The organism is Clostridium sp. LXY-7 (genome assembly GCF_056172015.1).
In genome coordinates this window covers 980,416-1,038,086 of sequence record NZ_JBLLJL010000002.1, presented here as the reverse complement: position 1 = coordinate 1,038,086, position 57,671 = coordinate 980,416, and the positions used below count along the sequence as shown (strand labels likewise).

Genomic DNA, 57,671 nt, shown 5'->3' with positions numbered 1-57,671 from the left:
AGATTATGATAATTTTTATGCGGAAAAGCACTATGGCTTTGATAAGCCGATAAAACACATTCATATAAGTGTAGATGGAGCAGTAAGTTATAACTCAATTTTATACATTCCGGAGAAAACACCTTATGATTTCTATACTAAAGAGTATGAAAAAGGTTTAGAGTTATACTCAAGCGGTGTTTTAATAATGAATAAATGTCCAGATTTATTACCAGATTATTTTGGTTTTGTAAAAGGAATAGTAGATTCAGAGGATCTATCTCTTAATATATCTAGAGAGATATTACAGCATGATAGACAATTAAAATTAATTGCTAAAAATATAAAAAATAAGATAAAAAATGAATTAGAAAATATATTAAAGAATGAAAGAGAAAAGTATGAAGAATTTTACAAATCCTTCGGAAGACAGTTAAAATATGGTATATACAGTGAGTTTGGAAGTAATAAGGATGTATTACAAGATTTATTAATGTTCTATTCTTCAAAAGAGAAGAAGATGGTAACTTTAGCTGAATATATTTCTAGAATGCCAGAAGGACAAAAATACATTTATTATGCTGCAGGTGAATCCAATGAAAGAATTGAGAAGATGCCACAAACAGACCTTGTATTAGATAAAGGATATGAAATACTTTACTTTACAGATGAGGTAGACGAGTTTGCTATAAGAATGATGATGAACTATAAGGATGTGGAATTTAAATCTGTATCCAGTGGCGACTTAGGTATAGATGCAGAAGAAAATGTGGCATCTGAGGAAGAAAGTAAGGAAAATAGTGGATTATTTGAGGGCATGAAAGAGATATTATCAGATAAGGTTAAAGCTGTTAAAGCTTCAAAGAGATTAAAGAATCATCCAGTATGCTTATCAAATGAAGGAGAACTTTCAATTGAAATGGAGAAGGTTCTAAACGCTATGCCTAATAATGAGAACATAAAAGCAGATAAGATTCTAGAAATAAATATAAATCATCATGTATTTAAAGTTTTAAAAGAAGCTTATGAAGGTGATAAAGATAAATTTAAATTATATACAGATTTATTATATAATCAAGCATTGCTTATAGAAGGATTAACTATAGCTGATCCTGTAGAATTTACAAATAATATTTGCAAGATAATGATGTAGTTAGAATAAAAAAAGTCACTTGGTAACTAGTAATTATTTACCAAGTGACTTTTTTTTATTGATATTGATATATATTATCAAATGAAAAAGAATTTCAAAAAGGTATATTTACAATGTAATGGAGTAGATAAGATTTTCGCCATGAAGTATTCTGTATTTACAAAAGTTATATAGACGGAGGGGAAACTTTATGAATGAAAAAAAACAAAATCCTTTATTGATCTTATTTAAATGGGCTGGAAAAGAAAAATATAAGCTGTATTTTTCTATATTATGTGGCCTTATAAGTGGATTAATGGTGGTAGCTCCATATATTGCAATATATAAAATTATAGAAGTTGTTTACTTTAAGCAAGTAACAAGGGAAATACTAGTTCAATATGGTATTTTCTTGACAGTTTCAATTATATTGAGATACTTTTTTATGGCAGTGGGTATAGTGGCTTCTCATAAAGGAGCTTATAATGCGCTTTACAATGTGAGATGTATGATTATAAATCACATGGCAAAGGTACCTCTAGGATATCTTAGTGAAAAGAGTTCTGGGGAGATAAAAAAAGTAATTAGTGAAGATATTGAAAAATTGGAACTGTTTTTAGCTCATCATCTTTCTGAGATATTTATGTATTTAAGTGGACCAATAGCTATATTTGTTTATTTATATACTATAAATCCTACTTTAGCACTTATTAGTTTAATTCCAATACCTATTGGAATATTACTACAAATCATCATGTTTAAAGGTGAAAATCATAGAATGGCTGAATTCAATAAAGTTATTGGAAATTTAAATTCAGTAATGATTGAATATATAAATGGGATGAAGCTTATAAAAGCTTATGATATGGGAGCTGATTCTTATAAAAAGTATAAAGGAGCCATTGATGAACAGTATAGTCTATGGAAGAAGGTTGCACATAAAATGGGACCTCTATATGCAATTTTTGTAATAATCCTCCAGTGCGGAGTAGCACTTATAATTCCTATAGGTGGTTTAATGTATAATCATGGTAATGTTCAAGCTGGTGGATTAATACTATTTGCGTTTGTAGGAAGTCTTTATCTTTCAGAACTTAGACCTCTAATGGAGCTTGGCTCAAACTTCTCGAAGGTTCTTAATGGAGTTAACAATGCAAGGAAAATTCTAGAAATACCTGCTTATGAAAAAGGGGACAAGACATTTCCAAGTAGTGCAGAAATTAAATTTCAGGATGTAAGTTTTTCTTATGATGGAAAAACAAATATATTAAACAATGTGAACCTTACTATTAAAGATGGTGAAAAGATAGCTCTTGTTGGAAGGTCTGGGGCTGGTAAAAGTACTATAATACAACTTATTGCACGATTTTTTGATATAGATAAAGGGAAAATTTTAATAAGTGGAAAAGATATAAAGAATATAGATTATGAAACTCTTTTAGAGAATATATCTATAGTATTTCAAAATACTTTTCTTACAAAGGAAACTATATTTGAGAATATAAAAATGGGGACAAATGCCACCTTTGAAGAAGTAAAAGAAGCAGCTAAAAAAGCTCAAATTCATCATGTCATTGAAAGGCTTCCAGAAAGTTATAGTACAAAAGTAGGGAGCCATGGTTCACGGTTCAGTGGAGGAGAAAAGCAAAGAATAGCCATTGCAAGAGCTATACTTAAAAATGCGCCAATACTTATCCTAGATGAAGCAACTTCGGCAGCTGACCCTGAAAATCAACAAGAGATAGATAAGGCTATAGACAATTTGTGTAAAGATAAAACAGTGATCATTGTTGCTCATAGACTTAATATAGTGAAGAAATGTGATAGGGTAGCGGTAGTAGAAAATAATACGGTTACAGATATAGGAGTTCATGAAGAATTACTAGAAATTAATGATTATTATAGAAAGATATGTAATGCTTATGACAAATCAAGAAATATTGAGTACTATGTAAAGGCAGGTGTATAACATGGAAAATTCTATGTGGATAAAAAAAGATAAAAAGTTGATTGTTTCAATTGTTCTCAATATAATTGAAGGATTACTTACGGGCTCAGTACTAGGTGTTATATTTTTAACCATAGATTCAGTGTTTCAAAATAACTTTGAATTAAGTAAATTAATAAATTTATGTAAATTACTAGTATGTATATTTATGGTACGTTTACTCTTATATTCTATAGGTTACACTTTAGGACATGTAGGAGGGTCTTCCACTGCAAGAAGTATAAGGCTTTTTCTTGGAAATAAGATAAAGAACCTTCCGCTTATAAATTTTTCAAAGTATAAAACAGGAGAATTTATTAACGTAATAACCCATGACGTAAATAATTATGAAGATATTTTAGGACATAAAGTTGGAGAAATAGCTAAAAATATCACGTTAAGTGCTGTAACATTGTTATTCTTATTTACTATAAATAATACTATTGGCATAGTAATTTTAATTTCTGCATTACTAATTATTCCTTTTATGATTATATCATCTAAGTTGGTTAAAAAGTATGGAGGAAGAAAGAAGGATATACTTAATGATAATGTTAGTGATTTAGTTGAATATATAAATGGTATACAAACCTTTAGAAGTTATGGTCTTGGAGGGGTAAAGAATGAAAAAATAAATAACTCTTTAAAGAGTATAAGTGATATCAGTTATAAATTTGAATCTAAAGTAGTTCCAATAGGGAGTATTTATAGAATGATAGTAGATATAAGTACACCGTTAACTATTATACTTGGAGGAAGTGAATTGATTTTTAATAGAATAACCTCTTCTGAATATGTTATTTGTGTTATCCTATCCTTTTTCATATCCCAGCTTATGGGTACCTTATTTATAGATTTGACTTCTTATAAAAATCTTATGATTTCAAAAAATGCTATGGATAATATAGCTTTACAGAAGGAAGATAATTATTCAGAAATTGTATTTAATCCAAATAGCTATGATATTGAATTTAAAGATGTTTCTTTTAGTTATATAGAAGATAATCCTGTATTAAAAAATGTAAGTTTTAAAGCTAAACATGGTGAACTTACTGCTATTGTGGGGGATTCTGGTTCAGGAAAATCCACAGTACTTAATCTTATTTCAAAATTTTATGAACCAGAAGCTGGAGATATAAAAATAGGAGGAATAAGCGTTAAAAATATCAATGGGGAAAAGGTATTGAAAAATATTTCTATGGTATATCAAGATGTTTTCTTATTTAATGATAGTATAAAAAATAATATAAAGTTTGCAAAACAAGAAGCTCTAGATAAGGAAATAGTAAGTGCATGTAAAGCTTCAAATTGTGATGAGTTTATTACTAAATTAGAAAGTGGATATGATTCTTTTGCAGGTGAAAATGGAAATAGATTATCAGGAGGAGAAAAACAGCGTATTTCAATTGCAAGAGCTATACTTAAAGATAGTCCAATACTTCTTCTTGATGAAGCCACAGCATCTTTAGATATAGAAAATGAGCTATATGTTAAAGAAGCTATATCAAAACTTGTAAGAGAAAATAAAACCATAATAATGATTGCTCACAATCTTTCTGTAGTAAAAAATGCAGATAATATTTTAGTACTAAGTGATGGAAAAATAATTGAACAGGGTAATCATGAGAAACTTATGAATAAGCGGGGAAAATACTATTCAATGTGGAACAGTGAAACATCAATATGTTGATAAATTTAATTTTCCTGCAAATGGTTTGCTTCGCAATAATATATAGTTCTAAAATCAACAACCATTTAAAACAAAGCCTTAAATTAAGATTTTTTCATTAAAGAATATGTTTTTTAAACTACATTGAAGAAATAAGTATTGTAAAATTTAAGAGGCAGCTTTACACAAAATCAGTGTAAAACTGCCATATATTAAATAATCTAGCTTACAAATATAGGTGCTTGAATTAAAGTTGTAAAAATGAATTCATGAACATGGTCATCAACACAAGTGGTGGTACCAGATACAAAGTGAACGTGCCTTCCTTCACCTACAGGGATTGCAGGACCAGTAATGACTTCAATTTCGTGGAAGTGATCAAAAAAGTCAGTACTTGTGTTTACTAAGTGGATATGAGTTCCACCAAAAGGAATTGCTTGGCTAGTAATTCCTGCAAAACGGTGATTATGAGCATCATCTGATCCAAGCTCAGCTACCCTAGTGCTACCTAAAAATTCATGAACGTGTAATTGCATTACTTCAGGACAAGCCATAAACTCGCCTCCTTTATCTCTTATAATATATAATATTTAAGTGAAGATATAATGGTACGGTTAAGTTATATGAAATGTTTCATATAGTTACAGATAGAGTATATAATCAGACGTATAAGGATAGATACTATATGAGTTATTTTTAGAATAATAATAAATGTAAAGCATATGATATAGTATACTGATTCAAGGCATAATCCTCCTTATAAAAGGCGCTTATAGAAATATAAGTGCCTTTTTACATGATATGAAGTTATCAAGTGATTCTTAGCTTTAGATGGAATTTGCTTATTGGGAATACTTTCTACAACTGAAGCTTAGTTATAGAATTATTTCTTATATAAATTAAATGAATAAAAAAAGTGTTTAGGGAAAAATTAATGAGGTAATAAGATATAAAAATATAAAGGAGTGATTTTATGTTAAATCCATTTGAAGAAAAGCCAGTTAGCATAGATTCCACCATTCAAGACTGGGCACAGTTATATCCTAAAAAATATAATAAGAATGAAGTGGATCCATATACTAAAACTCGTATAATTTTAATGAATGGTACGGAATTTGAAGCAACTTGGTTTTCACATCAATTTTCTCGTCATTGTAATAATAATGATATAAGGCGCGAACTTGCACTTATGAGAAGAATTGAACAGCAGCAACAAAAGAAAATTAGTAATTTAAGGCCACTTGATGAGACTATACTTGAAACAACAATAAGTTATGAACAACTAGCTGTTGATTTAACATGTGCACTTGCAAAGAATGAATCCAATATATATGTAAAGCAAGCTCTAGATTTTGCATTACTTGAAGATTTTGATCACTTATATAGATATGCTGATTTACTTGAAATGGAACAGGGAGTTAAAGCAGAGAATCTTGTAGGACACTATACAGAGATTATGCCAGGTAGGCCTACAATATCAGAACACCGTTACCCTTATGATGATATGAGAAGATTTGTAGATTTTAAAACTGCTGATCCACTGACAAAACTTAATATAGGAATTATAACAGCAGCAGAACAGCAAACAATGAATTATTATATGAATGTTAGCTCTTTATATAAAACTGATATTGGAAGAAAGCTTTATTTAGAAATTGGAATGATTGAGGAGCAGCACGTTACTCAATATGGAAGCTTGAAGGATACCAATTGTACATGGCTTGAAGAGTTACTTATGCATGAATACACAGAATGTTATTTATATTATTCATGCTATGAAGATGAAACAGATGAAAATATTAAAAAGATATGGGAACAAAATTACATTCAAGAAGTAGCGCATTTACATAAAGCGGCTGAACTATTAAAGAAATATGAAGGTAAGGAATGGCAGCAAGTCATACCAACTGGAGCTTTTCCAAAGTTACTTAAATTGGGTCCAAACAAAGAATATGTACGAGAAGTACAGAAAACAGCTAGACTAACTGCCCAAAGAGAAGATTATACTGAAGTATCAAATCTTCCAAATGACTTTGATTTCTTTAAATATCAAAATATCGTAAATAAAAATGTTAATGAGGTTGCAAGTCATATAGTTATAGATAATTATATTAAACAAAAAGGAATGGATTATAGATTTGAGGAAGCACCGAATCCAATAGAAGACCTTAGAGATAGAACATGTGATAATACTACTGTAGGTAGAGTAAAATAATAGTATAAGTTAAGGATTAACATACTTATTAAAGGGACTGTATCAAAATAAAGAGTAGTATAATAAATTAAATAAACTTAAAATTAGCTATGTTTTAAACTTGAGTTGAAACTGGACTTAACATTGTATTAAAACATAATTATACAATCATATAATATACACTTCGTGAATATTATATTATAGTATTAATTTTCAGGTGGTTAATTTGGCATATTGTAATAACCTCTTTTATGACCCAACTTATTTAAATCTCTTTGTAGATTATTCAGGGAATTTTTTAGAAGAGATGGAATCTATGGATTATGTGTGTGCATATGCTTTAAATGATTATCTTGCAGCATTAGCTGTAAAAGGTGATATGATAGATGAGTTTTTACAAAAAACTTCTACAATTAATTATATTGATAAGATTGATCCATTCACCCTGATAGAAACCTCTAATAATGATTTTTCTACATTACAAGATATTACAGCAATTACACCTATAGAAGCAGCCCAGATTAGAAAGGTTCAAAATAATCCAGCTATAAATGTTACTGGAAAAGATGTTATTATTGGAATTATAGATACAGGGATTGATTATTTAAATAATGCCTTTTTATCTCCAGATGGAACTACAAGAATACAAAGTATATGGGATCAATCAATTCAAAGTGACCCTCCTTCTGCGGGGGTACCTTTTGGTGTTGTTTATACGAAAGAGCAAATAAATGAGGCTATTAATGTTAAAAATAATGATGGAGATCCCTATGCAATAGTACCTAGTAGAGATGAAATTGGTCATGGAACTCAAATGTCTGGAATCATGGCTGCTAGCGGAAATAGAGAAGTTTTTAAGGGGATTGCTCCTGAATGTGAATTAGCTATTATAAAACTTAAGAGATATACGTATTATGAAGCTTTCTTTAAAGAGTCAGCCAATACTAATGCACCATTATATGCATCTTGTGATATAGCCCTTGGACTAAGACACTTATATGAAATTTTTTCAACTAATAACAAGCCAATGATTATATTTATTGGAGTAGGGACAAATTTTGGATCTCATACTGGCTTATCTTTATTAGGCACGTATATAGACACATTATCTATAAGCGACAATTTTATTGTAGTCTGCGGTACTGGAAATGAAGGAAATAGTAGGACTCACACAACGGGATTCATAGGCGGTGTTGGTGCTGTAAATCGTAGTATTATTGAATTAAAGGTGGTAAATATTAAAAATCTCATATTTCAAATTTGGCTTAAATCACCTAATAAAGCACTATTAGGTATAGATTCACCCTCTGGTGAATCCTTAGAGGTTATAAATCCTACAGAGTCTAATATAGTTACTTTTAATTTTAGCTATGAAAATACAAGAGCAGTAATAAGATACTATTATCCCTATGATTTAGGTGGTGGAGAGTTAATTCAAGTAGAATTGTATAACCTTCAAGAAGGAATTTGGTCTTTTTATCTTACTGGTGAATATATTAGCGATGGTCGTTATGATGCTTGGTTACCTCAGAGAGATATTATAGGTGAAGGAACGGCATTTGGAAGTATAAGCCAATTTACAACTTTGACCATTCCAAGTACTTCTCAATCTGTAATTTCAGTAGCCTATTATAATCAAACTAATGATACTTCAGTTGCTGACTCGGGAAGAGGATTTGATGTTGAAAGATATATTAGCCCGTTAATTGCCGCAGGAGGAATAAATCAACTTACTGTTAAGGCTGGTGGAGGAATGACTCTTGTTAGTGGAAGTTGTGTTGCTACAGCTGTAGTTGCTGGCGGGTGTGCATTATTTTTAGAATGGGCGCGGCAAGCTAATAAACCTAGTTTGAATGTACAAGGTTTAAAGGGTATACTTGCCCGTACTGCAGTTAGGCAAAAGGGAACTATTTATCCTATTCCTACCTATGGGTATGGAAGATTTGATTTAGAAAATACGTTTAAATCAGTGAGGTAATTATGGTGTCATGGCATTTTACTGTAGATCATAGAGCATTTTTAAAATATTAAATGTAGTAGTGGAATAGATATTTTCTCTATTAGAAAAGGACTATCTCAAAATCTTATTTTGAGATAGTCCTTTTATTTATCTGAAACTAAGAATCACTTGATAATTTTTCAGCTCTTACTAAAATATAGCTATTTATATATTTATCAAGAATATATTGGCCTCCTGAGTTATCCTCCAGAAATCCTGTAATTGAGAAACCTGCATCTATTTGACCTTGAATCTGCTCTTCTAAAGTATGAGAAAATTCAAAAGGACTCTCTTTTTTTAGAAAACTTTCTAATTCCTCATCACAAATAGAATTAATGGTGGAATAGGGGATGGAATATTTAACAGCTAGAGGATTGCAGTCATCTTCAAAATCAAATAAATATAATAGAGAGTTAATTATACCAGATATTAAAACTCCATTAGCTTTTAGGACTCTGTAGCATTCTTTCCAAACTATTAATACATCATCTATAAAGATATTAGATATAGGATGAATTATTAAATGGAAGCTATTATTATCTAAAAAACTTAGATTTCTCATATCACCCTGTATTGTGGTTATATTTAAATTATAGGTTTTCGCTATAAATTCATCATTTTTAAGTTGTTCATTGGATATGTCTACAACTGTCACATCAGCTCCAAGAAGTGCTAATATAGCACTCTGTTGACCGCCGCCACCTCCGAGACAAAGTACCTTTTTATTGGCTATACCTTCTAGCCATTCTGGGGGAACTGCTCTTGAAGGAGTTAAAAAAAGTTTACAATAACCCCGTTTAGCTTTTTCTATTTCTTTATTGTTAAGGGGTTTTGTCCACTTACTACCTCGCATAGCCTCTTTGTCCCAAGCTATACTATTATGCTTCGCTATATCAATTTTCATATTATTCACCTTAACATAATTTAATAGGGGTAATATATCATATTCCAAATTTATAGCATTAGTGATTTAAAATTAAGGCTTAGTTCTAAAATCAACAACCATTTAAAGCAAAACTTAAACTGAATTATAAGAGAATAAAAGTTATCATATGAAAAATATTATATGTAATAAACACTAAAAGTATTATTGGAAATAGAATAATAGTTTATAATATAAAGAATATGAATATAGGGGAAGGGAGTGAAAAAATGAAATTTTTAGGTTCTAGAACTATAAAAACGGGAGTAGGAGCTGCCATAGCTATAATAATTGCACAAGGGTTAGGTCTAAGCTACAGTGCATCCGCAGGAGTAATAACCATTCTAAGCATTCAAAATACCAAGAGGTTATCCCTAGCATTGGTATTTGAAAGGATTTTAGCCACAATCATTGGATTATTACTATCAACACTGTTATTTACATTCTTGGGACATAACCCCATAGTGTTTGGATTATTTTTAATAATATTTATTCCCATAGCGGTAAAATTTAATTTATCCCAGGGCATTGTGGTAACTTCGGTATTAGCTACTCATATACTGGCAGAAAAAGTAGTAACTATATCACTTATAATCAATGAAATTCTATTAGTGATAATAGGAGTCACTGTGGCACTTTTATTAAATTTATATATTCCAAAGGTAGAGGATAAAATAAAGGATCTTCGAGATGAAGTGGAGAGCCTTATGAGAGATATACTTATGAAAATGAGTATAGGCCTTGAGAATCAAACAGTATCCATAGAAGAGGAGAAGTTGTTTACTACTTTGAAGGAAAATTTGAGAAAAGGTAAGAAGTTTGCTTATATAGATTTTAATAATTATTTTATATCACCTAATACTTATTATATAGAATATATGAATATGAGAAATGAACAGTTTAAGGTACTAAATAGGATGAGACAACATTTTAGAAGATTCTTTATGACCTATGAACAAACTATAATTATATCAAAATTTACAGAAAAGATAGCAGTTTCTTTAGATGAAAATAATTCAGTTGAAGACCTAGTGGAAGAATTAAGTGATATGAGGAATATATTTAGAGAAATGGACCTTCCAAAGACTAGAGAAGAGTTTGAGAATAGAGCAATGCTTTATCAATTTATAAATGATTTGGAAGAGTTTTTAGATATTAAATATGAGTTTTATAGAAAGACTTTGTTTTAATATAGTGTTGATAATTAACTATATTAAAACAAACATTTAAAACAAGGCCTTGTATAATAGAGTAGATTTTATATGTTGCATAAAAATTTGGAGGTGACCCATGAAAAACTCATATTTTAAAATTATAGCATTAACATTGGGAACTCTACTATGTATATTTTTATTATGGAATTTCAAAAGTTTACTTTTGCCTTCCAAGGAAAGTGAAAACAACAATCTCTTAGATAAAGTAAATATATATTTCTTCAATGTTGGAAAAGCTGACAGTATTTTAATTAAGAGCTATAGTGGAAATATTTTAATTGATAGCGGAACTAATAAAGATGGAGGTTTATTGGTAAGAAGATTAGGGGATTTAGGTATAAATAAATTGGATTATTTAATTTTAACTCATCCTCATAAAGATCATATAGGTGGAGCACCAAAGATACTTGAAAATATAACAGTAGATAGAATAATAAAAAGCGATTTAATTGTAGATTCAAAACCATATAATAAACTTGAAGAGGCTATATTAGAAAAAGGTATACCTAATGTAGTAGGAAAAGCATCAGATAAATTTAATCTTGGAGAACTAGAATTTGAGATTTTATTTCCTTCTAAGAAATATTATAAAGAAGAGAATGATCACTCCTTAGTTTTAGAAATGAAACATGGAAGTAATAAATTCTTATTCACTGGAGATATAGAAGAAGAAGGACTAGAAGAACTTCTTTTAAATAAAAATATAGCTAATTATACCTTATTGAAAGTGCCTCATCATGGAGGATTCGAGGATTTAACATCTATATTTATAAACACTATAAAGCCTAAGTTTGCTATTATTACCAATGACATAGAGGAAAGTAAAAATCCAATAAGTGAGGAAGTATTGCAACTTCTGAAGATGAATAATACGAAGACTTTTATAACTGGAAAGGGAGAAATCAAATGTATCAGTGATGGAGGAGATCTTCATATTTCTCAATAATATATTTAAATAATAGTATTAAATAATATGAGGTGTTGGTATTGCATCACCTCATATTATAGTATATAGAATACTTTTAAAGATTATGAAATAAGAAAAATATTTATTTAAAAGGCCCAATCTCCATTTTTAAATATAGGAGTCTCAGTTCCATCAAAACCGATTCCTGTTATATTTAAATCAGAAGTGCCAAGCATAAAATCTACATGTGTTAAAGAATCATTTCCACCAGCAGCTTCCAATTCTTCCTTAGTCATTTCAACTCCATTTTTTATACATAGAGTATATGCTTTGCCAAGTGCAAAATGACAAGAAGCATTTTCATCATATAGAGTATTAAAGAATACTATATTTGAATTTGAAATAGGAGAATTAAAAGGAACTAGGGCTACTTCACCAAGATAGTGAGAGCCTTCATCAGTTTCAATTAAATTTTTCAAACTCTCATAGCCTTTTTCAGCAGAGAAATCCACAACTCTACCATCTTTAAAAGTTAAAGAAAAGTTTTCTATTAAATTCCCACCGTAGTTTAAAGGTTTTGAACTTACTACGGTTCCATTAACTCCATGTTTTTTAGGCATAGAGAAAATCTCTTCCGTTGGTATATTAGCAATAAATTCTATGCCATCAGAAGTATATTCAGAGCCTCCAACCCATAGATGATTTTCTACAAGCTCTAACATTAAATCAGTACCTAGGGAATTTTTATAATGAAGTGCCTTAAGATTTTTGCTATTTAAACAGGTCATCTTATCTGCAAGATTCTTTTTATGCTCTTCCCAAGCTAGAACAGGATCATCTTTATCGATTCTTACTATTTTGAATATTTCTTCCCATAACTTGTCAACGGAATCTTTTTCTGAAAGTTCTGGGAACACTTTAGTTGCCCATCCAACAGTAGGAAGTGCAATTATAGACCAAGAGTTTTGATTACTCATAAGTCTTTCACTGAAATCCTTTCTAGATATGCTAGCAGATTTTTGGAATGCAGCTATTTTTTTAGGATCTACATCTTTTAATAGTTCAGGATTAGATGCACTTATACTTAAAAAACAAGCTCCATTTTTAGCATAGGTGAGCACTGAATCTCTTTGCCACTCAGGATAGCTTTCGAAAACTTCCATAGGAGAGTTTAAGTATTTAAGTTTTGCACACTCCTCATCACTCCAATGTACAACCACTTCTTTAGCACCACTTTCATAGGCTTCAGCTACTATCATTCTAGTGAAATTAGCACATTCTATAGGTGACATTATCACAAGTGTCTGATCTTTTTGTACATTAACACCTACGTTAACACTTAATTTCGCATATTTCTTTAACATTTCATCTTTATTATCCACGTTAACACACCTTTCTTCATATTAAGATTATTACAATTATACCTTTAACAGTAATTAAAATCCACACTTTATTAGAATAGATGCTAGCCATCGGATAAATGTGGAAAGAGCAACTCAATGATTTTTAGAGTATGTTTAAATAGAAGTATCAACTAAAATAGGAGACTTCTATTTTATTTAACAAATATAAGTTACAATATAGCAAATTTCAAGTATAATTAGGTTAGCGATAAAGGTACAAAAGGGGAGAAACGTATGTTTAAAGAGGATGTGCAAAAGGAGCAGGACCATATAGTTCATGATTTAGTTAATTTGATTAAGTATAGATCTGTAGAAGATGAGGTTAAGCCTAATATGCCTTTTGGAGAAGGTGTTCATGAAGCCCTCACCTATATATTGAATAGAGGTAGAGAATTTGATTTTGAATCTCAAAATTTTGCAGGATATGCAGGGCATGTGGATGCGGGCAAAGGAGAATATACGGTAGGAGTACTTTGTCATGTTGATGTGGTACCAGAAGGTGAAGGCTGGAATTTTAACCCTTTTGGAGGGGAGATTTCAGATGGGAAAATATATGGAAGAGGTGCTACAGACGATAAGGGACCTATAATTGCATCAATGTATGCCATGAAAATATTAAAGGAAAAGGGTTTGATTCCTGAGGATAAGAAAGTTAGGCTTATAATAGGAACTAACGAGGAAACTGATTGGAAATGTATTAAGTATTATAAAGAGTATGAAAAGGCACCTAACATAGGATTTACTCCTGATGGTAGTTTTCCTGTTATATATGGAGAAAAGGGTATAGTTGATATTGAGTTAACTTCTGAGTTAAAAATTGACAAGGACATGCCTATAAGTTTGGTGAGTATTACTGGGGGAGAAGCTATAAACAGTGTACCCTCTAAGGCTTGCTTGATTTTAGGTTGTGACAGCTATTTTAAAGAGAAAATAGAAACCGAATTAATGTTATTTTGTAAAGAAGAAAAAATTAGAGGAATTATCAATTGCGATAAAAAGCTAATAAAGATAGAGTTTCATGGAGTTGCTGCTCATGGAGCAACTCCTGAAAAGGGAGTAAATGCAATTTCCTATGGTATAAAATTTTTAGGAAGATTTAATGAACTAATTGATAAAAGAAAATTTATAGATGAGTATAATAGGTTAATTTCAACCTTTTATAATGGAGAAAATATAAATTGCAACTTCGAAGATGAAGATTCAGGTAAGTTTACCTTTAATGTAGGACTTATAGAATTAAATTCTGATGAAGTGAGCATGAAAATAAATATTAGATATCCTATTAACAATGAGTACTATGATATTATTGATGGGATTAGAAATGGATTTAAATATTCATGCTTTAAAATTAAAGTTATTACCCATCTAAGGCCGATATGTTTTTCTAAAGAGAGTCCATTAATAAATAAATTACTGAAGGTATATAGACGTTGTACAGGAGATTATGAAACAGAACCAATGACAACAGGTGGAGGTACTTATGCTAGAGCTATGGATAATATAGTTGCATTTGGTCCAGGTTTTCCTAGTGAACAAGGAACTGCTCATAAGCCTAATGAATTTATAAAAATAGATAGATTGATGCAATTGACAGAAATATATGCTGAGGCCATTTATGAGCTATTGCAATAAGGCATATTCAAAAAATCACTAATCAATGTTTTATTTCATATACCTAAATTTTATAAAGAATAATGTAATCTTAACGATATATATAAAGAATAAGATTTTATTATGAGATAATGTCAGTGTTTATAAAGGAGTGAAAATTATGAGTAATGATATATTATTAGAAAGTGGTACTGGAGAGTTAGAGGTATTAGAATTTATTATAGGTGGGAAAAATTATGTTATTAATATAATTAAAGTAAAAGAAGTTGATGAGTGCAATGGAATAACTCCTATTCCACAAGCTCCACCAGAAATTGGTGGATTAATATTGTGTAGAGATGAAATAATAACCTTGGTAGATTTAAAATATATACTTGAAGGAAAAAAGGATTTACAAGATAATTGCACAATTATTATATGTGAGTTTAATAATTTAAAAGTGGCTTTTAACATAGATCAAATAGTGGGAGTTCATAGGATTAAATGGGAAGAAATTAGAAAGCCTAGTGTTATTACACCAACTTCATTAGTTATAGGAAATATAGTGTTAGGAGAAAAAATCCTTCTTTTATTGGACTTTGAAAAGATAGTTACAGATATAAATCCAAAGGTTGGAATAAGTAAGGAAAGAATTAGTGATATAGCCTATAAGGATAGATCCAATGTTAAAATTCTTATGGCTGATGATTCTGTACTTATTAGAAGCTTATTAAAAGAAACTTTAAACAAAGCTGGATTTACAAAATTAAAGACCTTTGATGATGGAAAAGAAGTGCTAAACTATCTAGAAAATTTAGTGGCACAAAAGGGAGAAGATTTTAAAGAGGATGTGGATTTAATAGTAACAGACATAGAGATGCCACAAATGGATGGACACACATTAACTAGAAAAATCAAGGAACATCCAATACTAAAATCACTGCCAATAATAATTTTCTCTTCTCTAATTACAAAAGAGTTAGAACATAAAGGGAAATCTGTTGGAGCTAATGCTCAACTAAGTAAACCCGAAGTAAGTAATTTAGTAGATTGTATTGATGAACTTGTAGATAAATAATATTTTACAAAGACTATTTCAAAGCCAAAATTTTAACCGCTTTGAGATAGTCTCTTTTATTTATCAAGTATGATTAACTAAAATAATACAATTATAACCTAAATACTATGATATAATCTTAATAATTGGCTTTGTTTTAAATGATATGTAGTTCATTATCAACACCATATTAAAACAAAGATTAATAATTAAGTTAATTTATATATAGAAATTAGGTGGTAAAATAGTTATTTTTGATAAAGTACTTATAATCTTATCTATTATGTCATTGTTGTACTACATTATATTGAAAATTGTAACTTTTCATATGGCATTTGCAGAGTTTTGGCTAGTTCTATCTATAGGGTTGTTTATACTAAAGATAGTTGTTAATAAACAAATAATAAATGGAGCAGTTAAGAATTTTATTATAATTCTTTTTATAATAGGAATCATAGGATTTTTAACCGTAGAGTCTATCATAGTTTATCATGGAAGCAAGCAGGAAGATGATAAAACGGATTATGTATTGGTTTTAGGAGCAGGACTTAATGGAGATAAAATATCTCAGTCATTGAGACTGAGGTTAGATAAAGCTTTAGAATTTAATAGTCTCAATCCTGATACTAAAGTTATAGTTAGTGGTGGAAAAGGAAAAAATGAAGATATAAGTGAAGCTGAGGCTATGAAAACCTATTTAATGAATAATGGACTGGAAGAAAAATTGATAATAATGGAGGACAAATCCACCAATACCTATGAGAATTTTAAATTCTCTAGCTATATTATAGGAGAAGGTAAGTCTACCACAGTTATAACTAATAGTTTTCATATGTATAGAGCAAAGACAATAGGAGAGAAATTGGGACTTAATATTAAGTGTTATGCTGCAAAAACTGGTAAGATTTCTGCATTGAATTTTTATGTAAGGGAATTCTTTGGAGTGATAAAATATTGGTTTATAAGCTAACTTGTGATTTAAGTTGACTTATCATATAAATATTTATTTACAATTCTAAAGTATGGAGTGTAGGTAGGTTAAAAATAGTGTAAAGTAAAAAAATTATGGCTGTTTTAAATACTTTTAAAACAGCCACTTTAAATATTAATAGGGGCGGATGTGGAATGGATTATAAGAACATATTAGAAAGTTTCATTGAAAACTCTGATGAGGGCATTATAGTTACAGATAATGAAGCTAATATTATCTTTTATAAAGAATGTAATAAAAAGAATATAACTGGTATAAAAGATAAGAATCCTATAGGGAAAAATATTTTGCAAGTATTTCCACAATTAAAGAAAGAAAATAGCACTTTCTATAGCGTAATTAAGAATAGAAAACCAATAATAAATAGAATACAAAATTATAAAAATCATATAGGATTACCAGTAACTGTAGTTACATCTACAATTCCTATTTTTAAAGAGGATAATATTGTTGGAGTATTTGAGATTTTTAAGGATTTCACCTTGGTTTGGGAGCTTTCAGAAAAAATACTTTCCTTGGAGAAGGAGATATGTAATAGTAAAGAATTAAGAAACCTAAATTACAAAACTAAGTACAGCTTAGATAATATTTTAGGAGAAGATTATAGAATAAAAGAATTAAAAGATATAGTTAAAAAAATAAGCAAAGTAAACTCACCAGTGCTGATTTATGGAGAAACTGGTACAGGAAAAGAGTTATTTGTACAGGCCATACATAATGAAAATGAAAATAAGAAAAATGCTCCCTTTATAGCACAAAACTGTGCAGCTCTTCCACAAAATCTTCTAGAAGGCATACTTTTTGGTACCGAAGAAGGAAGTTATACTGGAGCAAAGGAAAGAAAAGGATTGTTTGAGATAGCCAATGGAGGTACTTTATATTTAGATGAGATTAACTCACTGGATTTAGAATTGCAAGGGAAATTATTAAGAGTAATACAAGAGGAAGAAATAAGAACTGTAGGAGGAGTTAAGAATAAGAAAATAGATGTTAAAGTTATTGCTTCTACAAATGAAAATCCTATGGACTTAATAAGAGAAGGAAAGCTTAGAAAAGACTTATACTATAGATTAAAAGTAATATATATGGAAATACCTCCGCTTCGAGAAAGAAAAGGAGATATACCACTACTAGTAAAGCACTTTTTAGAAGAATATAATGAGAGATTTAATAAAAGTGTAAAGAGTATAGATTCAAAGGCTATGGATAAATTTTTAGCTCATAGCTGGCCAGGAAATGTTAGGGAGCTTAAACATGCTGTGGAAAGTGCTATGATACTATGTGAAGGAGAATTTTTAAATAAGATAAATATATATACTCAACAGTCAAATAATCAAGTGAAAAATATTGTTAAAGAGAAAGTATATGATGAGGGATTAAATGAATGTCTATATCATATGGAAAGAGAAATTCTTATTAGTGCCATTGAAAAATCAGAGGGAAATTATTCTAAGGCAGCAAGACTATTAAAAATTCCAAAACAAACTCTTCAAAATAAGATAAAAAAATTCAACATAAAAAAAGAGATAATATTAAAATAAATACAACGTCCTAAAAATAGTACAATAAGTACTGTTTTTGGGACGTATTTTTGCTTAAAGTATTAAAGTTTATGTAAAAGCCTTGAGTTTATTAGCTTGGCACAGTTATTGCTCGGATAAATATATAAAGAATAGGGGGAATAATATGGGGATGGTATTTAACATTCAAAAATATTCTATACACGATGGGCCAGGTATAAGAACTACGGTATTTTTAAAGGGATGCCCTTTAATATGCCGATGGTGCCATAATCCGGAAAGTCAAAAATCCTATAGTGAGCTTTTATTTTATAAGGATAAATGTATTAGTTGCAAATCTTGTATAGAGAAATGTGAAGAAAAGGCAATTTTTTTTCATGAGGATTGTATAAAGTTTAACAATAACCTATGTAAAAGATGTGGTAAATGCAGTGATATATGTCCTACTACAGCTTTAAGAGTTGCTGGGGAAGAAAAGAATGCAGATGAATTAATAAGAGAAATAGAAAAAGATAGGATATTTTATGATGAATCTGATGGTGGTGTTACATTTTCAGGAGGAGAACCATTAAATCAAGGAGAATTCCTTCTAGATTTGTTAAAAAGATGTAAGGAAAAGAGAATTCATGCGGCAGTAGATACTAGTGGGTTTGCTCATAAGGAGACTTTAGAAAAAATTATACTTTATACAGACTTATTTCTTTATGATTTAAAAGTTATAGATGATGAAAAGCATAGGAGCTATGTTGGAGTAAGTAATGACATAATTCTTAAGAATTTAAAGCTATTACTTAACCGTGGAGCTAGAGTTTTTTTAAGAATACCAATGATTCCTACAGTGAATGATGGTGAGAAGGATATAGAAGAATTTATAGAATTTATAAAAGAATTAAAAGGTATAGAGCAGATAAATTTATTGCCTTATCACAATATATCTGAAGAAAAGTATACTAGACTGAATAAAAACTATGAGATGAACGCTATCGAAGAACCAACCTTAGAACATATGGAACATATTAAAGAGAAATTTTATAATGAGACGGGCATTAAGGTTAAAATAGGAGGGTAATTAGATGAGAAAAAGAGTAGAAATATTAAGAAAAAGAAGTTTAGATGCTATTCCTACTATATCAATAGATAGAGCTAGAATTATTACAGAAGCTTATAAAAAGTATGAGGGGAAGGTATCCACTCCTGTGTTGAGAGCCTTAGCATTAAAAGAAATTTGTGAGAAGAAAACTATTGTTATAGATTCTGATGAGCTTATAATTGGAGAAAGAGGAGAAAGCCCAAAAGCTACCCCTACTTATCCAGAGATATGTTGTCATAGTTTAGATGATTTAAGGATTATGGATAGCAGAGAGAAAACCTTTTTTAAGGTGGACCCAGTTATATATGAGATTCAGGAAAGAGAGATAATACCCTTTTGGAGAGAAAAATCTATTAGAGATAAGATATTAGAACAAATGGATAACCAATGGCATAAATGTTATAATGCAGGTATTTTTACTGAATTTATGGAACAAAGAGGGCCAGGTCATACTGTAGGAGATAAAAAATTATTTAATAGAGGGTTTCTAGAAGTTATCGATGAAATAGAAGCAGAAATTAGTAAGTTAGACTTTATTAATGATATAAATGCATTTGATAGACAAGAAGAGCTAAAAGCTATGAAAATTGCCTGTGAAGCGGTTATAATTTTTGCTAAAAGGCATAGTGAACTTGCAAGAGATATGGCAGAAAAAGAGAAGAACCAAAATAAGAAACAGGAACTTTTAAGAATTTCAGATATATGCAATAAGGTACCTGCCAATAAACCAGATACAGTTTGGGAAGCTATTCAAGGATATTGGTTCATTCATCTTACAGTAATTACTGAGATGAATATTTGGGATGCTTTTAGTCCAGGTAGATTTGATCAAAATCTATATCCAATTTATAAAAAGGAAATGGAAGCCGGAAGTACTACAAAAGAGGATGTAGAAGAATTATTACAATGTCTGTGGATTAAATTCAATAATCAATTAGCTACTCCTAAGGTTGGAGTTACCTTGAAGGAAAGTGGAACCTATACAGATTTTGCTACTATTAATATTGGAGGGTTAAACTGTGAGGGGGGAGATGGAGTAAGTGAATTATCCTATATTCTTTTAGATGTAGTAGATAGTATGACTTTACTTCAACCAAATAGTAATATTCAACTTTCAAAGAAAAATCCAGAAGCTTTTATTAAAAAAGGAGGAGAAATTATAAGAAAAGGTTGGGGACAACCAGCAGTATTTAATGCAGACTCAGTGTTTCAAGAGCTTATAAGGCAGGGAAAATCTGTACAAGATGCAAGGGAAGGAGGAACTTCTGGTTGCGTTGAGACAGGAGCTTTTGGTAAAGAAGCATATATCTTAACAGGATACTTTAACCTAGTTAAGGTGCTAGAGATAACTCTAAATAATGGAGTTGATCCAATGACTGGTGAAAAGATAGGAATAGGAACAGGAAATACAACGGATTTAAAGAGTTTTGAAGAACTATTTGATGCTTTTAAAGCTCAACTTCATTATTTTATGGATATTAAAATAAAGGGAAATAACATTATTGAAAAGTTATATATGACAGAAATGCCAGGTCCATTCCTATCAACATTAATAGATGATTGTATTAAAAATGGAAAGGATTATAATGCTGGTGGTGCTAGATATAATTCAAATTATGTACAGGGAGTAGGTATAGGAACTTTAACTGATTCACTTTCTACAATTAAATATCATGTTTTTGAGAATAAGACCATATCATTGGAGAAATTAATGAAAGTGTTAAATAATAATTTTCAAGATGAAGAGCCATTAAGACAGCTATTACTAAATAAGACACCTAAGTACGGAAATGATGATGATTATGCGGATGACATCATGAAAACGTGCTTTGATGCTTATTATGATGAAGTCAATGGGAGAAAATCTATAAGAGGTGGTACCTATAGAGTTAACATGCTTCCAACTACATGTCATATTTACTTTGGAGAAGTTACAGGGGCAACTGCAGATGGCAGACTTAAGGGAATGCCGCAGTCAGAAGGTATATCACCAGTCGGCGGAGCTGATAAATATGGTCCTACAGGAGTTATGAAATCAGCAGCTAAAATGGATCATTTGAGAACTGGAGGTACACTTCTTAATCAGAAATTTACTCCAAATATTTTAAGAGGGGAAGAGGGTATCAGAAATCTATGTCATTTAATAAGAGCATATTTTAAAATGGATGGTCATCATGTACAATTTAATGTTATTTCAGCTAAAACATTAAGAGAAGCTCAATTAAATCCAGAGAATTATAAGGGACTAATTGTTAGAGTGGCAGGCTATAGTGACTATTTCTGTGATTTAGGAAAAACTTTACAGGACGAAATAATAAATAGAACAGAGCATGAGAATTTTTAAGTAAATCTAATCTTTCTGCAAATGGTTTGCTTCGCAATAATATGTAGTTCTAAAATCAACAAAGATTTAAAATAAAATCACTTGAAGAAATAATAATCTAATATTCACAGCATTATTCAATGAGGTGAAATGTTAATAAGATGTGAATAGTACAGCACAAATACGAACAATGAATAAAAAAATAACTAAAAAGTAAGTCTTTTATCAATAATTTTTTAAATTTTTGATAAAAGACTTTATTTTTGTTCGGAATTGTATTAAAATAAAAATATAAAATACGAACAATAAAAAAATATATAAAGTTAATATTCGTAAATGGGGGTATGAAATGAAGCAGATTTTTACTCTTTATGTGGAGAAAAAAGAAAATTTTAACAATGAGGCTAAGGAGCTTCTTAGAGAATTTAGAACATTATTAGCCATAGAGAAGTTAGAAAAAGTTAGACTTATAAATAAGTATCATATCAGTGGAATTAATCCAGAGGAATTTGAAAATATCAAATACACTGTGTTAAGCGAAAAAAATACAGATGATATTTATGAAGAGAATATAGATCTATGTGGAAGTAAATATTTTGTTGTGGAATATCATGAAGGTCAATATGATCAAAGGGCAGATTCAGCAGCACAATGTATACAGGTAATAACTCAGAAGGAGCTTCCTATAGTAAAAAGTGGAAAAATTATAGGACTCTATGGAGATATAACAGAAGAAAATTTAGAAACGATTAAAAGTTATTATATAAATGAAGTGGACTCTAAAGAAAGTACTTTAGCAAGTAAGGAGTCCTTAGAAGAGCAGTGTGTAGAACCTGAAAATATAGAAATAATTAATGGATTTCTAGATATGAGGGATGGGGAATTAGAAGAATTTATTGGACACAGAGGACTTTCCTTAAATTTAGAAGATATTAAATTAATAAGAGAATATTTTAAAAGTGAAAAAAGAAACCCAACCATTACAGAGATAAGAGTATTAGATACATATTGGTCAGATCACTGTAGACATACTACTTTCCAAAGAATTTTAACAGAGGTAGACTTTGAAGAAGGAATTTATACCAAGCCAATTAGAGAAGCTTTTCAGGTTTATAAGGAATATAGACATGAATTATACAGGGAAAAAGAGAAGCCGATGACTCTAATGGATATTGCAGTAATTGGTATGAAAAAATTAAGAGCAGAAGGAAGATTACCTGGCCTTGATATTTCAGATGAAATAAATGCTTGTAGCATTGTTATAGATGTGGATGTAGATGATAAAAAAGAAAAATATTTATTAATGTTTAAAAATGAAACTCATAATCATCCTACAGAAATAGAGCCCTTTGGAGGAGCTTCTACATGTTTAGGAGGAGCTATAAGAGATCCATTATCAGGAAGAAGTTATGTGTTTGGAGCAATGAGAATAACAGGAGCCGGGGATCCTAGAACATCTATTGAAAATACTTTAAAAGGAAAACTTCCTCAAAGAAAGATAACTAAAGAAGCTGCAAGAGGATATAGTAGCTATGGTAATCAAATAGGACTTGCAACAGGTTATGTAAAAGAAATTTATGATCAAGGGTATGTGGCTAAGAGAATGGAAGTTGGGGCTGTATTAGGAGCTACACCCTATGAGAATGTAGTTAGAGAAAAACCAGATCCAGGTGACGTAGTAATCCTTTTAGGAGGAAGAACAGGAAGAGATGGAATAGGTGGAGCTTCTGGTTCATCGAAGGAGCATACAGAGAAATCATTAAATACCTGTAGCGCTGAAGTACAAAAAGGTAATGCTCCTACAGAAAGAAAAATTCAAAGATTATTCAGAAATAAGAAAGCAACTACATTAATAAAAAAATGTAATGACTTCGGTGCTGGTGGAGTGTCCGTAGCTATAGGAGAATTAGCAGACGGAATAGAAATTGATTTAGATAGAGTTAAGAAAAAATATGAGGGTTTAGATGGTACTGAACTTGCTATTTCAGAATCTCAAGAGAGAATGGCAGTAGTAGTTAAAAAAGAGGATAGTGAACTATTTATAAGCCTTTGTGAAGAAGAAAATTTAGAAGCTACTGAAGTTGCAACTGTAACTGAAGAAAAGTCCATGATATTGAAGTGGAAAGGTAAAGAAATAGTAAATTTAAAAAGAGATTTCTTGGATACTAACGGAGCAAGTACTTATGGACAAATTAAAGTAAACTCACCTGAAGACACTAAAGTTGATTTTAATATAAAAGCTAAAGGGAATTTATATGATAGATTTAAAAGAGTTTTTAGTGATATAAATATAGCTAGTCAAAAGGGATTGGTTAATATGTTTGATAGTACTATTGGTGGAAATACAGTAATTACACCATTTGGAGGAGAAACTCAAAACTCAGAGAGTGAGGGTATGGTATTTAAGATTCCAGTATTAAAGAGAGACACAACCACAGTTGCTATGATGACCCATGGTTTTGAAGTAGAAATATCAAAATGGAGTCCCTTCCATGGAGCTATATATGCAGTGGTGGAAAGTGTTACAAAATTAGTAGCTATGGGCGGAGACTTGAAAAATATCTACCTGTCATTCCAAGAGTATTTTGAGAGACTAGGAGAGGATAGAGAAAAATGGGGAAAACCATTCTCAGCACTATTAGGAGGTTTATATGCACAGCATAAGTTAGGAGTAGCTGCTATCGGTGGAAAAGATAGTATGTCTGGGACCTTTAAAGATATGAATGTACCTCCAACTTTGATAAGTTTTGGAGTTACCACAGCACATATAGACAAGGTTGTATGTAGCCATTTTATGAGCACCAAGAGTAAGGCTATTATAATAAATACTCCTATAGATGAATATGGCATTCCAGAATTTTCTAAATTAAAAAAGAATTATGAGATAATAAACAAATTAATTGAAGAAGGATATGTATTAAGCAGTAGGACTATAACCTACGGAGGTGTTATAGAAGCTATTGGGAAAATGTGTATTGGTAACAATCTAGGTTTCAAAATAAATCCAAAATTATCTTTGGATGATTTGGATGCTTTCAGCTATGGTTCAGTGATTTTAGAGATAGATAATCAATGTGATTTAAAGGGTATAAAGTATATTGATTTAGGTGAAGTAACTGGAGAAACATTTATATCAAGAGAAAATGAGAAAATTAATTTAGATGAACTAGTGAAAACTTATAAAGAGCCTTTAGAAGGTGTATTTAATGAAAGATATACTGAAAATTTAGAAGAAATCATAGAGAGCTTAAATATAAAAGAATCAGGTCATATCTCATCTCCTATGATTAAAATACCAAAGCCAAAGGTATTAATTCCTGTTTTCCCAGGAACTAACTGTGAATATGACTGTGAAAGAGAATTCTTAAAGGCTGGTGGAGAGGTAAAAACTTTAATATTTAACAATTTGACAACTACACATATAGAGGAATCTATAGAAGCTTTAGAAAGAGAAATAAAAGACTCCCAGATAATTATGTTACCAGGTGGATTTTCTGCTGGAGATGAGCCAGATGGTTCTGGAAAGTTTATAAATGCTATATTTAGAAATGAAAAGCTTAGAGATGCAATTATGGAGCTAATTAAAAGCAGAGACGGTTTAATGTTAGGAATATGTAATGGCTTCCAAGCCCTTATAAAATTAGGACTAGTACCTTATGGGGAAATAGCAGATATTAAGGAAAACAGTCCAACCCTAACCTATAATGCCATAGGAAGACATCAAAGTATCATGGTTAATACAAAGGTTATTTCTACTAAATCACCATGGCTAAGTATGTGCAAGGCTGGAGATGTATACAAAGTTCCAGTATCTCATGGAGAGGGAAGATTTTATGCAGATGGTGCTATGATAAGACAATTAATAGCAAAAGAACAGATTGCCACTCAGTATGTAGATAATGAAAGCAAGGGCACTTATGATATTGAATTTAATCCAAATGGATCAGTATATGCTATTGAAGGTATAACTAGTGAGGATGGAAGAATCTTCGGAAAAATGGCACACAGTGAGAGGATTGCTGCTGGAATTATTAAAAACGTGCCAGGAAATAAGGATATGAAATTATTCCAAGGTGGAATTAATTATTATAAGTAAAGCATGAAAAAGTTAAAAAGAAAATTTAGTTTTTAAAAAAAATATTTCAGTGGAGGAATAGTGTATGAAGGTAGCTATTATTTTTGGAAGTAAATCAGATACGGAAGTTATGAAAGGTGCAGCAAAATGTCTAAAAGAATTTGGGATACCCTATGAGGCACATATATTATCAGCTCATAGAGTGCCAGAAAAATTATTTGAGGTACTTAAAAAACTAGAAGATGAAGGTTGTGAAGCTATAATTGCAGGAGCTGGTCTTGCAGCACATCTTCCTGGAGTTATAGCATCTAAGACTGTTATTCCTGTAATTGGAGTACCAATAAAAGCAGAGCTTAATGGACTAGATGCATTATATTCTATAGTGCAAATGCCCAAATCTATTCCAGTGGCTACAGTAGGAATTAATAATAGTTACAACGCAGGAATGCTAGCTGTAGAAATACTAGGGATAAAGTATGATGAAATAAAAGAAAAGTTAGTTAAATTCAGAGTTGAAATGAAAGAAAATTTTATAAAAGATAATGAGCAGGGGGTAGAATTATAATGGAAAACAGAGAATTTTTATATGAAGGAAAAGCAAAGAGGATTTACAGTGGAGATAATCAAGATGAGGTTATAGTTTACTACAAAGATGATGCTACAGCATTTAATGGAGAAAAGAAAGCATCCATAGCTTCTAAAGGTGTTTTAAATAACACTATATGCTCTATAATATTTGAAATGTTAAATGAAAAGGGAGTTAAAACTCACTTTGTTAAGAAGATAAGTGATAGAGAACAGATTTGCAAAAAAGTAGAAATAGTGCCATTAGAGGTTATCGTTAGAAATGTTGCAGCTGGAAGCATGGCTAAAAGGTATGGTATTGAGGAAGGTACAGAACTTAAAACTACAGTATTTGAACTAAGTTATAAAAATGATGAATTAGGAGATCCACTAATGAATGATTGTCATGCTGTAGCTATGGGCATTGCTACATTTGAAGAACTAGATTATATATATAGTCAAGCTAAAACAGTAAATGAAGTTTTAGGTGCATTCTTCCTGGAGCAAGGTATAAAACTAATAGACTTCAAGTTGGAGTTTGGAAAATTAAATGGAGAGATAATGTTAGCTGATGAAATTTCACCAGACACTTGTAGATTATGGGATATAAAAACTGGAGAAAAGTTAGATAAGGATAGATTTAGAAGAGAACTAGGAGATTTAGTAGAAGGGTATACAAAAGTTTTAGACAGAATTAAAGCATAGTCTATGGTGTTAATATGTGGTTTGGAGGAATTATTAAATGGAGTTAATTTATGAGTGTTATGATGAGGATAAATTTCACGATGAGTGTGGTGTTTATGGAATTTATTCTATAAATAAAGATTTAGATGTGTCAAAGAGAACCTATTATGGACTCTATGCACTTCAACATAGAGGGCAGGAAAGTGCTGGAATAGTTAGCTTTGATGGTGAAAATGTAAATAGTCATAAAGGTATGGGATTAGTATCAGAGGTGTTTAGTAGAGAATGTTTAGAGGGGTTAAAGGGATATTCTGCTATAGGCCATGTAAGGTATTCAACTGCTGGGGATAGTTCAATAAAAAATGCACAACCTCTAATAGGAAAATTTAAACTAGGAAATATGGCTATAGCTCATAATGGGAATTTAACAAATGCAGAAATCTTAAGAGAATTGCTTGAAGATTCTGGATGTATATTTCAAACCTCTAGTGATTCAGAAGTAATATTGAATTTAATAGCAAGGGGAGCAAAGAAAGGCATACTTCAAAGTATTGTAGATACAATGCAAGCAATAAAAGGAGCTTTTGCTATATCAATCCTAACTGAAGAGGAAGTTATAGGAGTAAGAGATCCTTATGGATTAAGACCTCTTTGCATTGGAAGAATAGGTGAAGATACCTATGTTATAGCCTCTGAAAGCTGTGCATTAACTGCTACGGGAGCTGAATTTATAAGAGATGTAGAGCCAGGAGAAATAGTAGTAATTAATGATGAGGGAATGAGAAGTATTAAGTACGGTGAAAAATCTACGAGAGCTACTTGCTCCTTTGAATATATATATTTTGCTAGACCTGATAGCGTTATAGATGGAATTAGCGTAAATAAATCAAGATATGAAGCCGGTATAGAACTTTATAAATCCAATCCCATAGAAGCAGATATTGTAGTTGGGGTACCAGATTCAGGAATGTCTGCAGCAGTAGGGTATGCTAAAGCATCAGGTATACCACTAGATATGGCATTGATTAAGAATAAATATATAGGAAGAACTTTTATAGCGCCTACCCAAGAAGAGAGAGAAGCTTCAGTTGGTGTAAAGCTAAATGTAATTAAAGAAAATGTAGAAGGTAAAAGAATTGTATTAATAGATGATTCTATTGTAAGAGGAACTACAAGTAAAATATTAATAGAAATGCTAAGAAACTCAGGAGCTAAAGAAGTGCATTTTAGAGTATGTTCTCCAATGGTGAAGTTTCCATGTTATTTTGGCATAGACACTCCTTACAGAAGCAGTTTAATAGGAGCACAGACCACAGAGAATGAAGTAGGAGATTTAATTGGAGCAGATAGTCTAGCTTATTTAACAAAGGAGAATCTTTTAAAATGTTTAGGCAGAGAGAATGGTTTTTGTTGTGGATGTTTTGATGGAGAATATCCAATTTCGGCACCAGTAAAACTATAAATGTATGGGAGGGTTTACAATGATTACGTATAAAGATGCAGGAGTTAATATAGAAGAAGGATATAAAGCAGTAAAGCTTATGAAGGAATATACTGCAAAGACATTAGGCTCATTAGTACTTAATGGCATTGGGAGTTTTGCAGGTATGGTAAAGCTTCCTAGTGGATATGAGAAGCCAGTTCTAGTTTCTGGTACAGATGGAGTAGGAACTAAGCTAGAGGTTGCTATTAAATTACAAAAGTTTGACACTGTAGGTATTGATTGTGTTGCCATGAGCGTAAATGATATTTTATGTCATGGAGCAAAACCCCTTTTCTTTTTAGATTATATTGCTTGTGGAAAACTAGATTCTTCAGTAGCTAGTGACATTGTAAAAGGTGTGTGTGAAGGATGTCTTCAAAGTGGAGCTTCACTAATTGGTGGAGAAACTGCAGAAATGCCTGGAATGTATAAACTAGGAGATTATGATTTGGCTGGATTTGCAGTGGGTATTGTAGATGAAGATAAAATAATTGATGGAAGAGATATAAAAGAAGGCAATGTATTGATTGGACTTGCTTCTTCAGGAATTCACAGTAATGGGTATTCATTAGTTAGGAAAATAGTTAAGAATTATGATGAAAAGTTAGATGGGAAAACTTTAGGAGAAATATTATTAACTCCTACTAAAATATATGTAAAATCAGTTTTATCACTTCTAGAAAAATATAAAATTAACGGTATGGCACATATAACTGGCGGAGGGTTTTATGAAAATATTCCTAGAATGTTTAAAGAAGAATATACAGCAGTAATTGAAAAAGATTCCTTTAATATTCCAGCAATTTATAGATACATAAGAGAACAAGGCGTAGATGAATATCATATGTTTAATACCTTTAACATGGGTATTGGTATGGTTCTTGCGGTGAATAAGAATATAAAGGAAGAGGTTCTGGCTGAACTTAAATCTCTAGGAGAAGAAGCCTACGAAATAGGATATGTAAAAGCTGGAGGTGGAGGGGTTTGTTTAATATAGCAGTATTAGTTTCTGGTGGAGGAACAAACCTAGGTTCTATTATTGATAGTATTGAAAATGGATATTTGAAAGACGTATGTATAAAATATGTTATTAGCGATAGAGGTGGAATTTATGCCTTAGAAAGAGCTAAAAAACATAACATTAGTTCCTTAGTATTGGATAGGAAGGTCTATGGACAAGATTTAAGTAAAGTGCTTTATGAAGTTTTAAAGGGAAAAGTAGATTTGATAGTCTTAGCTGGATTTTTGTCTATTATAAAGGCTCCTCTAGTGGATGGATTTAAACATAGAATAATAAATATTCATCCATCTTTAATACCTAGTTTTTCAGGGAAGGGTATGTATGGTATAAAGGTCCATGAAGCTGCTATTAATTATGGAGTTAAATATAGTGGATGCACCGTACATTTTGTGGATGAGAATACGGATAGTGGAGCTATAATTCTTCAAAAAGCTGTTGAAGTTTTTGGAGATGATACTCCAGAGATATTACAGAACAGAATATTGGAAGTGGAGCATAAAGCTCTTCCAGAAGCCATAGGACTTTTAGCTGTGAATAAAATTAAAATACAGGGAAGAACAGTGTGTATAAAGGAGTAGAGATATGATAAAGAGAGCTTTAATTAGTGTTTATGATAAAGGTGGCATCTTAAATTTCGCTAAATTTTTAAAGAATAAAGGAGTAGAACTTATTTCTACTGGGGGAACTTTTTCCTTATTAAAAGAAAATTCTATAGAGGTAAAAGAGGTTTCAGAGATTACTAATGCTGAAGAGATGCTAAATGGAAGAGTTAAGACTCTTCATCCTATAATTCATGGTGGAATTTTGGCTATAAGAGATAATATAGAACATATGAGAACTCTAAAAGATAGAGACATAGAGACCATAGATTTAGTGTGTGTAAATCTATATCCTTTCTTTGAAAAAGTAAAGGAAGGCCTTACTTTTGAGGAAACTATAGAGTTTATTGATATTGGTGGACCTACAATGCTTAGAAGTGCAGCTAAAAATTTTAAAGACGTAGTGGTTATCTGTGATGCTGAAGACTATAAGTTAGTTACAGAAGAAATGGATAGATGTGGAGATGTAACTTTAGAAACAAGAAGATATTTAGCTATGAAGGTATTTAATTTAACTACGTCTTATGATGCAGCAATATGTAACTATCTAAAGAAAAATGTATCTGAATATAATGAAAATAGAGAGCAGTATTTAGCACTGTCTTATGAAAAAAATAGTGATTTAAGATATGGAGAAAATCCTCATCAAAACGCTTGTGTATATAATAGCACAGATGGTACAGGAATGCTTAATAATATTGAAATATTAAATGGAAAGCCCCTTTCTTATAACAATATTAAAGATATGGATATTGCCTGGAAGGTAGTTAATGAGTTTGACACTATTGCCTGTTGTGGATTAAAGCATAATACACCATGTGGAGTAGCTTTAGGAAAAACTCCTGAGGAAGCATATAAGAAAGCTTTTAGCTGTGATGAGATGTCCATATTTGGGGGAATTGTAGCGTTAAACACTGAAATAAACAAAGAGACAGCAGAAGAAATGGTGAAAATATTCTTAGAAATAGTTATAGCTCCTGATTTTAGTGATGGGGCTCTAGAAGTATTAAAGACTAAGAAAAATTTAAGAGTTATAAAATGTAGTAGCAGACCAAGTAATGATTTTGAGATGGTTTCTGTAGATGGAGGTATCTTAGTTCAAGATGTAGATAATAAGACTTATGAGGAGCTTAAGGTAGTTACAGAGAAAGCTCCTACAGAGGAAGAGTTAGATAATTTGATCTTTGCAATGAAGATTTGTAAATATGTTAAGTCAAACGCTATTGTAGTTGTGAAAGATAAGATGGCTATAGGGATTGCAGGAGGACAAGTTAATAGAATTTGGGCCACAGCTCAAGCATTAGATAGAGCTAAAGAAGGTGTTGTATTAGCTTCAGATGCATACTTCCCATTTAGAGATTGTGTAGATAAGGCTAATGAATATAACATAAAAGCTATTATTCATCCAGGTGGTTCTATGAATGATGAGAAAAGTATAAAAGCTTGCAATGAACATGGCATATCCATGGTATTAACTGGAATTAGACACTTTAAGCATTAACATAAAAATATTTGAAGATAATTGATGGAGGTGTGCTATGAAAGTACTAGTTATAGGAAATGGTGGACGAGAACATGCCATTGCATGGAAGTTGAGCAAAAGTCATAAAGTTAATAGGATATATTGTGCTCCAGGAAATGGTGGTACAGCTTTAGAAAAGAAATGTGAGAATGTAAATATAAAATCTAATGAAGAGCTTTTAAACTTTGCTATAGAAAAAAAAATAGATATAACAGTGGTAGGACCAGAGATGTATCTTTGTGAGGGTATAGTAGATTTATTTAAGGCTAAGGGATTAAAAATATTTGGACCTAGTAAAGTGGCTGCCATGCTTGAGGGTAGTAAATCTTTTGCTAAAGAATTTATGAAGAAATATGGAGTTAAAACTGCTGCATATGAAACCTTCGAAGATTATAATTTGGCCTTTAACTATGTAAAATGCTGTAGCTACCCCATAGTAATAAAGGCAGATGGGCTTGCAGCAGGAAAGGGAGTAGTTATAGCTACTACCGGTGAAGAGGCAGTAAAAACTTTGAAAGAATTCATGATTGAAGATGTATTCCAGGGATCTGGTAAAAAGATAATTATAGAAGAATTTTTACAGGGAGTAGAGGCTTCTATATTAACTATTACTGATGGAAAGGTAATTCTTCCTATGGTATCATCAAAGGATCATAAAACTATATTTGATGGAGGGCAAGGACCTAATACTGGAGGGATGGGTACCATAGCACCAAATCCATATTGCACTGCAGAGGTACTTAAAGAATTTCAAGACCATATACTTGAGCCTACTTTAAAAGGTATTGTGGAGGAAGGCTTTGATTATATTGGGATAATATTCTTTGGGTTAATGATAACTAAAAGAGGAGTATATCTTATTGAATATAATGTAAGAATGGGAGATCCAGAGACACAGGTAGTGCTTCCATTAATGAAAAATGATTTATTGGAGTTAATAGAAAATGCTTTAGATAGAAAGTTAGAACAAGTTGATTTAGTCTTTGAAAATAAAATTGCATGTTGCGTTATAGCTGCTTCAAAAGGATATCCAGGTGCTTATGAAAAAGGATTAATCATTGATGGAATAGATAAGTGTAATGGAACTGTATTTATTGCAGGAGCGGAAATCCAGGAGGAAATGTTAGTGACTAATGGAGGACGGGTGCTAGGAGTCACAGCCCTAGGCAATAACATTGAGGATTGTAGAGCAAATGCTTATAAAGAAATAAGTAAAATTAACTTTAGTGGAATATACTATAGAAATGATATAGGAATATAATAAACGGCTGCTCTATTAAATGGAGCAGCCATTTATTATATTCTAAGGTTAGTAATATTTAAAGTTACTTTTCTATATTTAGTTAAAATAAAGTTAATGTTTTATTAATCTAGGATTATATCTAAATATGATAAAATTTAATATAATGGTATAGTACGATAAAATTATTTTGGAGGAATTATGGATTATAATAGGTTTAACATAGAAGAGAAGTATGACAGCTATAAAAACATTACCCAAATAGAGAGTAAAAAAATACTGGATAAATTAAATGAAGCTACGGAAGAGAATAGAGATTATGATTATTATATTTTGCGTGGGAAAATATTATTAAAATTAGAGAGAATAAAAGAGTCTATAGAAAATTTAGAGAAGTGCTTAAACTTTAAAGCTAAGGATGAAGCCTATGATTTATTGTCATTAGCTTTTTATAAAATTGAGGATTATGAGAATGCTCTGAAATATATAAACTACTCATTTGCTATAACTGTTGATGAGTATGTATATAATCACAAAGGAAAAGTTCTTGAGAAATTAGGAAGGTTAGAGGAAGCCTTTCAAATGTACTATGAAGGGCTAAAATATGCTCTTAACACTTATAGTAATTATGGAGATGTAGAGATATATGGGGAGAATGTAACTAGGATAGCAGGACTTCTTAAAGAAAAATATGAAAATGACATAACAAATTTCATCAATACAGGTGATTTCTATAATTTATATAAAAACTACATTGAACTACTAAAAATTATAGAAATGGAAGAGGAAAATGATCATTATCACTATGCATCTAATTATAAGAAAATGAAATATTTAGAGCTTATAGAGGATGGAAAAGCAGTGCTGATCAATAATGACTATTTTGTTGAAATGCTAAATATATATAAAAAGCTATATAAAATTGAAGAATTCAGTGAATATGGAGATAGAAAATATATAAATAAAGAGTATATTGATAGTAAAATAAAGGATCTCATTGATGACATTGTAGACAGAACTTCTCTAGAAAAAGATGAAAAAATAATTTTGGAAGTTCTAGATGAAGCAATAAAAATTAAAAATAGAGATTATGAGAACTATTTGTATCATAAGGGATTTATATTAATGAAGTTAAAAAGATATGAAGAGGGAATCAATGTACTTGATAGGATATTAAGCTATGAAAAGGCTAACTACAAGGTTAAAATACAAAGTTATGAATGTGTAATAAAAGCTTTAGAAAAGGAAGAAGATTATGGAGAGGATTATAGACACTATAAAAGAGACCTTTCTCAGTTTTTGAAAGAAGAAATCATAAAAATTACAAAGGACCAATATTTATCACTAGAGGGGAAATATACTTTAGTGTCAAGACATTGTACAAGAGCTATTAACTTAGAATTAAATAATGAATATTGGTACGACTATACAGAAGAGTTATATTTATTATTTGGTGAGGATTTTGAAACCATAAATAAGAATGAATCCATGTATAAGGTTATTGAAAATTATAATAGAGCAATAAAAATATATGATGAAGTAATTAATTTAAAGCCAAAAGCCTCTCATGGATATTATAGAAAAGGTAGAGCTATAGTTTTAATCCTAAGACTACTAAATAGCTCTAAGGCTTACTTGAAAGATGTTAAGGAGAACTATAATTTAGATTGTTTTTCTTATCATGAGGTGATAGCAAATTTAAACAAAGCAATAAATTTAAATGGTAATAATGAAAAATACTTCAATCTTTTATCACGAACACATTTTGAGATTGGTGAATATGATAAAGCGATAGATTATATGGATAAGGCCTTAAAAATCAATGGAGAAGACCTATATATTAATCTGAATAAAGTATATATCTTAATAAGAAGCTATAAATATACAGAAGCAATTGATTATCTATTTAAATTATCCTATAGAGATTTAAAAAAAGGAAAGGTAAGAAAAACCTTTTTACCCAAAACAGATATATTAAATTTCTTAATGGGGATTTTCAATGTATATCCAAGGCAGGATAAAATATACTTTATAATATCTTATTACTTTTATAGTATTGTAGAATTTCAATATAGTAAGGCAATAATGTTCATAAATAATGCTATAGAAATAAGTGATGATGAAAGATACTATTTGCTTAGAGCAAAGATAAATTATAGGAACAAGAACTATGCAGAGGCATTAAAGGACACTGAGGAAGCTATAAACATAGATGACCATTATGATGAAGCATTCACCCTTAAAGAGCAATGTATAAGAGTTTTGAGTGAAGAGGTTCAATGTAGATAAAAACAATCTCTAAGGAGTGTTTATGTAGATAAAATCAAAATATTTAAACTTGAGGAAGAATTTCTATGTAAAGTGGAGGCTTTTTTTGTAAAATATTCTAAGAAATAAAATATTTGATTTAAAAATAGAAACCATATATAATATATAGTTAACATAGTGAAGTTGTATAAGTATTTGTAGCATAGAAGGAGTTGGAGTATTTGGAAAATGTCAATCATTATGTGGGAATGAGAAACATAAAAACTGCTCTTGCTGTTGTAATTAGTATGGTTCTAGCTAATGTATTACAAAAGAGTGATCCATTCTTAGTTGCAACGGCTGCATTGTTAACAATGCAAAGTACAGTTAGTAAAGGTGTTAAGGTTGGGAAAGATAGAGTTTTAGGTACAGTGGTAGGAGCAGTAATTGGAATTATAATGGCTATGATTAAGCCAGGAAGTATATTTCTTATATTTGTTGGAATAGTTATTTTGATTTCTGTACTTAATGTATTAAAATGGCAGGAAGCTATAGCTATAGCTTGCATAGTTTTTTGTTCAATTACATTTAATTTGGAGATAAAAGATACTGTGGGTTATGCTATAAGTAGAACTATAGATACTACAATAGGAATAATAGTTTCTTTAGGCATAAATCATATTATAGTCCCACCTAAGGATTCACCTTTCTACAAGAAATGGAATAAAATAATAAAAAAGTGTAAGAGGTAAGATAAAAAATAGCTTGATATTCTATGGATATTATAGAATATCAAGCTATTTTTATTTATGGTTTTGTTTTAATATAGTGTTGATAATATGTAGTTTTGAAATCAACGACCATTTAAAACAAAACTTTACTTATAAATGAAAAACATATTTATAAATAAACACATAATGAGTAAAGCTACCCATTAATACAAAAATATGAAATATTTCATGAGCACCAAATTTTCTTTTAACTCCATTCTTTTCAAGACAATATATTACGGCACCTATAGTATATAGAACTCCACCTATAATCAAAAGTAGAAGACCTTCTAGGGGAATCACCTTAGATAGAGGTGACATTATAAATACTGCTGACCATCCCATTATTACGTATATTGTGGAAGAAAGCCAAGATGGACAAGTTATCCATAATATTTTAAATATAACACCTATAAGGGCTATTCCCCATATTATAGTAAGCATAGTGTATCTTGTAGCTCCTTCTAAAAGGATTGCACATATAGGTGTATAAGTACCAGCTATTAATACAAAAATCATAGAATGATCAAGCTTTCTTAAAAATTTTATTACACTATCTTTTGAAATAGTTAGGTGATATATCGTGCTAGCGCTATATAATAATATTAAACTCACACCGAAAATTATAGAAGATAATAAACTATAGGCTGAATAATTCTCTAATATAAGTTGCCTATATATAAGAGTAATTAATCCTAGTATAGATATAATAACTCCAAAAAGATGAGAAAAACCACTAAAAGGTTCTCTAAATTTAGTATTCATAAGGTTACCTCCTAAAATATACAATAATGTAGTTTTGAAAACTACTAATTAATATATACATATTATATAACAGATTTATAATAAATACATCATGAGATATGTTAATATTCTATTAATAAAAATATCCACAATCAGATGACATATATAGTAGGTCAATAATCTTTATTATATAGTATTTTAAAATAATCATCTTGTTTATACATAAGCCCTAATGTTATGATTATGTTAAGAGAAAATATATTTAATATAAGGTGGTAAAAATGAATTTTCATAAGGATGAAATAAATGAAATACTGAAGGAGTTAAATTTAAGTGAAGATATAGAATTATCTAAGATACCTGAAATTGATTTATATATGGATCAAGTAATTCAGTTGTTTGAAAATAATCTTGAAAATATGAAGAGGAATCCAGAGGACAAGTTGCTTACTAAAACTATGATTAATAACTATGCTAAAGATAAAATATTAATTCCAGTAAAAAATAAGCGTTATAGTAAAAATCATATTATACTTATGATTTTTATTTATAGTTTGAAACAAGGATTATCTATAGGAGATATCAAAGTATTATTTAATCCAATGGTAGACAAATTATCTAAAGATGAAAGGGGGATAGATTTACCTAATATCTACGAAAGATATCTAAAATTAAAAGAAAAACAAGTTAAAGAAGAAGAAGCTTTTTTAAATAGCTTATTAGAAGAAATACATATAAATAAAGATGAAGTAACAGAAAATTATAACGATGGATATGAGAGCATATTGCTCACTGTACTACTACTTTTAAACTCTTCTAACACGAGGAAAAGGCTAGCAGAAAAAATAATAGATAAATATCTATTATAAAGTACAGCTTTAAGTTGGTGGTAATTACTTATTAGGGGGAAATATTCAATGATACGTAATAATCATAATACGCAATACCTTTATCAATTAGCAAGTGTAAATTTACCAAGTAGAATTGAGGGTGCGTCAGTTGATATGTGTAAAACTCACATAATTATAGATAGTAGCTGCATAGATGATAAAAAGTGTAAAATAATTTATAAAAAAAGACTTGAAGAACTACAATCTAGACAGGAAAATTTTTATAAGGCATGTAAAAATGATTTAATTATATGTTTAAAGCAAAATTTTATAATAAATGAATTATCAGCAGCTATTGTAGAAGATGAGGAAATACTAGTTACAAATAATTTTGCTATAATAACACCTAATAATAATGAATATAGTAGAATATTGTTAGATGCATTTCATAATGATTATGTGATATCTCAAATTAAGCCATTGAAATTTGGACGAAATTACTTTGAAATAGACATACGTGAAATTGAGAATTTATTAATACCTTTTAAAAAATAACTTAAGTAACTACCTCTACTAGCATAGATAGGTGAGGTGGTTATTTTTATATTTGGAAAGGCAGCTTTAAATGGAGTTATATTACATGACACAGTTTACCTATAGTTGTGCAAAATATATAGAAAAGTATAATCATATATTAAATTAATGCAAAAAAGATAGCTCTATGAAATAGAACTATCTTTACATGATGGGACTTTTAATTTTTTGAACAACTTAATAATAACATGAATTCACAAAAAAAATAGAGAAGAAGTGAGTATTTTACATAAAATTCATTAATATATAGAAATTTTGACAAAATTCCAACATTTATGATAATATTATATATGATGTTTACAATAAATAACAAAAAGCGATGAAAAATAACAATTAGTACACTTCGGGGGGGGTAAAAATGAAAATTAATCGGACAAAAAATAAAAATTACAAGGGGCGTAGTCATAGAAAATTAACACCATTAAAAAAAGATTTAATGAGAATAATGATTTTTATAGCTATTCTACCTATAGTATTATTAGGGGTCATTAATGCTATAGCTGTTAGAAAAATAGTAAAAGATAATTTTCAAAATGTGATTAATTCAGCCATTAATGACGTAGATATTTCCTATAACAGAATGATTAATGATAGTGTAGAAATAGTAGATGGATTGACCAGATTTGAAGAGATTAAGAATGTACAACTAGTTCAAAATGATAAAGTTGAAGTTGAGAAAGCCTTTGAAAATATGGTTGATATGCATCCAGACTTTTTTTCAGTATATATGGTGAAACCAGATAGACAATTATGGTGCTATCCACCAGATGAGGTAGAGGATGATTTAACCCAGAGAGATTGGTATAAGGAGGCTCAAAATGGGGAGGATGTGTATATTTCTACTCCTTACTTAGATGCCACATCTAAGAAGCCAATAATCACTGTATCTAAAAAAATAACTAACAGTAATAATGAAAATATAGGTGTATTGGCTATAGATATAACTTTAAATGCTGTATCTGAGCAAATAACTAATAAAACCTTAGGAAAAAATGGTGTCATATTGATCGCTGATAAAAGCGGAGGTGTAATATCTAGTTCAAAAGAAGATTACATAGGAAAGGGGTTAAGTGATAGTGAATGGGGAAAGGAAATACTATCAACTGATAAAACTGTAACAGAAATTCAAATAGAGGATGAAAATCATATTGTTCTCATTAGTAGAGGTGGAGATAAGGACCATTTAATAGTGGGTATGTTACCAACAAGTGAAATTAAAGAAGCGGTTATGGTATTCTTAATACCATTGGTGATGTTAATATTAGTTATTATATTAATTTCATATGTAATATCATCTCTATATACTAAAAAGCTTGTAACGCCTATGAATAAACTTGTAGATGGATTAGAAAAATTAAAATGTGGAGATTTTAGCGAGAGAATAGAGTTAGATGGTTTTAAAAATAGAGAAACTTATAATATAGGAATGGCTGCCAATAATATGATTGAAGATGTGGCTAATATGATAAGAAGTATACAAGAGTGCACTAAAAGACTTTTAAATGTATCTAATTTAATTAATAGGGTTTGCTCCGATTTTAAATATACAACAGGTGAGATAACTAGTGCAATTAGTGATATTACTGAAGGGGCTAATGATCAGTGCTCTATGCTAGAGAATGCTTCGGGATTATATCAAGAATTGGGAGATTGTGTTACTACAGCTGCAGAAGAATCAGAAACAATGAATGATAAATCTAATAAAGTAGTTAATGAAGTTAATAAAGGTATGACAGTAGTAAATGATTTGGCAAAGGACTTTAAAGCTAATATGAATGCTGTAGAGTCAGCTAGAAATAAAGCGATGATGTTAGAGCAGAATTCAAAGAGAATATCAGCTATAACAGAGAGTATAAAATCCATAACTTCACAAACTAGCTTATTAGCATTAAATGCATCAATTGAGGCAGCTAGAGCAGGGGAAGCTGGTAGAGGATTTGCAGTAGTTGCTGAAGAAGTTAGAAAACTTGCAGAACAGTCAGCAATTTCAGCTAAAGAAATAGAAGAAGTAATAAAAGATAATATATTAAGCATAAATATGGTTATTCAAGAAATAGAGTTATCTAAAAATTCAACAGCTAATACATCTGTATCTGTTGAAGCTACAGAAAATACTTTTAAAGATATTAAAGTTACTATTGAAAGTCTTCAGGAGCATATTTCAAACGTGAATGATGTACTTAACAAAGTTGGTGATCATAACAATAGTTTCATTAGAAATCTGGATGACATATTAAATGTATCACAGGGAGCATCTGCATCTACAGAAGAAGTAAATGCTTCTAGTGAAGAACAGTCAGCAGGATCAGATGAATTAGTTAATTCAGCAGAAGATTTGAAAAAGCTAAGTGATGAACTTGAAGCTATGATAACTAAATTCCATATAGATTAATAAAAAAATAGAGGATATTTAAATATATTCTCTATTTTTCATTAAATATTAAATTAGTTAGCACTATAATATTAACTTTACTATAAATTATAGTGAGGTGAATATTTTTATTGACATTTCTAGTTAAACACCATAATATAATCATATGAACAGACGTTCATATGTAGGAGGAAAAAAATGAATAAAAATAAATCGGAGTTTTGTAACTGTACCTTAATTCATGAGGATATAGTAGAAAAAGTTAAAGATAAGACCTTGGAGGAAAGTACTGTTAGTGAATTATCTGAACTTTTTAAAGCTGTAGCAGATCCTACAAGGATTAGGATTCTAAATATATTGATGAATACAGAGGCATGTGTATGTGATATTGCATCACTTCTTAATATGACACAGTCTGCAATATCTCACCAACTTAGAGTATTAAAATCTGCAAGACTTGTAAGACCTAGAAAAGAGGGGAAGGTAGTTTACTATTCCTTAGATGATGATCATGTACGAGATATATTTGATAAGGGGTTAAATCACGTAAGAGAATAGTATTATGAGGGGGGAACATTCAAGTGGGAGATAAGTTGAAGAAAATTTATGAAATTCAAGGGTTAGGTTGTGCAAACTGTGCATTAAAGATAGAAAGGGAATTAAATAAGTTAGACTATGTGGACAGTGCAATAGTTAATCCTGTAACTTCTAAAGCTATATTAGAAATTAAGAGTGAAGTAGAAAGCAATGTAGTATTCAAAGATGTAGAGAGTATTGCGTCTCGGATTGAGCACGGAGTAAAAGTAAAGGAAATTCAAAAAAATGAATCTAGCAAAAAATCTATATCAACTAATACTAATTTAAAAATTAGTGGAAATATAAAAAAGCAAAGTTCTGATAATAATGATGATAAACATAAGCATCATGGTTGTTATGACCACAGTCATGATCATAATCATCATGAAGGTGAAAATATAGAAATGAAAGAGCATTCCCATGGTCATGAGGGAGGAAGCTTAAAGGGTAGAATTTTAAAATTATCCATAGGAGTGGCACTGTTAATAGGAGCAAATTTTACTTCTGACTGGACGAGTATATTATTTTTTGTATTGTCTTATTTAGTTATTGGTGGAGAGGTATTGCTTATAGCAATTAAAAATATTTTAAGAGGAGAAATATTTGATGAAAACTTTTTAATGAGCATTGCAACTATAGGGGCTTTTGCCATAGGAGAATATCCAGAAGCTGTAGGAGTTATGTTATTTTATCAAGTAGGAGAATTTTTCCAACATCTGGCGGTAGATAGGTCTAAAAAATCGATTTCTGCGCTGATGGATATAAGACCAGATTACGCAAATATAAAGAAAAGCAATGGAGATATTAAGGTACTTCCACCAGAGCAGGCAGAAATCGATGATATAATAGTAATAAAACCAGGAGAAAAAGTTCCTCTTGATGGAATTGTAATAAGTGGTAAATCTCAAATTGACACTTCAGCATTAACTGGTGAATCAATTCCAAGAGTAGTAAAAGAAAAGGATGAAATCCTTGCAGGTTCAATAAATAAGACAGCCCTTTTAGAACTAAGAGTAACAAAGGATTTTGGAGAATCTACAGTGTCTAAAATATTAGAATTAGTTGAAAATGCATCTAATAAGAAGGCACCTACAGAAAAATTTATAACTAAATTTGCTAGATACTATACTCCATCAGTAGTAATTATTGCAATCATATTAGCAGTAATTCCTCCTGTAATTGGAATGGGAGATTTTAAACAATGGTTATATACAGCATTAGTATTTTTAGTTGTATCATGTCCTTGTGCATTAGTTATATCTATACCACTAAGCTTTTTTGGTGGCATTGGAGGGGCATCAAGAAATGGTGTTCTCATTAAGGGCGGAAATTATTTAGAGGCTTTAAACAAGGCGGAAATTGTTGTATTTGACAAAACAGGAACATTAAGTGAAGGTGTATTTGAAGTTACTAAAATAGTACCTTATGGGTTTATAACAGAAGATATGCTGATGGAATATGCTGCACATGCTGAAATATATTCTAATCATCCAATTGCTAAATCTATAGTGGAGTCTTATAAAAAAGTCAGTCCTAGAGCCATAATAAATAAAAATAGAATAAAAAGCTATGAGGAAGTTTCAGGTAAGGGTGTTAAGATATATCTTGGAGATAGATATGTATATGCAGGTAACTATAAATTAATGGAAGAATTAGAGATTGACTATACAAAGACGGAAGAAGTTGGGACCATAGTGTATTTGGCAATAAATAATAATTTCATAGGACATTTAGTAATATCTGATAGAATAAAATTAACGGCACCTCAAAGTATACATGATTTAAAAGCTGTAGGGATTAAGAAAACAGTGATGCTTACAGGTGACAACAGTAATATCGCTGAATATGTTGGTAAGGTAATAAAAATAGATGAAGTGTACGCAGAGTTACTTCCGCATGAAAAAGTTAATAAGATAGAAGAACTCTCTAAAGAAGTATCTAAAACTGGCAAGATACTCTTCGTAGGTGACGGAATTAATGATGCACCGGTATTAGCTAGAGCTGATGTGGGTATAGCTATGGGAGGAATCGGATCAGATGCAGCCATCGAAGCTTCAGATGTAGTTATTATGACTGATGATCCTGAAAAAATAGCAGTAGCTATTAAAATAGCTAGGAAAACACAAAGCATTGTAGTTCAGAATATAGTACTTTCTCTAGGGGTAAAAGCAGTTATATTAATTCTTACAGTGTTGCAGTTATCTACAATGTGGATGGCAGTATTTGCTGATGTAGGGGTAACCTTAATAGCTGTATTAAACGCAGTTAGAGCAATGAAACTTGAAAAATAAAATGGAATAAAGAATAGGAGAGGCTATATTCCCTCTCCTGTTTTTTTATTATATTTAAAGAAATCAATTTTTTCCACATCATTAAATAAAGTCAAGGATAAGGTATTCTCATCATCAACCTTATCTATATCAGTAAATACATATTGTTGAATTTCCTTCTTTCCATTTGAAGTTCTACTATCATCTAAATTAACATAAATTTTTCCTCTTTTATAAAAAGCAGTTTTTATTATAGGTTTTCCTTCTTTATCATAATTAACATAAACTAACTGAGAAGTAGACTTCTCTTTGCAGGAATTAAAAAAGTTATATACATAAGTTATATTTGTTATTACTCCTTGATTAACAATTAAGTGACCATCCTGAATAGCTTGGGTTGCAGTGTACTCAGCTGGAAGAGTTTCTATATAAGATAGCAGATCTTCTTTTGATGGTGATGACCCTCTAAAATTAATAAAAAATATTATTCCAAATATTATTATAGGTAATACATATAGTCTTTCAAAGAATAGTTTTGAAAAAGAAAATTGTTTTGTTTCCATTTGATTACTTCTTTTTAAATGATTACTCAATAAAAAAACCCCCTTTTTATTATTAAATAATATAAAAGAGGATATGTAAATACAAAAAATAAAAATTATGAATATTGAGTTAATTCTTGAACTTTTTTAAGAAGTTTAATTTAGTTTCTGTAGTTATAATAGCTATAAATATGAGTATACAACCTATAAGCATAAGTAAAGTAAATACTTCATCTAAAAGCATAACTGAGAATAGTGCTCCAAAAAAAGCTTCTAAAGATAATATTATGGCTGCATGAGTTGAAGAAGTATATTTCTGAGCTATATTTTGAAGTAAGAATGCTAGGGTTGTACTAAATACAGCTAAATATATTATAGATGCAGTAGTTTCTAAGTTCATATTTACTGGGAAGGGTTCAAAAATCATTGCTACAATTATAGATAAAATAGCAGCACCTCCAAGTTGAACAGCAGTTAAGATAACTGGATCATCATTCTCAACATATTTAGCAATGGCTAAAATTTGACCAGCAAATCCAAAAGCACAGATTAGAGTTAATGCATCACCATAGCTGATTGAAAACCCGTTACCATCTATGGTTAACAGTGATATACCAACTAAACATATAAAAGCACCACCTATAGAATAATTATCAGGTCTCTTTTTAAATATAATCCATTGTAAAAATGGCACTATCACTACATAAATAGCTGTTAAAAAGGCACTTTTTCCTGCAGTGGTGTATTTAATACCTACAGTTTGTAGAGCAAATCCTAAGAATAAAAATATTCCTATAATAAAACCATTTTTTAGCTGAGCTTTAGAAACAGTCTTAACTCTCTTATAGAACACAACACACATTATTATACATGCCAGTGAAAATCTCATAGCCATTTGGTAGAATGGAGTTATTACATTTAAAGAGTCTTTTACAGCAATAAATCCACCTCCCCAGACCATGGCAACTAGAAGCAATGCCAAGTCAGCGTATACACTGCTTTTTTTAAATAATTTCTCCAAAAAAATTCCCCCTAACAAGAAAATTCATATTTATAAAATATTATATCAGAAAATTCACTTAATTTAAATTATATAAATTGAAATAAAGTTTCTACATTATAAATTAATTGATATGAGCTTCATATTATCCCTGACCCTCTGTGTAAGTTCAACTAGAGATTCATTTGCTTCGCATGAATCTAAGTTTACACTTATCAACCGTTTCGAAACCTTGATTTACTAAAGCTCTATTCAATAAAAAATCTAGAACACAACAACTCACTACGTTCGGACAGGTCGTATTTCTTAACGACTTTTTCTTTCATAGAGCTTAAGTAAATCTAAGCTTTCTGCAAATGGTATTCGCAGTAATAATATGAAGCTCAATTTCAAGAATTTATTAAACATACTTATAATATGAATTATCTTTATTACAATTTATATATAAGTTAAAAATAAAATACTTTCTCCAAGATATTAAACTTGGAAAAAGTATTAATTAAACGTTATCCTATTTTTGATATATTCTTAAAATCACTAAAGTTATTAGAATCATCTTCTTCAAATATTCTTTTATAGCAATATGATATAATATCACTGCGTTTAATAATTCCAATAAAGATGTTAGAATCATCTACTACAGGAACAAAATTTTGTGATTTTGAAGCTAAAATTAAGCTCTCCATATTAGAATTTATTGAAACTGGCTTATTACGTACATGTCTAGGAATTTCCTTTATTAAAACATCCTCAGTATCTTTAAAACTTAGCTCAGGAGTATTTTTTATTTTCCATAAAATATCACCTTCAGTTAAGGTTCCAATATACCTACCTTTGTCATCCAGCAGTGGAATTGAGGTATATCTATGATATTCCATTCTTTCCATAGCTCTGCGCATGGTTGAACTTACTTTTTCATATACTACTTCATTTTTAGGAGTAAGAAAAAAGGCAACATTCATAATCTTATCATCCTCCAAAAAGTTATGTTAAACTTATTATATTACGAGTTTATTATATCATAAAACCAGTGGCATATAGTGGATGTTTTAAATAATTTAACAGAAACTAATGATTTATTAACTAATAGTTTATTAGTTTATAAATTATAGCAAATGGTAAAGATAGTACTAGTTTATTTTATTCAAAGTTATATGTATTTGTACTATTTATATGAGCATAAATTAACTAGTTTTATAACATTGAATTTTATTCAGAAAACAACTATAATAGATAGTATATATTATAGAGATGGTTAGTTAAAAGGTTAATTTTAGAGTTCATGATATGAATTAAAGAACAAAGAGATGATGAAAATTATAATACATAAGGAGGTATAGTATGGAAATAAGTTTAAATTTAATTGAAGATGCTGTTAATAGTGGAAACTTAGAGCAGGTAAGGAAGGCTTTAATAGAATATATAAGAAGAGAACCGGAAAATTCACAGAAAATAATAAGAGCCGTAAATTACGCAAAGGAGCACATAACGAATTTGTTTGATCTTCATGATGATAAGCAGCTTCAAGAGGAGTACCATTGGAATAAAGAGTATTTTTTAAATACTCTAAAGGATCTAAATCATAATTTTTCAGAAGAGAGATTTAATCATCTTTGTTTAGTTGGAGCTTTTATATATCCAGTGGAGGACGGAAAAGAAGAATTAAAAGATACTATAATAATAAATAACACAGATCCAGTTACAGATTCTGAATTAAAGTTAGAAAAGATTAAAACATTATTAGCATTAGGAACTGGAGTTTTAGTTGGATTTTTTATAGGAAAAAATATTAGAAAAAGAAAGTAAAATTCTTGAAGCACCACTCTAGAGTGGTGCTTCAAGAATTTTTAAAATAAATATATTTATTATATAGTATAGGTTGTAATTAAATTTCAACATTGTGCAAGTAGACTTTATTATAAATTTAAAATTTTATTAGAACAAAGCCTACTTGCACAATGTTGAGTTAATATGAAGCATCATTATTACATTTTATATATGACATGATATTAAGAAATCATATTGATGTTCCAATGGACTCTTCATTAGAGGCTTGCACTTCGAGTTTTTCCATTGTAAAGCCAGTATATCCATAAATAATCGATATAATTGGATTAATTAGATTCAAGAAGCAGAAAGGAATGTAAGCGGCAGCTGAAATTCCTAGAGTTTTACTCATAAATGCTCCACAGGTATTCCAAGGAATTAGAGGAGATGTTAGAGTACCAGCATCTTCAAGGCATCTAGATAAATTTTTAGGAGCTAGTCCGCGTTTTGCATATTCATCTTTATACATTCTTCCAGGTATAACTATAGATAAATATTGATCTCCAGCTAGAACATTAACAAATATACAAGAAACTATAGTTACCAACACAAGGGAACCTGTATTCACAGCAAGTCCTAGAAGACATTCTGCAACTTTACCTAATAGGCCTGTTTTCTCCATAATACCACCAAAGGTCATAGCACACATTATTAAGGAAACAGTGGACATCATGCTTTGCATTCCGCCACCATTTAATAATTCATCAACTACAGTTACACCACTTTCTATAGCAAAACCGTCATTAAGTACAGCAAGTAAATCTCCGAAACTAGCCCCTTGGAATATAGCAGCAAATATACCACCTAGTATTGTACCTACTATTAATCCGGGTATAGCAGGGAACTTCATAACAACAAGACCAATAACAACTACTGGAGGAATTAATAGCCACATGGTTATATTGAAATTACCTTTTAATCCATCTAAAATTACATTAATTTGTGAAACATCAAGTTCTTTTCCAGAATAGTTAAGTCCTAAAATACCAAATATAACTAGAGATATTATTAAGCTTGGAGTTGTGGTATAAAGCATATGTTTTATGTGGTCAAATAAAGTTGAACCAGCCATAGCAGGAGCTAAATTGGTTGTATCTGAAAGAGGAGATATCTTATCACCAAAGTATGCTCCAGATATGATAGCACCAGCAACCATAGAATTAGGAATTCCAAGGCCAATACCAACACCCATAAGAGCTATACCTACAGTACCAGCTGTTGTCCAGGAACTTCCTGTAGCAAGAGAAACTATACAACAAATTAAACAGGTAGCAACTAAGAAAATGCCAGGAGATAAAATTTGAAGACCATAGTAAATCATAGCAGGAACTGTTCCACTGATAATCCATGCTCCGATCAATGAACCAATAATCATTAATATTATAATTGCTTGCATAGACATTTGAATGGTATCAATAAATCCTTTTTCAAGTTCTTCCCATTTGAAACCAAGTCTTAATCCCATAAGTGCTGCTATTATAGCAGATATAACTAGGGGAATATGAGGACTAGCGTCATAGATGAGAATTGCAATAGAAAGGCTACCGATTAACACAGCGATAGGTATAAGTGCTTCCCATAAATAGGGTTTGCGAGAGGTTATTCCCACAGATTCCTTAGATTTTTTTTTACTCATTAAACTACACACTCCTTAATGTTAAAAATGTATTAACAACATGTTAAATTATATGAGTGGGAAAATCAAGAATTTTCTGACAACTTATTCTTTATTAAAATTACAAAAATACCACCTAATTATACATAATTAGATGGTATTTTTAATATATAGTATTATCTAGTTTTAAAAATATCTGTTAAGAGTTTTTTAAAAAAGTATTAACAAATATAAGATATTATATTAAAGAATTTAACATAATATTTAAATAGTTTTTAGATAAAATATTAAAAGCTTTTAAATACTTGTAATATTTTATCTACATGTTCTTTAGTGTGATGACAAGATAAAAACATAGCTTCAAATTGAGAAGGAGGTAAATTAATACCATTTTCTAGCATGTGAATAAAATATTTTTTAAATAATTCAGTATTACAACTCTTAGCATCTTCATAATTATTTATCTCTTTAAGGTCTGTAAAGAATATAGTCATCATTCCACCAACTCTATTTACAACCATAGGTATTCCTTTTTCCTTAGCTATAGCTAACATACCTTCTTCTAAGGAAGCACCAACTTCTTCTATGTGTGAATATATTTTATTATTATTATAGAGCTTCTTTAAAGTTTCTAATCCGGCAACCATTACTAAAGGATTTCCTGACATAGTTCCAGCTTGATATACAGGTCCTAGTGGAGCTAGTAATTCCATAATTTCTCTTCTACCACCATAAGCACCACAAGGAAGTCCACCACCAATGATTTTGCCATAGGTTACAAGATCAGGAGTTATATCATGAAAAAGTTCTCTTGCACCTTTATAATTAACCCTAAAGCCACACATAACCTCATCAAATATTAATAGGCTTCCATTTTCTTTACATAGATTAGAAAGAGCTTTCATAAATTCATGGGAGGGTTTAATAACACCCATATTTCCAGCTACAGGCTCTATGATAACGCAAGCAATTTCATCTTTAAATTCTTTGAAAATAGCTGTTATATTTTCTATGTCGTTATAATTAGCAACAATGGTATGCTTAATATGCTCTTCTGGAATACCAGCGCTACCAGGAATTCCTCCAGTCATGACTCCAGAACCAGCACTTACTAGAAAACCATCATAATGGCCGTGATAACAACCTGAGAATTTCACAATTTTAGTTCTATTAGTATATCCTCTTGCTAACTTTACAGCACTCATTGTAGCTTCTGTACCTGAATTAACCATTCTTATCATATCAAGATTGGTAGTCTCACATATGAATTTAGCTAAATCCAATTCTAACTTTGTAGGAGCACCAAAGGCTATTGAGGTTTCACAAGTATTTTTTATAGCATCAACAATATCACTATCACAGTGACCTAATATCATAGGGCCCCATGCACCAACAAAATCTATGTATTCATTTCCTTCTTCATCATAAATCAAAGCACCTTTTCCAGCTTTGATTATAGGAGGTGTTAAACCCATATCTCTAAGAGCTCTAACAGGGCTGTTTACTCCTCCGGGTATATATTTTTTACTTTCTTCAAAAATAGCTTTATTATTCATAATTGCCTCCTTGTTTTAAAACACATTCAATAGAATAGACTAATATTTTGATTTATTATTTTCTTAAAATATTTAATCTAAAAATATTTTTTCAATTATAGACATAACCTCATTAGAATTACCATTTAAAGCTTCTTCTTTTAATAATTCGATAGCTCTATTTATATATCTATTAGAAGTACTATTTAAAAGGGTATTTACAAGTTCTTCATTATCTTTTGTATATTTTTTATTTGTAAATGTTTTTAAATGTTCCTTACAGATAGAATTTCCTCTTTCTTTTAAAGCCCTTATGGTTGGAACAGTTTCCTTAAGAGTAATAAAATCTTTAAATTCATTGTAATATTTTTCTATAATATATCTATGGGAATTCATTATTTGCTTTCTAAGAGCCTTATTTTCACTATCTACAAACTGGAGGTCATCTAGGTTGTAAAGAGTAACATTAGCTAATTCTTTACATTGGCTCTCTACATTTATAGGCAGTGAAAGATCAAATATCAGTAAATCATTATTAGTTGTTACTTCTTCTTTTTTTACTATTGGAGTTAAAGAAGAAGTACAGCATATTATAGTGTCAACCATTGAATAAGTAGATTTAAGCTCATCCATAGATAAAATCTTAATTTTACCACTTCTAAAGTATTCATAGTGATTAAGTATAGTTGAACTATTTAACACTTTAGCTCTATCTCTTACTACGATGTAAATAGAGTTTATAGTATTAACTCGACCTATCAAATAATTAAAGGACAATTGTGCCATTTTACCAAAACCCAGTATTAAAAAATCTTTTTTATTTTCTTCAAGAGCAGTTTTTGCCGAAATAGAAGAATAGGATACTGGTGTTTTAAACAATTTAGTGGTAGATTTAAAGTTTTTACCACAAGCTAAGGCTAGAGTAAAGAGCTTATCCAAATCATTTTTTAGAAAGTTTAGCTTCTTACTTCTTAAATAGGAAGTTCTAACTTGACCTAAAATTTGATCTTCACCTAGAATCTTAGAATGAAATCCACAGCTAACTTCTAATAAGTGAAGAGCTGCCTTATTATCATTGCAATAAAAAATATAGTCTCTAAATTCTTTTTCCCAATCTAGAGAAGAAAATACTCTAGCTATTAAATCTTTTTCCTCTAAATTAGAATTTATATAAAGTTCTGTTCTGTTACAGGTGTTTATAATAACACCTTCTTGAGAAAATTCTTTCAATTTTTTAATAATTTCATCAACAGAATCCTCAGGTATTGAAAGTGAGGTTCTTTTATGTAAATCCAAGTCTTTTTTTACGCCAATTAAATGAATCATATTTACCTCCGATTTTATGCACCTTCAACTTGATTTTTTCTATAAGATGCCATAAAGTTTTAAACAAAATCAACAAAATTAAAACTCACTTAGTGGAAGTGAGTTTTTAATAAGCCTATTTAAATCAAAGAGATAAAGTATAAGGTTTATCAGATATATAGATAAAATATATATGGATATATGTAGTTTGCATTATAATAGAATTATAATACAATAGATATAAATTTACAATGAGGAAAATAAATATTCAGGACCTTAAAGTTGAAAGCGTAGATGTGATTTATATTAGGGTAGATATGAATATATAACCTTAGTAAGGGGGATAGGTATGAAAAAGACTATAAAAATTTTAATAAATGTTGTAATTTCAATTTTGATTATTTTTAACCTGATATTGGGGGCAACTATTATCACTACAAGGTTTAATAAGTTTTACTATATGAATGTAGAACTATTAGAAATAGAAGAGAACAGTGGGTTTTCACTAGAAAAAATTAAGGAAAATTATGATTATACTATAAGATTTATATTAAATCAGGAAGGTGATAAATTCACGTTGCCATCTATGGAGGCTTCAAAGGAGGGAGCATTTCATTTTGATGAAGTTAGACTACTATTTAACTTAGCGAAGATATGTTTAATTATAGGAGTAATACTACTTGGTGTTTTAATATATATTTATAATAAAACATATAGGGAATATAGTTATGTAAAACATTCCGCATTAGCTTTAATTATATTGCCTATAATATTGGTAGGAGTTGTGAGTACTAACTTTAATTATTTTTTTACCCTATTTCATAAATTGACTTTTAATAATGACAAGTGGCTGTTTGACCCTTCTATAGATCCAATTATAAATATTTTGCCAGAGCAATATTTTGCTAACTGCGGAGTTCTTATAATCTTCATTTGTTTCCTTATAGGAATTATTACATATGTAATCTATAGATTGAAATTAAAAAAGAGTTATATTTATAAATAAACTTAAGTATTGTGATAATCAGCGTAAATAAATTAAAAAACTGTGATAAACTCACAGTTTTTTAATTTATAGATATTTAATAGTGACCTTTTTCCCTAATTTCTCCAATAAAGATTTAATCTCAAGTACAATCTTTATTTTCATATTAAATTCATCAGGAAAAAGAGGATTTTGATGAGCTGGATTCACTGCTTGACCAACATAGATATTTATTGTACTTCCCTCATTAATCAGTATGGAGGAAAGTCGAGAAGCTCCATCTAGACCATCAAGAGAATTAGGAATCTGATTAATCTTAGTTTTATCTATATATTCTCTCAATATATCTTTAGTCTTTTTTAAAGTCAATAGTCCTTCAGTAACTAAATCAAAGCCTTTCATATATGCCATTGGAGGCACATCCGTATTATAGTTTTTTAAATCGATGTCAATAGGTAAATGTAGATTTTCAGATACTATATTAGCTGTTGTTCCACCACAGATAACTTTTTTACCGTTACAATGCTGAATTAAATCTATGAGAAGCTTATCATCGTCTATATTTTTAGGAGGACCAGTAAATATTGAAACTGGCTCATCTTTTTTTATTTTAAGGGCAACTACTGTAGTATCATCTCCAGGTTTATTATCATAAAGATTATTGCATACCTCAATAAGATTACGGCATATGTCTTTAGATAGGTTTTCCTTTTTCAATATATTTTTAAGAAAATCATTTATCTGATTCCATTCCCAACCTAAATTTAAGAGTTGTCCAACACCTGCATGGATAGCACCATCACTTACAATAACAAGGGCATCGTTTTCGCTTACATAGAATCTACTCTCATATATGGTTTTATTATTTATTACTCGAGCGGTTTTATGAATATAACTAGGTCGTGTATTTCTAAAAAAGAATACAGGAGGATTATCATATTCAACCATATATACTTCTCCAGAATAGTTGATCTTAATTATTGTAAAGGTGGAGTAAGCTAATTTCCTAACATGGCACTCCGGAAGGGTGTTAGTAATAGTATCAATAGTTTCATCAATAGTTGCACCACCTTTAAGCATGGTTAAAGCTATTTTAGAAGTAAGTGTTGCTAGTATATTAGCTTTAACACCACTACCTAAACCATCAGACATAACAATAATGACACCATCTTCCGTTGAGGTGATTTCAACATTATCACCACAAAGTTCTTCTCCTATTTTATTCATACTTAAATGGGTTACATCTATATAATACCTATTCATAGCTTAGTTTCCTTTTCCAACACTTTCTTTAAGTCTATTAGAGCAACTTTAGTTTCTGCAGTGCTTTCTCCTAGAAGACTTGCAATTTCTTGAGCTACTAACATTTGCTTATGAATTATAGATTGAGTTACATCAATAGCACTATGTTTAATTTCTATTAACTCAAGTTTTCTTTTTTCTTCTGCTGTGATGTCTGTAAAAATAACTAAGAGAGATTCATGATTTTCAATATATATAATACTTTTATATCCATGGAATTTATATTTGCCATAGTATACTTTTACTTTTTCTACATTGGTTTTAGTAGTTATAACTTTTAAGAAGTCTTCGTCATCTATTAAATCCTGGATGGGAAGACCTTTTAAGGTATCTTTATCATCTAGATGAAAAATTTTTTCGAATACAGGATTAGTATCGGTTATTATAAGATTTTTATCGAGGATTAACACAGCATTAGGTGTGTTTTTAAATATCTCAGTATTAATTCCTTCTGCCAAGCTACGCATATAAGGAACGCACATTTCAACTTGAGACATGCCATGATAAACTGCTATAGCTTTTTCCAAACAGGTATTGTAGCCACAAGCTCCACAGTTAAGTTCATCTTCTTTTTTATATTTTCCCATTTTATTTAATATTTTCGTTATCTCTTCATCAGATGGAATAGGCAGATAGATTTTTTTATCTCCATAAATTCTAGTTAAATTAATATTTATATTATTCAATATAGGAGATAACTCCTTAGGCTTACTATGAGACTTTGCAAATTGCTGAATTCTTTGTAGTCTACTATATATTGTATCCCCTCGATGAATTCCTCCAGGCCCCCCAAGACAGCTTTCATTGCAGGCACTTAACTCAACACATACATTTTTCAAATTGTTATTCTTTAATTCATCTAGTAGAGACATGCAATTGTCTAATCCATGTATATTTATTATGTCTAGTCCTCTAGTCTTTAAAGTCAATGAAAGAGAAGCAAGGATTCCACCTACTAAAGGGTAGTTATCACCGCGAAGTGTACCTGCTGAATCTAATTCACCATCAGGTAAAGATAAATAATTTATATTATTATTTACTAAAAATTCACTAAGTTCATCAAAGGTAAGGACAGAATCCACAATACCTTGATTTTGTTCTGATAGAGCTTCTACTTTTTTTGATATACATGGGCCAATGAACACTGTATGGGAATCAGGATATCTTTTTTTTATGGTTTTGCCATGAGCAATCATAGGTGATATAACTGGAAGTGTGAATGGAATAAGTTCAGGATAGTATTTTTCAATAAGCATTACTACGGAAGGACAGCAGCTAGTTAGAAATCTATTTTCTGAACTATTAGATATTAAAGTTTCATATTCTCTAGTAACTAATTCAGCACCAATAGATACCTCTTCTATTTTAGAAAAACCTAGAGCCCTTAATCCATTTATTAATTTGTTACTTTCAGGAAAAACTCCTCTAAAGGCAGGGGCCAGTTGAGCAATTACCTGGTTACCATTTTTTAAAGCAATTTCTACTTCTTCAATATCTGAAAGTACATGTCTCGCATTCTGTGGACAGACTATAAGACAATGACCGCAGGAAAGGCATCTAATTTCTTGAATTTTTGCTTGGTCATTTAATACCTCGATAGCTTTAACTGGACAACTTCTAACACATTTATAGCAGTTTTTACAATTGGCTGAGCTAAAATTCATTACTTGCATAGTTTACACCTTCTTTAGAATATTTTTATTAAAAAAGTTTTTTACATCTTCTTCTCCAACTGAATGTAAGGTATCATCAACAACTACGCTCACAGCTTTAGTACAATTACCCAGACAAAAGGCTGCCTTTAATTCAACTACATCTGTTAATTTATTAATTTCAATAAGATTTTTAAGTTCATTAATAACTTTATGTGACCCTTTAACATAACATGCACTTCCAACACAAACCTTTATAACCACGAAATCACCCCTAAAAAATATATATGTACTTATAAATTATAGAACTTAGTTAAAATTTAGTCAATATTCCGAAAATTTTATATAATTCTAAAATCAACAACTTTTTAAAACAAAGCTAAATAAAAAAGTAAAGGAATATAAAAACATAAGAATATATAGATTCTGTGAGGATTAGTACTGTATTAATAATAAATTCAATAGAAATTTTCATAGAATTTAAACACTGGAAAGAAAATATTGTATAATAAATTATGAGAAAGGGGAGAAAAAGATGAAGTTAGTTTTTATATCTGATATTCATGGATCTTTAAAATATGCGCAAAAGGCTATAGAGATTTTTAATAAGGAAAAGGGTGATTATTTAATTATTTTAGGAGATATTTTATATCATGGGCCTAGAAATCCATTGCCAGAGGAATATAATCCTAAAGAAGTAGCTAATTTACTGAATGAATACTGGGATAAAATAATAGCAGTAAGAGGAAATTGTGATTCAGAAGTGGATGCAATGATAATAAAATTTCCTATAATGGCGGACTATTCAATTATATTACATGAAAATAGAAAATTTTTTATAACTCATGGACATATTTATAACGAAAAGGATAAACCTAATATATCAACGGGAGATGTATTAATACATGGTCATACTCATATTCCGATGATAAAGGAAGTGGATGGTATTCATATAATTAATCCAGGTTCAATAACCTATCCAAAAGAAAATAATCCCCATAGCTATGGAGTTTTAGAGAACAATGGGTTTTCAATAAAAACCATAGAAGGGGAATGTTTTAAAAGAATAGATTGGTAAATATTGAAGTCAGAATTGTGAATATAAGTAATGCAATATTTAGCAATATCTTTTTTCTTAACTTTACCATTTTAATACCACCTAGCTTAAATACATGAATGTACTTTATATTATGTGATATCTATAGTTTTAGTTAAAGATATTTCTATAGATTAAAATCTATTGTGAATGGAGAGTAAAAATGAATTTAAAAGATAAGAATTCATTAATTTATATACTACCAATAATATTATTGAACATGGTTGCTATAGCCATCGTAATAGCAGTATTAACTTTAAAAGGCATAAATGTTAAGTTGTTTGTTCTAATTGCCATGATTTCTATTCTCACATCTGCACTTATAAATGGCATTAGAGAAATAATAACTGAAGAGAAAAAAGGAAAAGCAATATACTATTTTATTATGGTAGCTTTAATTTTTGTGTGCATGTTTATAGTTATATAATAAATGCAATGGAAGGAGAAGAATTTTGGAAATACATATTTTTATAAAGGGACATAGAGAACCAATAATTTTTAAGGGAGATAGAATTGATGTGCTTGATTTTGAGATGAAAGGAGTAAAATATAAGCAAGTCCGATATTTTAAAAATGGTTTCAGTAAGAGTGAATTAATTGAAACTTCACTTATAACAAAAATAGTTGAAGAGGTTTAAGGTTTTAAAGAGGGAACTTATAGTGAATTGCAACTTGGTTATAAATATGACATATAGATGTCATATTATTCTTGATATGATAGACATAAGATAAATAAGAGCTATTAAAAAATAGCTAATAAAGGATAGATTTTTGTGTACCTCATATGGTGAAATTTAATCCTAATATAGAAGAAGAAGCTAGAGAAAATATGAGAAGATTTTTCCTGAAACTAAGAAGATGGAGAAAATAACTTAAGGAGACAATATGGAGTATATTAAAGCGAAGCAGATATTATCTCAATATACAGATAATAATCCATGGTTTGGAATTAATTATAATATGAATATATATAAGGGCTGTTGTCATGGATGTATCTATTGTGATTCTAGGAGTGAGTGCTATGGTATAGAAGATTTTGATAAGGTTAGAGCAAAGGAAAATACCATAGAGATTTTAGCTAAAGAATTAAAGAGTAAAAGAAGGACAGGAGTTATAGGAACAGGGGCAATGAGTGACCCTTATAACCCTTTTGAGAAAAACTTAACACTTACGAGAAAAGCCTTAGAAGAAATAAATAGATGCAATTATGGTATATCTATAGCTACTAAAAGTAATTTAATAGTA

At 30.1% G+C, this 57,671-nt stretch carries 47 protein-coding genes (2 of these 47 only partly in view); 34 read left to right on the top strand and 13 right to left on the bottom strand.

Features of this window, described 5'->3' with window-relative positions; translation table 11 throughout:
• The 3 genes from htpG to ACI48Q_RS11995 form a co-directional block, all read left to right on the top strand.
• Positions 1 to 1,132, top strand: the 3' portion of a protein-coding gene (gene htpG, locus ACI48Q_RS12005; protein ID WP_474919316.1) for a molecular chaperone HtpG. Its footprint begins 746 nt before the window's first position; only the last 1,132 of its 1,878 coding nucleotides appear in the window; the start codon falls outside the window, past its left edge; its stop codon occupies positions 1,130 to 1,132.
• Positions 1,133 to 1,322: 190 nt separating this feature from the next.
• Complete coding sequence (locus ACI48Q_RS12000) at positions 1,323 to 3,080, top strand: ABC transporter ATP-binding protein (RefSeq protein ID WP_474919315.1); 1,758 nt, start codon at positions 1,323 to 1,325, stop codon at positions 3,078 to 3,080.
• Position 3,081: 1 nt separating this feature from the next.
• A complete protein-coding gene (locus tag ACI48Q_RS11995) occupies positions 3,082 to 4,788 on the top strand; it encodes an ABC transporter ATP-binding protein (RefSeq protein ID WP_474919314.1) in 1,707 nt (568 codons plus the stop codon).
• A 200-nt stretch (positions 4,789 to 4,988) separates the two neighbouring features.
• Here the strand turns inward: ACI48Q_RS11995 and ACI48Q_RS11990 are convergent, their stop codons facing one another.
• The gene (locus ACI48Q_RS11990; RefSeq protein ID WP_474919313.1) at positions 4,989 to 5,321 is read right to left on the bottom strand and encodes a YmaF family protein; all 333 of its coding nucleotides are present in this window, start codon (positions 5,319 to 5,321) and stop codon (positions 4,989 to 4,991) included.
• Positions 5,322 to 5,740: 419 nt separating this feature from the next.
• Between ACI48Q_RS11990 and ACI48Q_RS11985 the strand changes: the two genes are divergently transcribed.
• Positions 5,741 to 6,982 (top strand): hypothetical protein, encoded by a 1,242-nt coding sequence (locus tag ACI48Q_RS11985; protein WP_474919312.1) that lies wholly within the window; start codon positions 5,741 to 5,743, stop codon positions 6,980 to 6,982.
• Positions 6,983 to 7,187: 205 nt separating this feature from the next.
• Positions 7,188 to 8,939 (top strand): S8 family peptidase, encoded by a 1,752-nt coding sequence (locus tag ACI48Q_RS11980; RefSeq protein WP_474919311.1) that lies wholly within the window; start codon positions 7,188 to 7,190, stop codon positions 8,937 to 8,939.
• A gap of 139 nt (positions 8,940 to 9,078) precedes the next feature.
• Here ACI48Q_RS11980 and ACI48Q_RS11975 read toward each other — a convergent pair whose 3' ends face one another.
• Positions 9,079 to 9,864 carry a class I SAM-dependent methyltransferase gene (locus ACI48Q_RS11975; protein WP_474919310.1) on the bottom strand — a complete coding sequence of 262 codons (786 nt, stop codon included), beginning with the start codon at positions 9,862 to 9,864 and terminating at the stop codon, positions 9,079 to 9,081.
• A gap of 248 nt (positions 9,865 to 10,112) precedes the next feature.
• Between ACI48Q_RS11975 and ACI48Q_RS11970 the strand changes: the two genes are divergently transcribed.
• Positions 10,113 to 11,072, top strand: a complete 960-nt coding sequence (locus ACI48Q_RS11970) for an aromatic acid exporter family protein (RefSeq protein WP_474919309.1) — start codon at positions 10,113 to 10,115, stop codon at positions 11,070 to 11,072.
• Positions 11,073 to 11,172: 100 nt separating this feature from the next.
• Complete coding sequence (locus ACI48Q_RS11965; RefSeq protein WP_474919308.1) at positions 11,173 to 12,042, top strand: ComEC/Rec2 family competence protein; 870 nt, start codon at positions 11,173 to 11,175, stop codon at positions 12,040 to 12,042.
• 107 nt (positions 12,043 to 12,149) lie between these two features.
• Here ACI48Q_RS11965 and ACI48Q_RS11960 read toward each other — a convergent pair whose 3' ends face one another.
• Positions 12,150 to 13,367 (bottom strand): aminopeptidase, encoded by a 1,218-nt coding sequence (locus ACI48Q_RS11960; RefSeq protein WP_474919531.1) that lies wholly within the window; start codon positions 13,365 to 13,367, stop codon positions 12,150 to 12,152.
• 273 nt (positions 13,368 to 13,640) lie between these two features.
• On the opposite strand from ACI48Q_RS11960, the gene pepV reads away from it, so the two are divergent.
• From pepV to ACI48Q_RS11880, 16 genes are all read left to right on the top strand, one after another.
• Positions 13,641 to 15,038 carry a dipeptidase PepV gene (gene pepV / locus ACI48Q_RS11955; RefSeq protein WP_474919307.1) on the top strand — a complete coding sequence of 466 codons (1,398 nt, stop codon included), beginning with the start codon at positions 13,641 to 13,643 and terminating at the stop codon, positions 15,036 to 15,038.
• A gap of 139 nt (positions 15,039 to 15,177) precedes the next feature.
• Positions 15,178 to 16,074 (top strand): chemotaxis protein, encoded by an 897-nt coding sequence (locus tag ACI48Q_RS11950; protein WP_474919306.1) that lies wholly within the window; start codon positions 15,178 to 15,180, stop codon positions 16,072 to 16,074.
• A gap of 307 nt (positions 16,075 to 16,381) precedes the next feature.
• Positions 16,382 to 17,023: a YdcF family protein gene (locus ACI48Q_RS11945; RefSeq protein ID WP_474919305.1), complete on the top strand. Its 642-nt coding sequence runs from the start codon at positions 16,382 to 16,384 to the stop codon at positions 17,021 to 17,023.
• A 155-nt stretch (positions 17,024 to 17,178) separates the two neighbouring features.
• Entirely contained in the window at positions 17,179 to 18,585 is a 1,407-nt protein-coding gene (locus tag ACI48Q_RS11940) for a sigma-54 interaction domain-containing protein (RefSeq protein WP_474919304.1), read from the top strand.
• 145 nt (positions 18,586 to 18,730) lie between these two features.
• Complete coding sequence (locus tag ACI48Q_RS11935; RefSeq protein WP_474919303.1) at positions 18,731 to 19,633, top strand: trans-4-hydroxy-L-proline dehydratase activase; 903 nt, start codon at positions 18,731 to 18,733, stop codon at positions 19,631 to 19,633.
• A gap of 4 nt (positions 19,634 to 19,637) precedes the next feature.
• Complete coding sequence (gene hypD / locus ACI48Q_RS11930; protein ID WP_474919302.1) at positions 19,638 to 21,998, top strand: trans-4-hydroxy-L-proline dehydratase; 2,361 nt, start codon at positions 19,638 to 19,640, stop codon at positions 21,996 to 21,998.
• Between the two features lie 328 nt (positions 21,999 to 22,326).
• A complete protein-coding gene (locus ACI48Q_RS11925) occupies positions 22,327 to 26,073 on the top strand; it encodes a phosphoribosylformylglycinamidine synthase (protein ID WP_474919301.1) in 3,747 nt (1,248 codons plus the stop codon).
• Between the two features lie 64 nt (positions 26,074 to 26,137).
• Complete coding sequence (gene purE, locus ACI48Q_RS11920) at positions 26,138 to 26,617, top strand: 5-(carboxyamino)imidazole ribonucleotide mutase (RefSeq protein WP_474919300.1); 480 nt, start codon at positions 26,138 to 26,140, stop codon at positions 26,615 to 26,617.
• Positions 26,617 to 27,321: a phosphoribosylaminoimidazolesuccinocarboxamide synthase gene (gene purC / locus ACI48Q_RS11915; RefSeq protein WP_474919299.1), complete on the top strand. Its 705-nt coding sequence runs from the start codon at positions 26,617 to 26,619 to the stop codon at positions 27,319 to 27,321. The genes purE and purC overlap by 1 nt, the downstream gene beginning before the upstream one ends.
• A gap of 37 nt (positions 27,322 to 27,358) precedes the next feature.
• Entirely contained in the window at positions 27,359 to 28,762 is a 1,404-nt protein-coding gene (gene purF / locus ACI48Q_RS11910; protein ID WP_474919298.1) for an amidophosphoribosyltransferase, read from the top strand.
• A 19-nt stretch (positions 28,763 to 28,781) separates the two neighbouring features.
• Complete coding sequence (gene purM, locus ACI48Q_RS11905) at positions 28,782 to 29,780, top strand: phosphoribosylformylglycinamidine cyclo-ligase (protein WP_474919297.1); 999 nt, start codon at positions 28,782 to 28,784, stop codon at positions 29,778 to 29,780.
• On the top strand, positions 29,768 to 30,382 hold the full coding sequence (purN, locus tag ACI48Q_RS11900; protein ID WP_474919296.1) for a phosphoribosylglycinamide formyltransferase: 615 nt from the start codon (positions 29,768 to 29,770) through the stop codon (positions 30,380 to 30,382). Before purM ends, purN begins: the two co-directional genes overlap by 13 nt.
• 4 nt (positions 30,383 to 30,386) lie before the next feature.
• On the top strand, positions 30,387 to 31,904 hold the full coding sequence (gene purH / locus ACI48Q_RS11895) for a bifunctional phosphoribosylaminoimidazolecarboxamide formyltransferase/IMP cyclohydrolase (protein WP_474919295.1): 1,518 nt from the start codon (positions 30,387 to 30,389) through the stop codon (positions 31,902 to 31,904).
• Positions 31,905 to 31,941: 37 nt separating this feature from the next.
• Positions 31,942 to 33,186, top strand: a complete 1,245-nt coding sequence (gene purD / locus ACI48Q_RS11890) for a phosphoribosylamine--glycine ligase (RefSeq protein WP_474919294.1) — start codon at positions 31,942 to 31,944, stop codon at positions 33,184 to 33,186.
• 180 nt (positions 33,187 to 33,366) lie between these two features.
• Positions 33,367 to 35,454 carry a tetratricopeptide repeat protein gene (locus ACI48Q_RS11885; RefSeq protein WP_474919293.1) on the top strand — a complete coding sequence of 696 codons (2,088 nt, stop codon included), beginning with the start codon at positions 33,367 to 33,369 and terminating at the stop codon, positions 35,452 to 35,454.
• Positions 35,455 to 35,654: 200 nt separating this feature from the next.
• Positions 35,655 to 36,164 carry an FUSC family protein gene (locus tag ACI48Q_RS11880; protein ID WP_474919292.1) on the top strand — a complete coding sequence of 170 codons (510 nt, stop codon included), beginning with the start codon at positions 35,655 to 35,657 and terminating at the stop codon, positions 36,162 to 36,164.
• 129 nt (positions 36,165 to 36,293) lie between these two features.
• Here ACI48Q_RS11880 and trhA read toward each other — a convergent pair whose 3' ends face one another.
• On the bottom strand, positions 36,294 to 36,947 hold the full coding sequence (gene trhA, locus ACI48Q_RS11875) for a PAQR family membrane homeostasis protein TrhA (protein ID WP_474919291.1): 654 nt from the start codon (positions 36,945 to 36,947) through the stop codon (positions 36,294 to 36,296).
• Positions 36,948 to 37,207: 260 nt separating this feature from the next.
• On the opposite strand from trhA, the gene ACI48Q_RS11870 reads away from it, so the two are divergent.
• From ACI48Q_RS11870 to ACI48Q_RS11850, 5 genes are all read left to right on the top strand, one after another.
• The gene (locus ACI48Q_RS11870; RefSeq protein ID WP_474919290.1) at positions 37,208 to 37,795 is read left to right on the top strand and encodes a DUF1836 domain-containing protein; all 588 of its coding nucleotides are present in this window, start codon (positions 37,208 to 37,210) and stop codon (positions 37,793 to 37,795) included.
• Positions 37,796 to 37,843: 48 nt separating this feature from the next.
• Positions 37,844 to 38,311: a hypothetical protein gene (locus ACI48Q_RS11865; protein WP_474919289.1), complete on the top strand. Its 468-nt coding sequence runs from the start codon at positions 37,844 to 37,846 to the stop codon at positions 38,309 to 38,311.
• A gap of 397 nt (positions 38,312 to 38,708) precedes the next feature.
• Positions 38,709 to 40,742 (top strand): methyl-accepting chemotaxis protein, encoded by a 2,034-nt coding sequence (locus ACI48Q_RS11860; RefSeq protein ID WP_474919288.1) that lies wholly within the window; start codon positions 38,709 to 38,711, stop codon positions 40,740 to 40,742.
• A gap of 177 nt (positions 40,743 to 40,919) precedes the next feature.
• Positions 40,920 to 41,279, top strand: a complete 360-nt coding sequence (locus ACI48Q_RS11855) for an ArsR/SmtB family transcription factor (RefSeq protein ID WP_474919287.1) — start codon at positions 40,920 to 40,922, stop codon at positions 41,277 to 41,279.
• A gap of 23 nt (positions 41,280 to 41,302) precedes the next feature.
• Positions 41,303 to 43,588 carry a heavy metal translocating P-type ATPase gene (locus ACI48Q_RS11850; protein WP_474919286.1) on the top strand — a complete coding sequence of 762 codons (2,286 nt, stop codon included), beginning with the start codon at positions 41,303 to 41,305 and terminating at the stop codon, positions 43,586 to 43,588.
• 23 nt (positions 43,589 to 43,611) lie between these two features.
• Here the strand turns inward: ACI48Q_RS11850 and ACI48Q_RS11845 are convergent, their stop codons facing one another.
• From ACI48Q_RS11845 to ACI48Q_RS11835, 3 genes are all read right to left on the bottom strand, one after another.
• On the bottom strand, positions 43,612 to 44,160 hold the full coding sequence (locus ACI48Q_RS11845) for a DUF4362 domain-containing protein (RefSeq protein WP_474919285.1): 549 nt from the start codon (positions 44,158 to 44,160) through the stop codon (positions 43,612 to 43,614).
• A gap of 79 nt (positions 44,161 to 44,239) precedes the next feature.
• Positions 44,240 to 45,130: a DMT family transporter gene (locus ACI48Q_RS11840; protein ID WP_474919284.1), complete on the bottom strand. Its 891-nt coding sequence runs from the start codon at positions 45,128 to 45,130 to the stop codon at positions 44,240 to 44,242.
• 485 nt (positions 45,131 to 45,615) lie between these two features.
• Complete coding sequence (locus ACI48Q_RS11835) at positions 45,616 to 46,071, bottom strand: CBS domain-containing protein (RefSeq protein WP_474919283.1); 456 nt, start codon at positions 46,069 to 46,071, stop codon at positions 45,616 to 45,618.
• Positions 46,072 to 46,450: 379 nt separating this feature from the next.
• Between ACI48Q_RS11835 and ACI48Q_RS11830 the strand changes: the two genes are divergently transcribed.
• Positions 46,451 to 46,915 (top strand): hypothetical protein, encoded by a 465-nt coding sequence (locus ACI48Q_RS11830; RefSeq protein WP_474919282.1) that lies wholly within the window; start codon positions 46,451 to 46,453, stop codon positions 46,913 to 46,915.
• A 211-nt stretch (positions 46,916 to 47,126) separates the two neighbouring features.
• On the opposite strand, the gene nhaC is transcribed toward ACI48Q_RS11830, so the two are convergent.
• The 3 genes from nhaC to hemA all read right to left on the bottom strand — a co-directional run bounded on the left by nhaC (position 47,127) and on the right by hemA (position 51,412).
• On the bottom strand, positions 47,127 to 48,572 hold the full coding sequence (gene nhaC, locus ACI48Q_RS11825; protein ID WP_474919281.1) for a Na+/H+ antiporter NhaC: 1,446 nt from the start codon (positions 48,570 to 48,572) through the stop codon (positions 47,127 to 47,129).
• 266 nt (positions 48,573 to 48,838) lie between these two features.
• Positions 48,839 to 50,107 (bottom strand): glutamate-1-semialdehyde 2,1-aminomutase, encoded by a 1,269-nt coding sequence (hemL, locus tag ACI48Q_RS11820; RefSeq protein ID WP_474919280.1) that lies wholly within the window; start codon positions 50,105 to 50,107, stop codon positions 48,839 to 48,841.
• 72 nt (positions 50,108 to 50,179) lie between these two features.
• On the bottom strand, positions 50,180 to 51,412 hold the full coding sequence (gene hemA, locus ACI48Q_RS11815) for a glutamyl-tRNA reductase (RefSeq protein ID WP_474919279.1): 1,233 nt from the start codon (positions 51,410 to 51,412) through the stop codon (positions 50,180 to 50,182).
• A 328-nt stretch (positions 51,413 to 51,740) separates the two neighbouring features.
• On the opposite strand from hemA, the gene ACI48Q_RS11810 reads away from it, so the two are divergent.
• Positions 51,741 to 52,397, top strand: coding sequence for a TIGR01906 family membrane protein (locus tag ACI48Q_RS11810; protein ID WP_474919278.1), 657 nt, complete (start codon positions 51,741 to 51,743; stop codon positions 52,395 to 52,397).
• A gap of 66 nt (positions 52,398 to 52,463) precedes the next feature.
• On the opposite strand, the gene ACI48Q_RS11805 is transcribed toward ACI48Q_RS11810, so the two are convergent.
• From ACI48Q_RS11805 to ACI48Q_RS11795, 3 genes are read right to left on the bottom strand one after another with little or no spacing between them, the layout of a single operon-like run.
• Positions 52,464 to 53,639: a SpoIIE family protein phosphatase gene (locus ACI48Q_RS11805; protein WP_474919277.1), complete on the bottom strand. Its 1,176-nt coding sequence runs from the start codon at positions 53,637 to 53,639 to the stop codon at positions 52,464 to 52,466.
• On the bottom strand, positions 53,636 to 55,351 hold the full coding sequence (locus ACI48Q_RS11800; RefSeq protein WP_474919276.1) for a [Fe-Fe] hydrogenase large subunit C-terminal domain-containing protein: 1,716 nt from the start codon (positions 55,349 to 55,351) through the stop codon (positions 53,636 to 53,638). Before ACI48Q_RS11800 ends, ACI48Q_RS11805 begins: the two co-directional genes overlap by 4 nt.
• Positions 55,352 to 55,354: 3 nt before the next feature.
• Positions 55,355 to 55,594 carry an NAD(P)H-dependent oxidoreductase subunit E gene (locus ACI48Q_RS11795; protein ID WP_474919275.1) on the bottom strand — a complete coding sequence of 80 codons (240 nt, stop codon included), beginning with the start codon at positions 55,592 to 55,594 and terminating at the stop codon, positions 55,355 to 55,357.
• A gap of 271 nt (positions 55,595 to 55,865) precedes the next feature.
• Between ACI48Q_RS11795 and yfcE the strand changes: the two genes are divergently transcribed.
• The 4 genes from yfcE to ACI48Q_RS11775 form a co-directional block, all read left to right on the top strand.
• Complete coding sequence (yfcE, locus tag ACI48Q_RS11790; protein ID WP_474919274.1) at positions 55,866 to 56,408, top strand: phosphodiesterase; 543 nt, start codon at positions 55,866 to 55,868, stop codon at positions 56,406 to 56,408.
• Positions 56,409 to 56,589: 181 nt separating this feature from the next.
• Positions 56,590 to 56,853 carry a hypothetical protein gene (locus ACI48Q_RS11785; RefSeq protein WP_474919273.1) on the top strand — a complete coding sequence of 88 codons (264 nt, stop codon included), beginning with the start codon at positions 56,590 to 56,592 and terminating at the stop codon, positions 56,851 to 56,853.
• Between the two features lie 25 nt (positions 56,854 to 56,878).
• A complete protein-coding gene (locus ACI48Q_RS11780) occupies positions 56,879 to 57,064 on the top strand; it encodes a hypothetical protein (protein WP_474919272.1) in 186 nt (61 codons plus the stop codon).
• 247 nt (positions 57,065 to 57,311) lie between these two features.
• Positions 57,312 to 57,671 carry the beginning of an SPL family radical SAM protein gene (locus tag ACI48Q_RS11775; protein WP_474919271.1) on the top strand. The gene runs 534 nt beyond the window's last position, so the window shows 360 of its 894 coding nt (coding positions 1–360); the start codon lies at positions 57,312 to 57,314; its stop codon lies off the right edge, out of view.

What these genes read in the sequence shown, in the direction of transcription:
- yfcE (WP_474919274.1), top strand. Translation starts at nt 55,866, where the DNA reads ATGAAGTTAGTTTTTATATCTGATATTCATGGATCTTTAAAATATGCG.
- ACI48Q_RS11870 (WP_474919290.1), top strand. Translation starts at nt 37,208, where the DNA reads ATGAATTTTCATAAGGATGAAATAAATGAAATACTGAAGGAGTTAAAT.
- ACI48Q_RS11935 (WP_474919303.1), top strand. Translation starts at nt 18,731, where the DNA reads ATGGGGATGGTATTTAACATTCAAAAATATTCTATACACGATGGGCCA.
- ACI48Q_RS11785 (WP_474919273.1), top strand. Translation starts at nt 56,590, where the DNA reads ATGAATTTAAAAGATAAGAATTCATTAATTTATATACTACCAATAATA.
- purM (WP_474919297.1), top strand. Translation starts at nt 28,782, where the DNA reads ATGATTACGTATAAAGATGCAGGAGTTAATATAGAAGAAGGATATAAA.
- ACI48Q_RS12000 (WP_474919315.1), top strand. Translation starts at nt 1,323, where the DNA reads ATGAATGAAAAAAAACAAAATCCTTTATTGATCTTATTTAAATGGGCT.
- ACI48Q_RS11990 (WP_474919313.1), bottom strand. Translation starts at nt 5,321, where the DNA reads ATGGCTTGTCCTGAAGTAATGCAATTACACGTTCATGAATTTTTAGGT.
- trhA (WP_474919291.1), bottom strand. Translation starts at nt 36,947, where the DNA reads ATGAATACTAAATTTAGAGAACCTTTTAGTGGTTTTTCTCATCTTTTT.
- ACI48Q_RS11830 (WP_474919282.1), top strand. Translation starts at nt 46,451, where the DNA reads ATGGAAATAAGTTTAAATTTAATTGAAGATGCTGTTAATAGTGGAAAC.
- ACI48Q_RS11860 (WP_474919288.1), top strand. Translation starts at nt 38,709, where the DNA reads ATGAAAATTAATCGGACAAAAAATAAAAATTACAAGGGGCGTAGTCAT.
- ACI48Q_RS11995 (WP_474919314.1), top strand. Translation starts at nt 3,082, where the DNA reads ATGGAAAATTCTATGTGGATAAAAAAAGATAAAAAGTTGATTGTTTCA.
- ACI48Q_RS11945 (WP_474919305.1), top strand. Translation starts at nt 16,382, where the DNA reads ATGGCATTTGCAGAGTTTTGGCTAGTTCTATCTATAGGGTTGTTTATA.
- ACI48Q_RS11885 (WP_474919293.1), top strand. Translation starts at nt 33,367, where the DNA reads ATGGATTATAATAGGTTTAACATAGAAGAGAAGTATGACAGCTATAAA.
- hemA (WP_474919279.1), bottom strand. Translation starts at nt 51,412, where the DNA reads ATGATTCATTTAATTGGCGTAAAAAAAGACTTGGATTTACATAAAAGA.
- ACI48Q_RS11970 (WP_474919309.1), top strand. Translation starts at nt 10,113, where the DNA reads ATGAAATTTTTAGGTTCTAGAACTATAAAAACGGGAGTAGGAGCTGCC.
- ACI48Q_RS11965 (WP_474919308.1), top strand. Translation starts at nt 11,173, where the DNA reads ATGAAAAACTCATATTTTAAAATTATAGCATTAACATTGGGAACTCTA.
- hypD (WP_474919302.1), top strand. Translation starts at nt 19,638, where the DNA reads ATGAGAAAAAGAGTAGAAATATTAAGAAAAAGAAGTTTAGATGCTATT.
- nhaC (WP_474919281.1), bottom strand. Translation starts at nt 48,572, where the DNA reads ATGAGTAAAAAAAAATCTAAGGAATCTGTGGGAATAACCTCTCGCAAA.
- ACI48Q_RS11835 (WP_474919283.1), bottom strand. Translation starts at nt 46,071, where the DNA reads ATGAATGTTGCCTTTTTTCTTACTCCTAAAAATGAAGTAGTATATGAA.
- ACI48Q_RS11985 (WP_474919312.1), top strand. Translation starts at nt 5,741, where the DNA reads ATGTTAAATCCATTTGAAGAAAAGCCAGTTAGCATAGATTCCACCATT.
- purD (WP_474919294.1), top strand. Translation starts at nt 31,942, where the DNA reads ATGAAAGTACTAGTTATAGGAAATGGTGGACGAGAACATGCCATTGCA.
- ACI48Q_RS11810 (WP_474919278.1), top strand. Translation starts at nt 51,741, where the DNA reads ATGAAAAAGACTATAAAAATTTTAATAAATGTTGTAATTTCAATTTTG.
- purH (WP_474919295.1), top strand. Translation starts at nt 30,387, where the DNA reads ATGATAAAGAGAGCTTTAATTAGTGTTTATGATAAAGGTGGCATCTTA.
- pepV (WP_474919307.1), top strand. Translation starts at nt 13,641, where the DNA reads ATGTTTAAAGAGGATGTGCAAAAGGAGCAGGACCATATAGTTCATGAT.
- ACI48Q_RS11940 (WP_474919304.1), top strand. Translation starts at nt 17,179, where the DNA reads ATGGATTATAAGAACATATTAGAAAGTTTCATTGAAAACTCTGATGAG.
- purE (WP_474919300.1), top strand. Translation starts at nt 26,138, where the DNA reads ATGAAGGTAGCTATTATTTTTGGAAGTAAATCAGATACGGAAGTTATG.
- ACI48Q_RS11805 (WP_474919277.1), bottom strand. Translation starts at nt 53,639, where the DNA reads ATGAATAGGTATTATATAGATGTAACCCATTTAAGTATGAATAAAATA.
- ACI48Q_RS11950 (WP_474919306.1), top strand. Translation starts at nt 15,178, where the DNA reads ATGAGTAATGATATATTATTAGAAAGTGGTACTGGAGAGTTAGAGGTA.
- ACI48Q_RS11975 (WP_474919310.1), bottom strand. Translation starts at nt 9,864, where the DNA reads ATGAAAATTGATATAGCGAAGCATAATAGTATAGCTTGGGACAAAGAG.
- ACI48Q_RS11960 (WP_474919531.1), bottom strand. Translation starts at nt 13,367, where the DNA reads ATGTTAAAGAAATATGCGAAATTAAGTGTTAACGTAGGTGTTAATGTA.
- ACI48Q_RS11925 (WP_474919301.1), top strand. Translation starts at nt 22,327, where the DNA reads ATGAAGCAGATTTTTACTCTTTATGTGGAGAAAAAAGAAAATTTTAAC.
- purC (WP_474919299.1), top strand. Translation starts at nt 26,617, where the DNA reads ATGGAAAACAGAGAATTTTTATATGAAGGAAAAGCAAAGAGGATTTAC.
- hemL (WP_474919280.1), bottom strand. Translation starts at nt 50,107, where the DNA reads ATGAATAATAAAGCTATTTTTGAAGAAAGTAAAAAATATATACCCGGA.
- ACI48Q_RS11865 (WP_474919289.1), top strand. Translation starts at nt 37,844, where the DNA reads ATGATACGTAATAATCATAATACGCAATACCTTTATCAATTAGCAAGT.
- ACI48Q_RS11800 (WP_474919276.1), bottom strand. Translation starts at nt 55,351, where the DNA reads ATGCAAGTAATGAATTTTAGCTCAGCCAATTGTAAAAACTGCTATAAA.
- purF (WP_474919298.1), top strand. Translation starts at nt 27,359, where the DNA reads ATGGAGTTAATTTATGAGTGTTATGATGAGGATAAATTTCACGATGAG.
- ACI48Q_RS11855 (WP_474919287.1), top strand. Translation starts at nt 40,920, where the DNA reads ATGAATAAAAATAAATCGGAGTTTTGTAACTGTACCTTAATTCATGAG.